This is a genomic window from Streptomyces sp. NPDC048462, from assembly GCF_043200175.1.
In the GTDB taxonomy this organism is placed as follows: domain Bacteria; phylum Actinomycetota; class Actinomycetes; order Streptomycetales; family Streptomycetaceae; genus Streptomyces.
This window is the reverse complement of record NZ_JBICXG010000011.1, coordinates 1-54,643: the sequence shown is the minus strand read 5'-3', so window position 1 is coordinate 54,643 and position 54,643 is coordinate 1. Positions and strand designations below refer to the sequence as shown.

At 72.2% G+C, this 54,643-nt stretch carries 55 protein-coding genes and 2 pseudogenes; 23 read left to right on the top strand and 34 right to left on the bottom strand.

Annotation, left to right across the window (positions count from 1 at the left end; genetic code table 11):
- Positions 1-105 precede the first annotated feature (105 nt).
- Positions 106-1,662, bottom strand: a complete 1,557-nt coding sequence (locus ACGFU6_RS19710) for a FadD3 family acyl-CoA ligase (RefSeq protein WP_393612369.1) — start codon at positions 1,660-1,662, stop codon at positions 106-108.
- Between the two features lie 115 nt (positions 1,663-1,777).
- Between ACGFU6_RS19710 and ACGFU6_RS19705 the strand changes: the two genes are divergently transcribed.
- The 3 genes from ACGFU6_RS19705 to ACGFU6_RS19695 are packed head-to-tail and all read left to right on the top strand — an operon-like array spanning position 1,778 to position 4,172.
- Positions 1,778-2,926, top strand: a complete 1,149-nt coding sequence (locus ACGFU6_RS19705) for a lipid-transfer protein (RefSeq protein WP_393612368.1) — start codon at positions 1,778-1,780, stop codon at positions 2,924-2,926.
- 13 nt (positions 2,927-2,939) lie between these two features.
- Positions 2,940-3,380 (top strand): Zn-ribbon domain-containing OB-fold protein, encoded by a 441-nt coding sequence (locus ACGFU6_RS19700; RefSeq protein WP_393612366.1) that lies wholly within the window; start codon positions 2,940-2,942, stop codon positions 3,378-3,380.
- A 6-nt stretch (positions 3,381-3,386) separates the two neighbouring features.
- Complete coding sequence (locus tag ACGFU6_RS19695; RefSeq protein WP_393612365.1) at positions 3,387-4,172, top strand: enoyl-CoA hydratase/isomerase family protein; 786 nt, start codon at positions 3,387-3,389, stop codon at positions 4,170-4,172.
- Between the two features lie 18 nt (positions 4,173-4,190).
- Here the strand turns inward: ACGFU6_RS19695 and ACGFU6_RS19690 are convergent, their stop codons facing one another.
- The gene (locus tag ACGFU6_RS19690) at positions 4,191-4,751 is read right to left on the bottom strand and encodes a hypothetical protein (protein ID WP_393612363.1); all 561 of its coding nucleotides are present in this window, start codon (positions 4,749-4,751) and stop codon (positions 4,191-4,193) included.
- A 267-nt stretch (positions 4,752-5,018) separates the two neighbouring features.
- On the opposite strand from ACGFU6_RS19690, the gene ACGFU6_RS19685 reads away from it, so the two are divergent.
- A complete protein-coding gene (locus tag ACGFU6_RS19685; protein ID WP_393612362.1) occupies positions 5,019-5,639 on the top strand; it encodes a hypothetical protein in 621 nt (206 codons plus the stop codon).
- A gap of 136 nt (positions 5,640-5,775) precedes the next feature.
- Here ACGFU6_RS19685 and ACGFU6_RS19680 read toward each other — a convergent pair whose 3' ends face one another.
- Both ACGFU6_RS19680 and ACGFU6_RS19675 read right to left on the bottom strand, forming a co-directional pair.
- Complete coding sequence (locus ACGFU6_RS19680) at positions 5,776-8,193, bottom strand: serine/threonine-protein kinase (RefSeq protein ID WP_393612361.1); 2,418 nt, start codon at positions 8,191-8,193, stop codon at positions 5,776-5,778.
- Positions 8,194-8,372: 179 nt separating this feature from the next.
- On the bottom strand, positions 8,373-9,182 hold the full coding sequence (locus ACGFU6_RS19675) for a VOC family protein (RefSeq protein WP_393612359.1): 810 nt from the start codon (positions 9,180-9,182) through the stop codon (positions 8,373-8,375).
- A 324-nt stretch (positions 9,183-9,506) separates the two neighbouring features.
- Here ACGFU6_RS19675 and ACGFU6_RS19670 point away from each other — a divergent pair, with 324 nt between their 5' ends.
- Positions 9,507-10,154, top strand: coding sequence for a TetR family transcriptional regulator (locus tag ACGFU6_RS19670; protein ID WP_363024278.1), 648 nt, complete (start codon positions 9,507-9,509; stop codon positions 10,152-10,154).
- Between the two features lie 157 nt (positions 10,155-10,311).
- Here ACGFU6_RS19670 and ACGFU6_RS19665 read toward each other — a convergent pair whose 3' ends face one another.
- Positions 10,312-10,809 (bottom strand): nitroreductase family deazaflavin-dependent oxidoreductase, encoded by a 498-nt coding sequence (locus ACGFU6_RS19665; RefSeq protein ID WP_393612357.1) that lies wholly within the window; start codon positions 10,807-10,809, stop codon positions 10,312-10,314.
- Positions 10,809-12,047, bottom strand: a complete 1,239-nt coding sequence (locus ACGFU6_RS19660; protein WP_393612356.1) for an acyl-CoA dehydrogenase family protein — start codon at positions 12,045-12,047, stop codon at positions 10,809-10,811. Before ACGFU6_RS19660 ends, ACGFU6_RS19665 begins: the two co-directional genes overlap by 1 nt.
- A gap of 164 nt (positions 12,048-12,211) precedes the next feature.
- Between ACGFU6_RS19660 and ACGFU6_RS19655 the strand changes: the two genes are divergently transcribed.
- Entirely contained in the window at positions 12,212-13,381 is a 1,170-nt protein-coding gene (locus ACGFU6_RS19655; protein ID WP_393612354.1) for an acetyl-CoA acetyltransferase, read from the top strand.
- Positions 13,382-13,388: 7 nt separating this feature from the next.
- On the opposite strand, the gene ACGFU6_RS19650 is transcribed toward ACGFU6_RS19655, so the two are convergent.
- Positions 13,389-13,793 carry a type II toxin-antitoxin system VapC family toxin gene (locus ACGFU6_RS19650; protein WP_393612352.1) on the bottom strand — a complete coding sequence of 135 codons (405 nt, stop codon included), beginning with the start codon at positions 13,791-13,793 and terminating at the stop codon, positions 13,389-13,391.
- Positions 13,786-14,064 carry a type II toxin-antitoxin system Phd/YefM family antitoxin gene (locus ACGFU6_RS19645; RefSeq protein WP_123524299.1) on the bottom strand — a complete coding sequence of 93 codons (279 nt, stop codon included), beginning with the start codon at positions 14,062-14,064 and terminating at the stop codon, positions 13,786-13,788. Before ACGFU6_RS19645 ends, ACGFU6_RS19650 begins: the two co-directional genes overlap by 8 nt.
- Positions 14,065-14,166: 102 nt before the next feature.
- Between ACGFU6_RS19645 and ACGFU6_RS19640 the strand changes: the two genes are divergently transcribed.
- Complete coding sequence (locus ACGFU6_RS19640) at positions 14,167-14,880, top strand: pyridoxal 5'-phosphate synthase (protein WP_393612350.1); 714 nt, start codon at positions 14,167-14,169, stop codon at positions 14,878-14,880.
- A 26-nt stretch (positions 14,881-14,906) separates the two neighbouring features.
- Here the strand turns inward: ACGFU6_RS19640 and ACGFU6_RS19635 are convergent, their stop codons facing one another.
- On the bottom strand, positions 14,907-15,095 hold the full coding sequence (locus ACGFU6_RS19635) for a ferredoxin (protein WP_393612644.1): 189 nt from the start codon (positions 15,093-15,095) through the stop codon (positions 14,907-14,909).
- A 56-nt stretch (positions 15,096-15,151) separates the two neighbouring features.
- The gene (locus ACGFU6_RS19630) at positions 15,152-16,414 is read right to left on the bottom strand and encodes a cytochrome P450 (protein WP_393612348.1); all 1,263 of its coding nucleotides are present in this window, start codon (positions 16,412-16,414) and stop codon (positions 15,152-15,154) included.
- A gap of 197 nt (positions 16,415-16,611) precedes the next feature.
- Here ACGFU6_RS19630 and htpX point away from each other — a divergent pair, with 197 nt between their 5' ends.
- Complete coding sequence (gene htpX / locus ACGFU6_RS19625; protein WP_393612347.1) at positions 16,612-17,523, top strand: zinc metalloprotease HtpX; 912 nt, start codon at positions 16,612-16,614, stop codon at positions 17,521-17,523.
- Between the two features lie 41 nt (positions 17,524-17,564).
- Positions 17,565-18,149: a hypothetical protein gene (locus ACGFU6_RS19620; protein WP_393612345.1), complete on the top strand. Its 585-nt coding sequence runs from the start codon at positions 17,565-17,567 to the stop codon at positions 18,147-18,149.
- 49 nt (positions 18,150-18,198) lie between these two features.
- Here the strand turns inward: ACGFU6_RS19620 and ACGFU6_RS19615 are convergent, their stop codons facing one another.
- Positions 18,199-18,450, bottom strand: coding sequence for a DUF397 domain-containing protein (locus ACGFU6_RS19615; protein ID WP_393612344.1), 252 nt, complete (start codon positions 18,448-18,450; stop codon positions 18,199-18,201).
- Positions 18,447-19,223, bottom strand: coding sequence for a Scr1 family TA system antitoxin-like transcriptional regulator (locus tag ACGFU6_RS19610; protein WP_393612342.1), 777 nt, complete (start codon positions 19,221-19,223; stop codon positions 18,447-18,449). The genes ACGFU6_RS19615 and ACGFU6_RS19610 overlap by 4 nt, the downstream gene beginning before the upstream one ends.
- A 122-nt stretch (positions 19,224-19,345) precedes the next feature.
- On the opposite strand from ACGFU6_RS19610, the gene ACGFU6_RS19605 reads away from it, so the two are divergent.
- Both ACGFU6_RS19605 and ACGFU6_RS19600 read left to right on the top strand, forming a co-directional pair.
- Positions 19,346-19,750 carry a hypothetical protein gene (locus tag ACGFU6_RS19605; protein ID WP_393612340.1) on the top strand — a complete coding sequence of 135 codons (405 nt, stop codon included), beginning with the start codon at positions 19,346-19,348 and terminating at the stop codon, positions 19,748-19,750.
- A gap of 37 nt (positions 19,751-19,787) precedes the next feature.
- A complete protein-coding gene (locus tag ACGFU6_RS19600; RefSeq protein ID WP_393612339.1) occupies positions 19,788-20,378 on the top strand; it encodes a DUF1707 domain-containing protein in 591 nt (196 codons plus the stop codon).
- A 15-nt stretch (positions 20,379-20,393) separates the two neighbouring features.
- On the opposite strand, the gene ACGFU6_RS19595 is transcribed toward ACGFU6_RS19600, so the two are convergent.
- Positions 20,394-21,176: a thioesterase family protein gene (locus ACGFU6_RS19595; RefSeq protein ID WP_393612338.1), complete on the bottom strand. Its 783-nt coding sequence runs from the start codon at positions 21,174-21,176 to the stop codon at positions 20,394-20,396.
- A gap of 79 nt (positions 21,177-21,255) precedes the next feature.
- Positions 21,256-22,308 (bottom strand): annotated as a pseudogene (locus tag ACGFU6_RS19590) (zinc-binding dehydrogenase).
- Positions 22,309-22,445: 137 nt separating this feature from the next.
- Between ACGFU6_RS19590 and ACGFU6_RS19585 the strand changes: the two are divergent.
- Positions 22,446-23,003, top strand: a complete 558-nt coding sequence (locus ACGFU6_RS19585; protein ID WP_393612642.1) for a TetR/AcrR family transcriptional regulator — start codon at positions 22,446-22,448, stop codon at positions 23,001-23,003.
- A 76-nt stretch (positions 23,004-23,079) separates the two neighbouring features.
- Here ACGFU6_RS19585 and ACGFU6_RS19580 read toward each other — a convergent pair whose 3' ends face one another.
- Both ACGFU6_RS19580 and ACGFU6_RS19575 read right to left on the bottom strand, forming a co-directional pair.
- Entirely contained in the window at positions 23,080-23,463 is a 384-nt protein-coding gene (locus ACGFU6_RS19580; protein WP_393612640.1) for a Zn-ribbon domain-containing OB-fold protein, read from the bottom strand.
- Between the two features lie 80 nt (positions 23,464-23,543).
- The gene (locus tag ACGFU6_RS19575) at positions 23,544-23,996 is read right to left on the bottom strand and encodes a DoxX family protein (protein ID WP_393612337.1); all 453 of its coding nucleotides are present in this window, start codon (positions 23,994-23,996) and stop codon (positions 23,544-23,546) included.
- A 206-nt stretch (positions 23,997-24,202) separates the two neighbouring features.
- Between ACGFU6_RS19575 and ACGFU6_RS19570 the strand changes: the two genes are divergently transcribed.
- The 4 genes from ACGFU6_RS19570 to ACGFU6_RS19555 all read left to right on the top strand — a co-directional run bounded on the left by ACGFU6_RS19570 (position 24,203) and on the right by ACGFU6_RS19555 (position 29,534).
- On the top strand, positions 24,203-25,390 hold the full coding sequence (locus ACGFU6_RS19570) for a flavin-containing monooxygenase (RefSeq protein ID WP_393612336.1): 1,188 nt from the start codon (positions 24,203-24,205) through the stop codon (positions 25,388-25,390).
- 263 nt (positions 25,391-25,653) lie between these two features.
- On the top strand, positions 25,654-27,882 hold the full coding sequence (locus tag ACGFU6_RS19565) for an acetate--CoA ligase family protein (protein ID WP_393612334.1): 2,229 nt from the start codon (positions 25,654-25,656) through the stop codon (positions 27,880-27,882).
- Positions 27,883-27,988: 106 nt separating this feature from the next.
- Positions 27,989-28,828, top strand: a complete 840-nt coding sequence (locus ACGFU6_RS19560; protein WP_393612332.1) for an enoyl-CoA hydratase/isomerase family protein — start codon at positions 27,989-27,991, stop codon at positions 28,826-28,828.
- A gap of 85 nt (positions 28,829-28,913) precedes the next feature.
- A complete protein-coding gene (locus ACGFU6_RS19555) occupies positions 28,914-29,534 on the top strand; it encodes a flavin reductase family protein (RefSeq protein WP_393612331.1) in 621 nt (206 codons plus the stop codon).
- A 60-nt stretch (positions 29,535-29,594) separates the two neighbouring features.
- On the opposite strand, the gene ACGFU6_RS19550 is transcribed toward ACGFU6_RS19555, so the two are convergent.
- Entirely contained in the window at positions 29,595-30,800 is a 1,206-nt protein-coding gene (locus tag ACGFU6_RS19550; RefSeq protein ID WP_393612330.1) for an MFS transporter, read from the bottom strand.
- A gap of 448 nt (positions 30,801-31,248) precedes the next feature.
- Between ACGFU6_RS19550 and ACGFU6_RS19545 the strand changes: the two genes are divergently transcribed.
- Positions 31,249-31,524, top strand: a complete 276-nt coding sequence (locus ACGFU6_RS19545) for a hypothetical protein (RefSeq protein WP_393612328.1) — start codon at positions 31,249-31,251, stop codon at positions 31,522-31,524.
- Here the strand turns inward: ACGFU6_RS19545 and ACGFU6_RS19540 are convergent.
- Both ACGFU6_RS19540 and ACGFU6_RS19535 read right to left on the bottom strand, forming a co-directional pair.
- Positions 31,481-31,933, bottom strand: coding sequence for a DUF2809 domain-containing protein (locus ACGFU6_RS19540; protein ID WP_393612326.1), 453 nt, complete (start codon positions 31,931-31,933; stop codon positions 31,481-31,483). The genes ACGFU6_RS19545 and ACGFU6_RS19540 overlap by 44 nt on opposite strands.
- The gene (locus ACGFU6_RS19535; RefSeq protein ID WP_393612639.1) at positions 31,930-33,153 is read right to left on the bottom strand and encodes an MFS transporter; all 1,224 of its coding nucleotides are present in this window, start codon (positions 33,151-33,153) and stop codon (positions 31,930-31,932) included. The genes ACGFU6_RS19540 and ACGFU6_RS19535 overlap by 4 nt, the downstream gene beginning before the upstream one ends.
- Positions 33,154-33,349: 196 nt before the next feature.
- Between ACGFU6_RS19535 and ACGFU6_RS19530 the strand changes: the two genes are divergently transcribed.
- On the top strand, positions 33,350-34,342 hold the full coding sequence (locus ACGFU6_RS19530; RefSeq protein ID WP_393612324.1) for a GlxA family transcriptional regulator: 993 nt from the start codon (positions 33,350-33,352) through the stop codon (positions 34,340-34,342).
- Positions 34,343-34,368: 26 nt separating this feature from the next.
- Here the strand turns inward: ACGFU6_RS19530 and ACGFU6_RS19525 are convergent, their stop codons facing one another.
- The 3 genes from ACGFU6_RS19525 to ACGFU6_RS19515 form a co-directional block, all read right to left on the bottom strand.
- Positions 34,369-35,418, bottom strand: coding sequence for a Zn-dependent alcohol dehydrogenase (locus ACGFU6_RS19525; protein ID WP_393612322.1), 1,050 nt, complete (start codon positions 35,416-35,418; stop codon positions 34,369-34,371).
- Entirely contained in the window at positions 35,415-36,614 is a 1,200-nt protein-coding gene (locus ACGFU6_RS19520; RefSeq protein WP_393612320.1) for an acyl-CoA dehydrogenase family protein, read from the bottom strand. The genes ACGFU6_RS19525 and ACGFU6_RS19520 overlap by 4 nt, the downstream gene beginning before the upstream one ends.
- Positions 36,615-36,783: 169 nt before the next feature.
- Positions 36,784-37,716, bottom strand: a complete 933-nt coding sequence (locus ACGFU6_RS19515; protein WP_393612319.1) for an SDR family oxidoreductase — start codon at positions 37,714-37,716, stop codon at positions 36,784-36,786.
- Between the two features lie 82 nt (positions 37,717-37,798).
- Between ACGFU6_RS19515 and ACGFU6_RS19510 the strand changes: the two genes are divergently transcribed.
- Entirely contained in the window at positions 37,799-38,725 is a 927-nt protein-coding gene (locus ACGFU6_RS19510) for a cyclase family protein (RefSeq protein WP_393612318.1), read from the top strand.
- Between the two features lie 76 nt (positions 38,726-38,801).
- Here ACGFU6_RS19510 and ACGFU6_RS19505 read toward each other — a convergent pair whose 3' ends face one another.
- From ACGFU6_RS19505 to ACGFU6_RS19490, 4 genes are all read right to left on the bottom strand, one after another.
- Positions 38,802-39,359: an ATP-binding protein gene (locus ACGFU6_RS19505; protein ID WP_393612316.1), complete on the bottom strand. Its 558-nt coding sequence runs from the start codon at positions 39,357-39,359 to the stop codon at positions 38,802-38,804.
- 495 nt (positions 39,360-39,854) lie between these two features.
- Complete coding sequence (locus ACGFU6_RS19500; RefSeq protein ID WP_393612314.1) at positions 39,855-40,808, bottom strand: acyl-CoA dehydrogenase family protein; 954 nt, start codon at positions 40,806-40,808, stop codon at positions 39,855-39,857.
- A gap of 7 nt (positions 40,809-40,815) precedes the next feature.
- Positions 40,816-41,973, bottom strand: coding sequence for an acyl-CoA dehydrogenase (locus ACGFU6_RS19495; RefSeq protein ID WP_393612312.1), 1,158 nt, complete (start codon positions 41,971-41,973; stop codon positions 40,816-40,818).
- An 11-nt stretch (positions 41,974-41,984) separates the two neighbouring features.
- The gene (locus ACGFU6_RS19490) at positions 41,985-43,178 is read right to left on the bottom strand and encodes an amidohydrolase family protein (RefSeq protein ID WP_393612310.1); all 1,194 of its coding nucleotides are present in this window, start codon (positions 43,176-43,178) and stop codon (positions 41,985-41,987) included.
- Positions 43,179-43,322: 144 nt separating this feature from the next.
- On the opposite strand from ACGFU6_RS19490, the gene ACGFU6_RS19485 reads away from it, so the two are divergent.
- Positions 43,323-44,858, top strand: a complete 1,536-nt coding sequence (locus ACGFU6_RS19485; RefSeq protein WP_393612309.1) for a class I adenylate-forming enzyme family protein — start codon at positions 43,323-43,325, stop codon at positions 44,856-44,858.
- Positions 44,859-45,155: 297 nt separating this feature from the next.
- The gene (locus ACGFU6_RS19480) at positions 45,156-45,479 is read left to right on the top strand and encodes a hypothetical protein (protein WP_393612307.1); all 324 of its coding nucleotides are present in this window, start codon (positions 45,156-45,158) and stop codon (positions 45,477-45,479) included.
- A gap of 146 nt (positions 45,480-45,625) precedes the next feature.
- On the opposite strand, the gene ACGFU6_RS19475 is transcribed toward ACGFU6_RS19480, so the two are convergent.
- The 8 genes and pseudogenes from ACGFU6_RS19475 to ACGFU6_RS19440 all read right to left on the bottom strand — a co-directional run bounded on the left by ACGFU6_RS19475 (position 45,626) and on the right by ACGFU6_RS19440 (position 52,159).
- Positions 45,626-46,318: a Sua5/YciO/YrdC/YwlC family protein gene (locus ACGFU6_RS19475; protein WP_393612305.1), complete on the bottom strand. Its 693-nt coding sequence runs from the start codon at positions 46,316-46,318 to the stop codon at positions 45,626-45,628.
- Entirely contained in the window at positions 46,315-47,544 is a 1,230-nt protein-coding gene (locus tag ACGFU6_RS19470) for a 2-isopropylmalate synthase (RefSeq protein WP_393612304.1), read from the bottom strand. Before ACGFU6_RS19470 ends, ACGFU6_RS19475 begins: the two co-directional genes overlap by 4 nt.
- 182 nt (positions 47,545-47,726) lie before the next feature.
- Positions 47,727-48,278: a resolvase gene (locus tag ACGFU6_RS19465; RefSeq protein WP_393612302.1), complete on the bottom strand. Its 552-nt coding sequence runs from the start codon at positions 48,276-48,278 to the stop codon at positions 47,727-47,729.
- 181 nt (positions 48,279-48,459) lie between these two features.
- Positions 48,460-48,633, bottom strand: coding sequence for a hypothetical protein (locus tag ACGFU6_RS19460; RefSeq protein ID WP_393612300.1), 174 nt, complete (start codon positions 48,631-48,633; stop codon positions 48,460-48,462).
- A gap of 352 nt (positions 48,634-48,985) precedes the next feature.
- Complete coding sequence (locus ACGFU6_RS19455) at positions 48,986-50,344, bottom strand: PP2C family protein-serine/threonine phosphatase (protein WP_393612298.1); 1,359 nt, start codon at positions 50,342-50,344, stop codon at positions 48,986-48,988.
- Positions 50,345-50,516: 172 nt separating this feature from the next.
- Positions 50,517-51,125: pseudogene (locus ACGFU6_RS19450) on the bottom strand (Tn3 family transposase); the annotation flags it as partial.
- A 50-nt stretch (positions 51,126-51,175) separates the two neighbouring features.
- Positions 51,176-51,697 carry an EF-hand domain-containing protein gene (locus ACGFU6_RS19445; protein ID WP_393612296.1) on the bottom strand — a complete coding sequence of 174 codons (522 nt, stop codon included), beginning with the start codon at positions 51,695-51,697 and terminating at the stop codon, positions 51,176-51,178.
- A 93-nt stretch (positions 51,698-51,790) separates the two neighbouring features.
- Positions 51,791-52,159 (bottom strand): STAS domain-containing protein, encoded by a 369-nt coding sequence (locus ACGFU6_RS19440; protein WP_393612637.1) that lies wholly within the window; start codon positions 52,157-52,159, stop codon positions 51,791-51,793.
- 387 nt (positions 52,160-52,546) lie between these two features.
- Between ACGFU6_RS19440 and ACGFU6_RS19435 the strand changes: the two genes are divergently transcribed.
- Entirely contained in the window at positions 52,547-53,146 is a 600-nt protein-coding gene (locus ACGFU6_RS19435) for an RNA polymerase sigma factor (protein WP_393612294.1), read from the top strand.
- A gap of 113 nt (positions 53,147-53,259) precedes the next feature.
- The gene (locus ACGFU6_RS19430; RefSeq protein WP_393612635.1) at positions 53,260-54,528 is read left to right on the top strand and encodes a zf-HC2 domain-containing protein; all 1,269 of its coding nucleotides are present in this window, start codon (positions 53,260-53,262) and stop codon (positions 54,526-54,528) included.
- The last annotated feature ends 115 nt before the right edge of the window (positions 54,529-54,643 follow it).

Genomic DNA, 54,643 nt, shown 5'->3' with positions numbered 1-54,643 from the left:
CCGCTCGGGCCCCCTCCCGTTACCCCCGGACCTGAATCCCCACCCCGCGCAGAGCTTCCCCATGTCGCCCTCGTCCACGAGGTGAACACCACCACCGAACCGCCCCTACTCCCGCCCCCGCAGCTCCCCCTTCACCACCTTGCCGCTCGCGTTGCGCGGGAGGCCGCTGACGAACTCCACCGCCCTGGGCACCTTGTAGTTCGCCATCTCGCGCCGCGACCAGGCGATCAGGTCGTCGGCGGTCACCGTCGCGCCGGGGCGGCGGACCGCGTACGCCTTGCCGACCTCGCCGAGGCGGGGGTCGGGGATGCCGATGACCGCGACGTCGGCGACGTCCGGGTGCAGGCCCAGGAGCTGTTCGATCTCCGCGGGGTAGGCGTTGAAGCCGCCGACGATGAACATGTCCTTGATCCGGTCCGTGATGCGCAGGCTGCCGTCCGCGTCCAGGACGCCCACGTCACCGGTGTGCAGCCAGCCGTCCGAGGTGATCGTGGCGGCCGTGGTCTCCGGGTCCTCGAAGTAGCCGCTCATCACGTTGAAGCCGCGGACCAGTACCTCGCCCGGTTCGCCGGGGGCGGCCAGGACGCGGATCTCGGTGCCGGGGATCGCGCGGCCGGAGGTGGCGGCGATGGTGCGGGCCGGATCGCCGCGGCGGCACATCGAGACGATGCCGCTCGCCTCGGAGAGGCCGTAGGCGGTCAGGACCGTGGCGATGCCGAGTTCGGTGCGCAGGCGCTCCACCAGCTGGAGCGGGACCACCGCCGCGCCGGTCACGACCAGGCGGAGCGCGGAGAGGTCGTGGGTGGAGCGGGCCGGGTGATCCAGGAGTGACTGGTGGAGTGTGGGCGGGCCGGGGAGGACGGAGATGCGCTCGGCGGCGATGTTGGCGAGGACCGTGTCCACGTTGAAGACGGGCTGCGGGATCATCGTCGCGCCCCGCATCAGGCAGGCGATGACGCCCGCCTTGTAGCCGAAGGTGTGGAAGAACGGGTTCACGATCAGATAGCGGTCGCCCTCGCGCAGACCGGCCAGGTCGCTCCAGATCTCGTAGCAGCGCAGCGTCTGGGAGTGGCTGATGACGGCGCCCTTGGGGCGTCCCGTGGTGCCGGAGGTGTAGATGATGTCGGAGGGGGAGGACGGGTCGATGGCGTCGGCCCGTGCCCGTACCCGTTCGGGAGAGATCCGCTCACCCGAGGCCAGGAAGTCCTTCCAGGTGACGTAGTCGGCGGGGGCGGTGTCGGCGAGGACCACCACCGTCTCCAGGTGCGGGAGTTCGATGTCGGCGCGGCGCAGGGAGGCCACGTACGAGGTGCCGAGGAAGGTGCCGGTGACGAACAGCAGCTTGGCCCGGCTCCGCTCCAGGATGTACGCCGCCTCCGTGCCCTTGAAGCGGGTGTTGAGCGGCACCAGGACCGCGCCGGCCGTCACCGCGCCCAGCGCGGAGACGATCCAGTCCAGGGTGTTGGGCGCCCAGACCGCCACCCGGTCCCCCGGCTCCACCCCGGAGGCCATGCACGCGGCGGCGGCCCGTTCCACGCGTTCGCCGAGTTCCGTGTACGTGATCCTGGTGCGGCCCTCGGCCACCGCCTCGCGGTCGCCGTAGCGTCGCGCCGCCTCCCGTACCAGGTTCGGGACGGTGGACCATTCCTCGTCGCCGCGCATCTCGTGCCCTCCGCCTCAGTCCGAACGGCCCTGCGGACCGCAGTAGCTGACTAACCGTCAGATTAGCTGTAGCCTCCTCCGCTGTCAGCAGTCATGACGGCTTCGGAGGTGGCGGGTGGCGACGCTCAAGGACCAGACAGCGATAGCCGGGATAGGGCAGACGCGATTCGCGAAACACCTGCCCGAGTCGGAGAAGACCCTGGCCTGCCGGGCCATCGTCGCGGCGCTCGACGACGCGGGCATCGCCGCGTCGGAGGTGGACGCGTTCGCCTCGTACACGATGGAGGAGACCGACGAGGTCGAGGTCGCCAAGTCCATCGGGGCCGGTGACGTGACCTTCTTCAGCAAGGTGGGGTACGGCGGCGGCGGCTCCTGCGCGACGCTCGCGCATCTCGCCGCGGCCGTCGCGACCGGACAGGCGAGCGTCGGGGTCGCCTGGCGGTCGCGGAAGCGCGGATCGGGGCCCCGGCCCTGGAAGAACACCGCCGTGCAACTGCCCACCCCCGCCCAGTGGACCCGGCCGTACGGGCTGCTGCGGCCGGCCGACGAGATCGGCATGCTGGCCCGGCGCTACATGCACGAGTACGGGGCCACCCGCGACCACCTCTTCAACGTCGCGCTGGCCTGCCGCAACCGGGCCAACCAGAACCCCGACGCCGTGATGTACGAACGCCCGCTGACCCGCGACATGTATATGACCTCGCGCTGGATCAGCGAGCCGCTCTGCCTCTTCGACAACTGCCTGGAGACGGACGGCGCGCTGGCCTGCGTCATCGTCTCCGCCGAACGCGCCCGCGACTGCCGGCAGAAGCCCGTCTACCTCCACTCCGTCGCCCAGGGACTGCCCGCCCAGCACCACGGGATGGTCAACTACTGGAACGAGGACCCGCTCACCGGACCGGCCTGGGCCGCCGCCCGACAGCTCTGGAAGCAGGCCGACTTCGGGCCGGACGACGTCGATGTCGCCCAGATATACGACGCGTTCACCCCGCTCATCCCGCTCTCCCTGGAGGGGTACGGGTTCTGCGGGCGCGGCGAGGGCGCCGCGTTCACCGAGGGCGGGGCGCTGGAGAGCGGCGGCCGGCTGCCGGTCAACACCGGTGGCGGCGGGCTCAGCGAGGGATACGTGCACGGCTTCAATCTCATCAACGAGGGCGTGAAGCAGTTGCGCGGCGTCTCCACCGCCCAGGTCCCGGACGCCTCGACCTGCCTGGTCACCGCCGGGGAGGGCGTCCCCACGTCCGCCGTACTGCTGAGGAACTGAGGAGCGATTCGAGATGGATGGACTGCTGCTGCCCGTCGTCGACGAGGACGGCGCGCCCTTCTGGGAGTACGCGGCCCGCGGCGAACTGCGCGTCCAGGCGTGCGCCGCCCCGGACTGCGGAAAGCTCCGCTTCCCGCCCCGGCCGTGCTGCCCGCACTGCCAGTCGTTCGAGAGCCAGTGGCGGGCGATGAGCGGGCGCGGCCGCATCTGGTCGTACGTGCTGCCGCACCCGCCACTGCTCCCCGCCTACGCCGACCAGGCCCCGTACAACGCGGTGGTGGTCGAACTGGCCGAGGCCCCGGAGATCCGGCTGGTCGGCAACGTGGTCAGCGGGCCCGGCGCACCGCTGAACTCCGTCGCCCCGGAGCGGCTGCGGATCGGCGCAGCGGTGAAGGCGGTCTTCTGCCCCGTCTCGCCCGAGGTGACCATGGTCCGCTGGCTGCTGGAGCGGTGAGGGGCGATGGCGCTGCGCACGGAGACGGACAGGGCGACCGGGGTCGCGCTGCTCACCCTGGACCGGCCGGAGAAGCACAACGCGATCGACCTCGCGACGGCCGCCGAACTGACCGCCGCCTGGCGGGCGTTCCGCTACGACGACGGGGTGCGGGCGGTCGTGGTGACCGGCGCGGGCGGCCGGGCGTTCTGTACCGGGATCGACCGGGGTGCGAAGGTCCCGCAGCCCTCGTCCCCGTACACGATCGACGATCCGCTGATCGCGATCGGGCCGAAGGCCAACGACCTGTGGAAGCCGGTGATCGCGGCCGTGGAGGGGATGGCCTGCGGCGGGGCGTTCTACCTGCTGGGCGAGGCGGAGTTCGTCATCGCGTCCGAGGGTGCGACGTTCTTCGACCCGCACACCACGTACGGCATGGTCAGCGCGTACGAGGCGATCTCGATGGCGCAGCGGATGCCGTTCGGTGAGGTCGCCCGGATGTCACTGATGGGGACGGCCGAGCGGGTGTCGGCCCGGCGCGCGTACGAGACCGGGCTGGTCAGCGAGGTCACCCCGGCCGGCGGCGCGGTGGCGGCCGCGCTGCGGGCGGCGGCGGTCATCGCCTCGTACCCGGCCGAGGCGGTGCAGGGCACGGTGCGGGCCGTCTGGTCGGCCAAGGAGGCGGCCAGGACGCAGGCACTGGCCCATGCCCCGCACCTGATCGCGCTCGGGAACCTGACACCGGAGCGGCAGGCGGAGCTGTTCGAGGAGCGGGGCAGGGGGGCCGGTGGTGGTGAACCCCGTCTGCGGTGAGGACCGCGGCGGTGTCCGTCAGTAGCTGAGCTCGGCGGTGACCGAGCACTTCTTCACCCGGGAGACCTTGCTCGGGGTGTCCATCCGGACGGTGACGGTCTTCGTGTCGCCGGCCTCGGCGTCAACGGTGGCCTCACCCGTGTCCACGGTGAGGCCGCGCGAGTCGAGGAACGTCACGTCGACCTCGTAGGTGTGGCTGCCGGCCGCGCTCGCGGTGAGCCGCACGGTGGAGGAGGTGACGGCCTTGCGCTTGCCCTTGCCGGGTGCCGCACAGCGGAAGACGTACGCGCGGGGCGCGTCCCCCGCGGTGGCGGTGGGGGTCGCCGTGCCGTAGGTGGAGCCGGTGGACGAGCTGTTGGACGAGCTGTAGTCGTCATCGTCGTAGTCGGAGTCGGTGTCGTGGTAGGTGCCGTTGCTCTTCTTGGAGTTGGAGCACCCACCGCCACTGCTGCTGCCGCCGCTGCTGGACTTCCGGCTCTTGCTGCCGCTCTTGCTGCCGTGCCCGTGGCTGGAGAAGCCCGTGAGCGCGAGGACCACCGCGACCAGGACCACTGTCAGTTTCATGTGCTGCCGCATCATCGATGCAGCCCCCCTTGTGTTGTGACTCGTCTCTGCGCCGTCGCACGGCGCGCGACACCGTAGCGCACAGCATGGCCGGTTCCGGTCGGCGGCCCGGTCATGGCCCTGTCACGGTCTTGTCATCATCTCCCCGTGATCGGCACGCGGCCCGGCGTTTCTCCGTCTGGTGGCGGCGGTCATCCGCCCGGCGTAGCGTCGGGAAACGAGAGCGGTGCTGATCCGCGCCACCGGCCGGTGGCGCCTCGCGCGTCCCGCTGGAGGCCGGAGATGATCCGTAACGTCCTCGGCTCGATCGTCGCTCTCGTCGGAGCGGCGGCCGCCGTGCTGAGCCCCTTCCGTGACTGGTACGACGGCCGCCTCGGGCGGCACTACCGGATCGGCGACCTCTTCACCGGCACCGGCATCACCGGGGCGCACCCCGGCCTGTTCGGCTCGCTGATGCTGCCCTTCGTGTTCGCCGCGGTCGTGACGGTCGTCGGCGTGGTCCTGCGCTCCCGGCTGCTGGTGGCCCTCGCCGGCGTGGTGGTACTCGGGTTCACCGTGCTGTGGATGGTCCGGCAGGGCCAGGCGGCCGGCGAACTGACGGTCGCGGGCGACGGTTCCGGGCTTCAGCGGGGCGTGGCGGGCGCCGCGGGCGGCGGAGTGCTGCTCCTGCTGGGGGCGGCGCTGATGTCGGGGCGCCGCCGGAGCGCGGGGCGGCTGGAGCCGTACGACGCGCCGGGGTCGGCGAATCCCGATACCTGGCCGCCCACCCGCGAGCCGGGCCCTTCGGTGCAGACGAGCCCGTGGCCGGAACCGGAGGCGGACCCGTACGTGGGACCGGATTCGGGGCCGGGCCCGGTTCCGGAACCAGGGCCCCCGCCGAAATCAAGCCCGTCCGGCGATTGAGGACGAAGGGGCCACCGGACGCCCCCGGACCTCTGTGCACCCCTGGCCACCGCACCGGTTCCGTCCTCAATCGCCGGACAGGCCCGACCGCGCACCGTGACGGCCTTGCAAGGCGCGCCGCTCGCCGGAAGGGCGGCTACGCGCGGGCCCTGTTCCCCGTCCCCGTGCCCTTCACCGCGTCCAGCGCGTACACGCAGCGGTCCTTGCTGCACGCGTACACCACCCCGCCCTGCGCCACCGGCGACCCCGTGATCTCGCCGCCCGTCGCGAGCTTCCAGCGGAGCTGGCCGCCCGCCGCGTCCAGGGTGTAGAGCACGTGGTCGGCCGAGCCGAAGTGGACGCGTCCGTCCGCGACGACCGGGGCGCCCACCACGTCGCCGCCCGCGGCGAAGCGCCACTTCGGGGTGCCGGTGACCGCGTCCAGCGTGTACAGCGCGCTGCCGCTGCCGACGTGCACGTTCCCCGTCGCCACCAGCACCGGTTCGGTCGACTGCCGGGACTCCGTCGCGATGCGCCAGCGGTCCTTGCCGGTCGAGGCGTCCAGCGCGTACACCGTGCCGAGGTAGTCCGCGAGGTACACACCGCCGCCGGTGACGGCCGGGCCCGCAGCGAACGCGGGCGGCGAGAGGAAGACCGCCGGGGACTCGAAGTGCCAGCGCACCCGGCCGGAGCCGATGTCCAGGGCGAGCACCCGGGTGCCCGCGCTGACGTACACGTAACCGTCCGAGGCCGGGGTCACCCGGATCGGCACCCCGCCGCAGGAGGCCGCGTCGCCCACCGGGTACGACCAGCGCTCGGCGCCCGTGCGGGCGTCGACGGCCCGCAGCCGGGCGTCCTGCCAGAGGTAGACCGTGCCATCGTGCACGGCCGGTCCGGCCTCCGCCGTCTCGAAGTCCGTCTGAGCGCCGGTGGTCTCCCAGAGCTTCTCGCCGGTGGACGCCTCCCACGCCTGGACGCCGCCGCCCCGGGTGCCGGTGACGACCGTGCCCCGGTCCGCCTTGAGCGAGTACACCCACGCGTCGGTCTGGAGCCGCCAGCGCTCGGCGCCGCTGACCGCGTCCAGGGCGTAGAGCGAGGGCCCGTCGGAGGCGTGGATGCGACCGCCTTCCACAGCCATCGCCCAGGCCACGTCACGGGTCTTGAACTGGCGCCGCCCGTTGCCGGTGTCCAGCGCGTGCACCTCGAAGGAGGTGACGTACAGCAGATCACCGACCACGACCGGCGTGCCCCACACGTCGTTCGACATCCGGAACCGCCAGGGCCGCCAGCGGTCCGGGCCGGAGGAGGCGCTGTCCGGCGCGTGCGCCGGGGCGGGCACCGGAGCCGCCGGGGCCGTGAGCGCGCCGTTCACCCCGGCGGGCGGGCGCACCCAGCCGGTCGCCGGAGCCGCCTCGGCCGAGGCGGCCGAGGCGCGCACGTCCTGGGCGCGCGGACCGGGCCCGATCGGCACCTGCGCACCGGAGAGCCGCACCGGACCGCCCGCGTCGGGCGCCTCGGCGGGCGGGGCGGGGGGCGGGACGACGGGCGACAGGGCCTGGGGGCGCGGGTCCACGCCGCTGTGCCGGGCGGTGTCCCAGTCGGCGCCCGGATGCGTGCCGGGCAGCGGCGGCACGGGGGCGGGCGCGGGTGCGGGTACGGGAGGAGGCGCGGTGATCACGCGTCCGCCGCCCCGGCGCAGCTCGATCATCTCGGTGGCGGACGCCGGCAGCCAGGCCGACGCCGTACCGCTGTCGTCGCCGCCGGAGGCGAAGAGGTGCGGGGAGAGCTGGGACTGGAGCTCGGCGGGGGTGGGCCGGCGCGAGGCGTCCATCTGCATGCAGGACTCGATCAGCGAGCGCAGATCGTCGGGCAGCCCGGCCAGGTCGGGGCCCTCGCGCAGCAGCATGAAGACCGTCTCGACCGGGTTCGCCCCGTGGAACGGCGCATGGCCGGTCGCGGCGAAGACGAGCGTCGAGCCGAGCGAGAAGATGTCGCTGGCGCCCGTGACGCTGCGCGAGTCCCGCGCCTGCTCGGGCGACATGTACGCGGGCGTGCCGACGGCGACGTTCGTCATGGTCAGCCGGGTGTTGGAGACGCCGGACGCGATCCCGAAGTCGATGACGCGGGGACCGTCCTCCACGACGAGCACGTTCGACGGCTTCATGTCGCGGTGGACGAGCTTCGCACCGTGGATGGACTGGAGGGCCTCCGCGATGCCCGCCGCCAGCCAGCGCACGGCCTGGGTCGGCATCGGCCCGCACTCATTCACTATTTCTTCCAGCGAGGGCGCCGGCACGTAGGCGGTGGCGAGCCAGGGCACCGCGGCGCGCGGGTCGGCGTCCACCACGGCGGCCGTGTAGAAGCCGCTGACGGCCCGCGCGGCCTCGACCTCACGCGTGAAGCGCACCCGGAACAGCTGGTCCTCGGCCAGTTCCGTACGCACCGTCTTGATCGCCACCCGCCGGCCCGACGCCGAGCGGGCGAGATAGACCAGCCCCATGCCGCCGGCCCCGAGCCGCCCCAGCACCTCGAACGGGCCGATCCGCCTCGGGTCGTGCTGCGTCAGCTGCTCCATCACTTACCTGCCACCCTCCCCGTACGGTCCCCGGTCGCCCGGGGCCCGCGAATTCCCGCCCTGTGCAGCGTCTCACCACTGGGCACCACCCGACGGTGCGCACCCCGATTGTTCCTGGCCGAGGCGCCGGTTGCGAACCCGGGGGCAGAACCGGGTGTCGTGGATCACTCCGGGCGGTATCAGGACACCGGTGGCTGAAGTACGGCGAAGACGGCGGCCTGGTCGTCCTGGAGCACCGCCATCCGCCCGTACGGGATGTCGAAGGGCGGTGCGGAGACCCGGCCGCCGAGCCGGAGGACGGTCTCGGCCGACTCGTCGCAGTCCGCCACGGCGAAGTAGTTGAGGAAGTAGCTGGGCATCATCGCGGGGAACGCGTCGGTGATGACGCTGCGCCCGCCGACCGCGGTGTCCGGCCCGGGTTCGGTGCCGGCCGGCGACCACATGCGGAAGTCGACGCGGGACTCGTCCGTGCCGGGGGCGCCCGGGGTGCCGGGGCCCGCCTCGTCCGGGTCGGTGGAGCGGAAGCCGAAGACCTGCTCGTAGAAGGGGTCGACGCGCTCCTTCTGCCGGGTGTAGACCTCGGTCCAGCAGAAGGAACCGGGCTCGTTCTGCTTCTGGAAGCCCTTGCGGTCACCCGCCTGCCAGAGCCCGAAGACCGCACCTCCGGGGTCGGCGGCCTGGGCGAGCGCCCCCAGCCGGCCGGCCCGGACCGGTTCGGTGATCACCTGCCCGCCCGCCTCCCGGACGCGGGCGACGGAGGCGGTGATGTCGTCGGTCGCGAAGTAGACGCCCCAGGCGGTCGGCATCCGGCCGTCCTGCTTGGCGGCGAGCGCGGCGACCAGGGCGCCGCCGCTGAGCGCGTCGGTGTACGGGCCCTCGCCCGCGCGGAAGGTCCAGCCGAAGAGCTCACCGTAGAAGCGCTTGCCGGCTTCGAGGTCGGGGAGCTGCACATCCACCCAGCACGGCGCGGACTGCGCGAATGCGGCCATGGGCCCGAATCCTTCCGTCGCGGTGACGCTCGTCACAGCCAACGTAGCCTCGGGCCGCCCCGTGCGCGCCCCAGCCCCTCCGATGCGAACATATTTTCGAGCTAAATTTCCCGGATTGTCGCCGTTCCGGTGCCGTCACGGAAAGTTATCCACGGAAGTTATCCACAGGCTGTTGATAATACTAATCGGCCTGTGGGGAACGGCGGCAGCGGCACTGCGGGGCACATCGCCGGAAATCCCCGCACTCCCCCCACCATTCCTGCGGCCCGCCCCATTTGCAGTCGGCCGAATCGCGCTCCGATCACCCGTCGGTAAGCTGACGGCATGACAGGACAAGTACGCACCGTCGACGGCCGCGTGGCCGGCCGACGCGGACAGGCGACGCGGCAGAAGCTGCTCGACTGCCTCAGCGAGATGCTCAGTTCCTCGCCGTACCGGGACGTCAAAGTCATCGACGTCGCCCGGAAGGCGGGGACTTCACCCGCGACCTTCTATCAGTACTTCCCCGACGTCGAGGGCGCCGTCCTCGAGATCGCGGAGGAAATGGCCAAGGAGGGCGCCGGACTGACCGAACTGGTCGCCGGGCGCTCCTGGGTCGGCAAATCGGGCTGGCAGACCGCCGAAGAACTCGTCGAGGGCTTCCTCGACTTCTGGCGGCGCAACGACGCGATCCTTCGCGTGGTCGACCTCGGCGCGGCCGAGGGCGACAAGCGGTTCTACAAGATCCGCATGAAGATCCTGAACTCCGTCACCAACTCCCTTACGGATTCGGTGAAGGAACTCCAGGCCAAGGGCAAGGTGGACAAGGACATCAGCCCCGCGGCGATGGCCGGTTCGCTGGTCGCGATGCTGGCCGCGGTCGCCTCGCACCAGAAGGGCTTCACCACCTGGGGCGTGAAGCAGGCCGAACTCCGGCCGAACCTGGCGCTGTTGGTGCATCTGGGCATCACCGGCAAGAAGCCGACCAAGTAGCGCCCGCGCCGGAATCCCGTACTGGGTGACGCGCGGTGATCCCGGGCGCCCCAGGTCCTGTCTCACCGACGGCGGACCACCCATGTGGTCCGCCGTCGGTGTATCCGGACACCGCCGCGAGCCGTACCCCCCTCAGCGCCGTGCGCCCCCGCGCCGCTCACCCCGAATCGTCGCGCCGCTCCAGCCGGAACAGCCGGATCTCCCGGTCGATCCGGGCCTGGTACGCCGCGTAGGGCGGCCAGAACCTCAGCGCCGCCTCCCACACCTCGGCGCGCTCCTCCCCCGCCAGCAGCCGGGCCCGTACCGGAATGCCGACGCCCTTCCAGCTGATCACCGGCGCCTCCGGGTGCGCCAGCAGGTTCGCCGTCCAGGCCGGATGCCCCGGACGGCCGAAGTTGCTGCCGACCAGCACCCAGCCGCCCGGACCGCCGTCCCGCCCCACCGGCATACAGGCCAGCGGCGTCGTCCTGAGCTGCCCGCTGCGCGCCCCCGGCACCGTCAGCACCACTCCCGGCAGCATCTGCGCGCTGAGCAGCACCTTTCCCCGGGTGAGCCGGTGGACCGCGCGGTCCATGGCGGGCACGACATGGGGGGCGATCCGCGCGAAGGCCCGCGTGGAGGAGACCTTCTGGACGAGGCGCACACCGGGCGCCATCAGACGGCCACCCGTTCGGCCGGTGCGTCGCCGGCCGGTCCGCGTTCCGCCTCCGCGCCCCCGAAGAGTCCCGCCCGCTGGGCCGCGTGGTCGCGGAGCCGGTGGACGGGGCCCAGGAGCAGTTCGGCGGCGGCGGCCCGCTTGAAGTAGAGCTGCGCCTCGTGCTCCCAGGTGAAGCCGATGCCGCCGTGCAGTTGCACGGCCTCGGCGGTGGTGACGCGCAGGGCCTCCAGCGCCTGGGCGAGGGCGAGCCCGCCGGCCTCCGGGTCCCAGGCCGCGTAGTACGCCGCCGAGCGGGCCGACTGCACCCGGACGTACAGATCGGCCAGCCGGTGCTTCACCGCCTGGAAGGAGCCGATCGCGCGGCCGAACTGCTCGCGCTCCCCGACGTAGGCGACCGTGCGCTCCAGCGCGCTCGCCGCCGCCCCCACCGCCTCGGCGGCGAGCGCGGCAGCGGCGGCGCGGCCTGCCACGGCGAGGGCCTCCGCCGCGTCCACCGTGTCGTCGGCGCCGAGGAGTTCGGCCTCGGTGTCGCGCAGCTGGACCCGGGCGAGCGGCCGGGTCTCGTCCAGCGCGGTCTGCCGGGTGCGGACGAGCCCGGCAGGTGGCTGCGGCCCGTCCGTCCGGACCAGGAACAGCAGGGTGCGGCTGCGCGGGAAGCCGCCCGTGTGCGCGGCGACCAGGAGCAGTCCGGCGCTGTGCCCGTCCAGCACCTGATCGGCCTCCCCGTACAGCCGCCATCCCCCCTCGTCGCCGCCGGCCGGCCTGGCCTGGACGCCGCCCGCCCGGCCGCCGCCCGCCCAGCTGCCGCCGGTCAGGTCGCCGGTGAGGCCGAGGGCGGTGGCGAGCGAGCCGCCCGGGACCGCCAGGGTCGCGGTGAGCCCGCCCGCCGCGATCTCCGGCAGCAGGGCGGCGCGCTGCTCCTCGGTGCCGAGGGCGGCGAGCAGGGGCGCGGCGAGCACGGCGGTGGCGAGCAGCGGCGACGGCAGCAGCGCGCGGCCCGCCTCCTCGCAGACGACGGCCAGCTCGGCGGGGCCGCAGCCGGCGCCGCCGTACTCCTGCGGGAGGGCGAGTCCGGGCAGCCCGAGGTCCTGGGCGAGCCGGCGCCACAGCTCGGCGTCGTAGCCGTCCCGCGTGCCCACCGCGTTCCTGACGTCGTCGGGGCCGCTGTGTCTGGCCAGCAGTTCGCGCAAGGTGCGGCGGATCTCGTCCTGTTCCGCGGTGAAGGCGGCATCCATCGTCGGACTCCTTCCCCTCAGAGGCCGACGGCCTCTGATCTGACGGGGCGTCATGCTAGGGCGGATCCGGCGAGATTCCCAGAGCCGCGCACCTCGATGCCACCCCAGGGGTCAGGCCCCACGAGCCGGTTCACGTCGCCAGAATCTGATGTACCGTCAGATTCATGCCTTCTTCCTCCCGCAAGGTCGCTGTCGTCGGCATATCACTGGCCGACTGCGGACGCGTCGACACGGCGACGCCGTACGCCCTGCACGCCCAGGCCGCCCGCCGGGCGCTGGCCGACTCGGGTCTGGACCGGTCGGTCGTCGACGGTTTCGCCTCCGCCGGGCTCGGCACGCTCGCCCCGGTCGAGGTCGCGGAGTACCTGGGGCTGAAACCCACCTGGGTGGACTCCACCTCGGTCGGCGGATCGACCTGGGAGGTGATGGCGGCCCACGCCGCGGACGCCATCGCGGCGGGCCGCGCCAACGCCGTACTGCTGGTCTACGGGTCGACGGCACGGGCGGACATCAAGGCGGGCCGCCGCACGTCGAACCTCTCCTTCGGGGCCCGGGGCCCGCTCCAGTTCGAGGTGCCGTACGGGCACTCGCTGATCGCCAAGTACGCGATGGCCGCCCGCCGCCACATGCACGAGTACGGCACCACGCTGGAGCAGCTGGCCGAGGTGGCGGTGCGGGCCCGCGCGAACGCGGCGGCCAACCCCGACGCGATGTTCCGCACCCCGGTCACGGTCGACGAGGTGCTGTCGGGCCCGATGATCGCGGACCCGTTCACCAAGCTGCACTGCTGCATCCGCAGCGACGGCGGCTGCGCGGTGCTGCTGGCCGCCGAGGAGTACGTACCGGACACGGCGAAGGACCCGGTCTGGATCCTCGGCACCGGCGAGCACGTCTCGCACTCCGCCATGTCCGAGTGGGACGACTTCACGGTCTCCCCCGCCGCCGTCTCGGGCCGCCTCGCGTTCGAGCGGGCGGGGGTGCGGCCCGCCGAGATCGACCTGGCCGAGATCTACGACGCGTTCACCTACATGACCCTGGTGACGCTGGAGGACCTGGGTTTCTGCGCGAAGGGCGAGGGCGGCGCGTACGTCGAGAAGGGCCGCACCGGCCTGACCGGCGAGCTCCCGGTGAACACGGACGGCGGCGGCCTGTCCGCCTGCCACCCCGGCATGCGCGGGCTGTTCCTGCTGGTGGAGGCGGTACGCCAGCTGCGCGGCGAGGCGGGGGCCCGCCAGGTCCGCAAGGCGGGCGGCCGGCTGCCGGAGCTGGCGGTCGCGTCCGGGACGGGCGGCTGGTTCTGCTCGTCGGGGACGGTGGTGCTCGGGCGGGGGTGAGGCGCGCTCACACGGCGACGACCGTGAGCATCCCTTCGAGCCCCTTGAAGTCGTCCGCGTTACGGGTGAACAGCGGCAGCTCCCTGACGGACGCGATGGAAGCGATCATCAGGTCCATCCGCCGGGGCCGGGGGTTACGGCCTGCGGCGACGACGAGAGACACCAGACTCCCGTAACGGGCGGCAGCTTCTCCATCGAAGGGCAGCGGTTCGAAGTCGGCCACCGCGGCGCCCAGCTTCTCCATCCGTGCCGCCCGCCCGGCCGGGTCCCCAGCCATCGCCACACCTTGCTGAAGCTCGGCCATCGTCACGGCGGTGAGCAACGGAAAGGCCGGCAGATCCTCGGCGCTCAACAGATCGAGATCGATATAGGCGCAGGTGTCGAGCACCCCCGAGCCGAAGCGCTCAGCCACGTGCGCGCTCCCAGGGATCGTCGCCCCCGACGCGGTCCTCATCACCGAAGAGGTCGTCCGCTTCGCGGCGCATCAGCACGGCGTCCACTCGGGGCAGCCGTCGATGCCGGGCCACGAGCTCCTCGGCACTCAGCTTCCGCTTGCGCGTGAGCGGCCTGAGCTCCGCGACCTCTATCCCGTTACGGGTGATGTGGAAGACCTCCCCCTCTTCCACGGCGTTCATGACATCGGCGGAGCTGTTACGGAACTCTCGCTGCGTAATGGTCCTCATACACTCACTGTAGCGCCACGTGTCCCGCCGTGCTACAGCGTGAGGCGGCAAGAGCGCGGTCGTGGCTTCGGTTCCGGCCCGCTCGTGAGGTCCAATGGCCGCATGACCGAAACCGACGCCTCCGCACAGCGCGCCTTCCGCGAGCTGCTCCACGCCCAGCGCGTGTGGGACATCGAGCTGCCCGCCTTCGACCCCGCCGCCGCGCCGGACACCCCTCTCCCCCTCTTCCACGCCTGGTTCGCGGAGGCGGTGGCCGCCGGGCAGGCGGAGCCGCACACCATGACCCTGGCCACGGCCGACGCGGCGGGGCTGCCCGATGTGCGGACCCTGATGCTGCACGACGCGGACGAGCGAGGCTGGCACTTCGCCACCCACGCCACCAGCGCGAAGGGCCGCCAGCTGGCCGCCCGCCCGCACGCCGCGCTCGGCTTCTACTGGCCCGCGCAGGGGCGGCAGGTACGGGTACGGGGTCCGGTCACCGCGTGCCCGGCCGCCGAGAGCCGGGCCGATGTGCACGCCCGGTCCACCGGGGCACTGGCCTCCGCGCTGGTCGGCCGGCAGAGCGAGGTGCTCGGCTCGCCCGAGGAGCTGGCCCGCGCCTCCGACGCCGCCTGGGACCGGGCCCGGGAGGAGCCGGAGGCGGAGGTCGCCGGCTGGACGCGGTACGTGGTCGAACCGTACGAGGTCGAGTTCTTCCAGGGCGACGCGCGGCGCCGGCACATCAGGCTGCGCTACCACCGGGAGGCCGGGACCGGGACCGGGGCGGCGGGGGCGGGGGCCGCCGGGGCCTGGCAGCGGGAGCTGCTCTGGCCCTGACGGCCGCTGGTCGGTCGCCGGAGCGCTCAGTTCACCGTGATCGCCTGCACGGGACAGGCACGGGCCGCCTCCCCGACCATGGGACCGGCGAGGGCGTCTCCCGGTTCGGGCAGCAGCTCGCTGAACCCGTCGTCGTCCTGGGTGAACACCCTGGGCGCGGCGAGCGCGCACTGCCCCGCGCCGATGCACACGTCCTTGTCAATATCGATCTTCAGCGTCATCTGCACCTCGCCGGATTCTTCGTTCGGATGTCGGTCGCCCCGGATGCCGGTCACCAGGTGACGGGCAGTTCCAGCAGCCCCTGGATCGTGTCCCCCGGCTTGAACGGGACGTCCTCGGCGGGCACCGCCAGCCGCAGGCCGGGAAGGCGCTCGAAGAGGGCGGGCAGCGCGATCTCCAGCTCGGCCCGTGCCAGGTTCTGGCCCAGACACTGGTGGATGCCGAAGCCGAACGCGACGTGGTTGCGCGCGTTGCGGCCGAGGTCCAGCTCGTCGGGCGACGGGTACACGGACTCGTCCCGGTTGATCACCGACGTGGACAGCAGGACGCCGTCCCCCGCCCGCACGGTCACCCCGCCCACCTCGATGTCCTCGACGGCCACCCGCGACAGGCCGTCCGCGATGGACAGGAACCGCAGCAGCTCCTCCACCGCGGCGGGCATCCCGCTGCCGGGGGCATCATCGGTGGAGGCACCGGCGGCGCGCAGTAGGGCCAGCTGTTCCGGGTGCTGGAGAAGGGTGAAGGTGCCCAGCGAGATCATGTTCGCGGTCGTCTCGTGACCGGCCACGAGCAGGATCTCGGCCAGCCGCACCAGCTCCTCGGTGTCCACGGCGCCGGTCTCCAGCTGCTTGACGATCAGCTCGTCGAGCAGCCCCTCGCCGGGATCGCGCCGCTTGTACTCGATCAGTCCCCGGAAGTACTCGTCGAGGGCGTCCCGCGCGGCCTCGACGTCGGAGGCCTCGGGGCCGCGGAGCAGCTTGCGCGACTGCGCCTCGAAGAAGTCGTGGTCCGCGTAGGGCACGCCGAGCAGCGCGCAGATGACCATCGAGGGCACCGGCAGCGCGAAGGCGTTGACCAGGTCGGCCGTCGGCCCCTGTTCGACCATCGCGTCGAGCAGGCCGTCCACGGTCGCCCGGATCTGCGGCCGCAGCGCCGCCGTCCGCCTGACCGTGAAACTCGGGATGAGCATCCGGCGCTGGGCGTTGTGCTCGGGATCGTCGACGCCGATCAGCTCGACGCGCCGCTGGGTGGTCTCGGCCTGCCGCTTGACGAACAGCGGGAACTCGGGGTGTTCCCGGTCGGACGACAGCCTGGGGTCCACCAGGAGCGACCGTGCCTCGGCGTGACCGGTCACCAGCCACACCGTCCGGCCGGTGTAGAGACGGACGGGGGTCACCGACTGCTGGCCCCGGCTCTCGCTCGGATATCCCGTCGGCGGGTGGTAGGGGCAGCTGCGGTTCTGCGGAAAGGCGACGGTTTCGGTGTCGGTGCCGGTCTTGGTGACGACCTGCTTCTCGGTGTCGGTCTCTGCCATGGAGGACCTCGCAAAGAGATGGGGGAGTCCTGCCGATCACCCACCACTAGATGCCCCAGGCACCTAATTGGGCTAGGCGTAGTTCGGCCAAATCCCCCGTACCGGACTCGCCCGTCATGGCTCGTACAGCGCTGCCCTTATCCCATTTCAACCGCCGAGGAGCACTATGGGAAGCAGATGAGGACTGGAGGTCACCCATGACCCGAACCCGTAGCCGGTACGCCTCGGACCGCGGTCTCACCACACGCATGGTCACCACCATGTTCCTGATCGGCCTGCTGTACGTGGTCCTGGTCGGCGTACTGCTCGCCGTGCTGCGCGGTGCCTGGCCGATCATCCTGATCATCACCGGGGGCATGTTCATCGCCCAGTTCTGGTTCAGCGACCGCATCGCGGCCTTCAGCATGGGCGCCCGCGAGGTGACGCCCGAGCAGGCGCCGGAGCTGCACGGCGCGATCGACCGCATCTGCGCCCTGGCCGACATGCCGAAACCACGGGTGGCCATCGCCGAGAGCGATGTCCCGAACGCGTTCGCCACCGGCCGCAGCGAGAAGTCGGCCCTCGTCTGCGCGACCACGGGACTGCTGCGCAGACTGGAGCCCGAGGAGCTGGAAGGCGTACTCGCCCACGAGATGTCGCACGTCGCGCACCGTGACGTCGCCGTCATGACGATCGCCTCGTTCCTCGGCGTACTCGCGGGCATCATCACCCGGGTCGCCCTGTGGGGCGGGTTCTCCCGCAACAGCCGGAGCAACGACCCCGTCGGCATCGCGATCATGCTGATTCCACTGATCAGCGCCGTGGTCTACGCGCTGAGCTTCCTGCTGACCCGGCTGCTGTCTCGCTACCGCGAGCTGTCCGCCGACCGCACCGCCGCACTGCTCACCGGCCGCCCCTCGGCCCTGGCCTCCGCCCTCACCAAGGTGAGCGGCCAGATGGCCCGGATCCCGACGGAGGACCTGCGGAAGGCGGAGCCGTACAACGCCTTCTACTTCGTCCCGGCCTTCTCCTCCAAGGAGAGCCTGAGCCGGCTGCTCTCCTCGCACCCGACCCTCGAACAGCGCCTCGACCAGCTGTCCCGCATCTCCGCCGACCTGTCCCGTCCCTGAACGCCGGCCTGTCCGGTCCCCGAACCCCAAGGAGTACGCCCGTGGGCCTGCTCGACACCATCCTGGGCCGCAGCAAACCGGTCCGCCCGGACCTCGACCAGCTCTTCGCCGTCCCGTCGGCCGCGCTCACCCTCCAGGCGGCGACGGGCTTCGTCCCGACCGGCCTCGGCTCGGTGTGCTTCGCGGGGGTGGAGGGCGCCACGTTCGCCCGCATCCAGCAGGACGTACGGGAGCTGCTGGACGCGGACACCGCGAGCGGCGGCATCCCGGTGGAGTTCAGCCGGGACTCCTACGGCTACACCTGGCTGCTCGCCAGCCAGCCCGCCGAGGACACCGCCGCACTGGTCAACGACCTGCACGCGGTCAACACCCTGCTCCAGGACGGCGGCTTCGGCCCGCAGCTGCTCTGCTCCCTCATCGCCTTCCGCGACGACCAGGACCGCCCGCTGGCCCTGGTCTACCTCTACAAACGGGGCACGTTCTACCCGTTCGCCCCGGTGCCGGGCAGCGGCGAGAAGCGCGACAACCAACTGGAGCTGCAGACCCGGGCCGCCCTCGGCGACGACCTGCGCGTGGAGAAGGACCTGGCCCGGTGGTTCCCGGTGTGGGGGGCGCCGGGACTGTGAGGGCCGACGCGCGTGGAACTCCGCTGTGCGCCAGGCCTGGACGTGCGGGTCAGCCGTTGAGCGTCGCGTGCCCCAGGAACGCGGTCCAGGCGGCGGGGGCGACCGCGAAGGCCGGGCCGTCGGTGACCTTGGAGTCGCGGACGTGGACGGTGTGGGGGCAGGTGGCGACCTCGACGCAGGCCTCGCCCTCATTGTTGCTGTAGCTGGACTTGTGCCAGTCGTAGGCGACTTCGATGCAGGCTTCGCCTTCGTTGCCGCTGTAGCTGGACTTGAACCAGGTCAGTCCGGGTCCGTGGTTCACAGTTGTCTCACCTTCGTCTCGATGATCTCCACGGACTTCCAGGGGTTGAGCGCCTGCGCCCGCAGGATTCCGAAGAGGTCGAGCTGGTCGCTCACTTGCTCCGGCTTCGAGATCAACCTACCGCCGCCCTGAGCCTCCGCGAACAGCAGATTGCGCCCTTCCGAGGTGGACATCAGCTGCATCGGCCCGTTCAGCCCCGCGTGCGTGTGCTGGTTCGAGGGCATCACCTGGACCGTCAGGTGGTTGAACCGCTCAATGCAGTCCAGCACGTGGAGCAGTTGCTCCTTCAGCACCTCCGGCCCACCGAGCGTCCGGTCGAGCACCGACTCCTCGATCACGTACCCGACGCGTGGCGGCGGGGTGCGGCGCAGCACTGCCTGGCGTTCCAGCCGCGCTTCGACGTACCGGACCACCTGAGCCTCGGTGTACGCCGGTACGCGCGCCCGATACAGCGCGTACGCGTATGCCTCCGTCTGAAGCAGGCCCGGGATCAGCATCGTCTCGTACGCGCTGATGACGCGCGCGAGCCGCTCCAGCTTCGCCCAGTCCAGGAACTTCGGCGGGTACTTCTCCCCGTCCACCAGATCGCAACACGCCTTCAGCGCGCCGCCCGCGTCCAGGGCCTTGTCCCCGTCGTGCAGGAATTCGAGGGACGGGATGCGCTCCGCCCGTTCGTACGCCCCCAGCAGGGATTCCGACATCAGCAGCTTCTCCGCCGCTTCCTTCTGGGTCAGCCCCGCGCGCACCCGATGGATGCGAATGAGGTCCCCCACAAGCTTTCGCACCTGCGACGTCTCGTTGCTCGTCACCACTGTCACCACCGTTCCCACCACATCACCGGATGTGGCACGTGCCTGACTGGTCACGCTACGCAGTCACCGCGATGCTCGTAGGTATGACGAGCAAGAATCTCCCCGAATGGGTACCCGCCTCGGGGCTCCAACTGCACCTGTCCGGCATCCACTTCGACGCGATCCGGTTGCGCGGGGTGCGGGGCGAGGCGGTGCTGCACCATCTGGCCACCCTCACCGACGGCGATCCGGGGCCCGTCGTCCGGGAGATCGCGGGGGCGCGGTGGACGTATTTCCTGCTGGCCCCCGGCACGAGCCGGGACTTCGACTGGCCGCCCGGCGCGAAGTGCTTCGGCCCCGCCGCCCGCGACCAGTACGTGGGGATTCCCGCGCCGGACGGCAACACGTACCCGCTGAGCTGGCGGTGCGGGGCCCCGGACGCCGGGGACTTCGTGGACGCGGAGCTGCTGCACGGAGTGGTGACGGCCCAACTCGTGCCGGAGGAGTGACCGGCCCGGGCCGCAGGGTCTCCGTATCATCAGGTGCATGACTGCAGAGCCCTCGCGATCCGCCGGCCGTATGCGTGCCTCCGACGCCGACCGCGAGGCGGTCGTGGAGCAGTTGAGGGAGGCGGCGGCCGACGGCCGGATCGACCTCGACGAGCTGGGCATCCGGCTGGAGCAGGCACTTTCGGCCAAGACGCGCGGCGAGCTCGTGCCGCTCACCGACGACCTCGGGCCCGCCGTGTTCGACTCGGGCGAACCACTGACCCTCCAGGGCGGCGTCCACGGCGCGGAGCGCACGGGCGTGTGGAAGGTGCCGCCGCTCATCCGGGCGATCGGCGGCATGGGCGGCGTACGCCTCGACTTCACGCGGGCGGAGTGCCGGCTGCGCGAGATCGAGGTGGACGTGGACGCGCAGATGGCGGGCGTGCGGATAGTCGTCCCGGTGGGCTGGAAGGCGGAGACTGACGGGCTCGATCCAGCCATGGGCGGCTTCAAGGACAAGACCGAGGGCGACCGGCTGCCCGGCACGCCGGTCATCCGGGTCACCGGGACCTGCGGGATGGGCGGCGTCGTCATCCGTAACCCCAACGTCCGCGAGCGCCGCAGGCAGCGCAAGGAACTCGGGAGCTGAACCGCCCGCACCGGCCTACACTGGCCGGACGGTGAGGATCTGCTGCGCGTGACCGACCGGCCCGTTGACGTCGTGCAGGACGGTGCTGGTGATGCCCTGCCCTGTGGGGCCGAACACCACCGTGGTGTCCAGTCCGGTCCAGCGGCCCTCGGGGGCGCGGTGGAGGTGGATCGTCAGGTCCACGTTGGGGAATATCCACTCGGTGGGCGCCTGGCGCACCGCGATGCCGTTGGCCGTGTCGACGAGCGCGACGTAGGACGCGAGCGGGCTCGCCTGCTCACCCGCGACGAGGTCGAGGGGCGTCGAGATCCACGCGGTGGTACGGCCCGGCCGCGACGGCGCGAGCGGGCGGACGTCGATGGACGCGATGTAGCCGCCGGGCCAGAGCTCGGCCATCGGCCAGGGCGCGAGTTCCCCGGGAGCCGTGAGCCTGTCGGCGGCGCCGCCCGCGACGGCGGCCGTGTCGACGGCGGCGAGGCACCAGGCCCTGGCGCGCACGACGGGGCGGTCCCCGATGAGGGCGACGGCCTCGACCAGTTCGATGGTGCGGCCGGGCCGGATGGTCTCGACCCGGATCTCGCACTCGTCCAGGGCGAGCCGGCCCAGGATGTCGAAGCTGATCCGGGACAGCAGCAGGCTCTCCCCCGGCCGGTCGGCCAGGTGGCGGTCAATGGCGTGCACGATGAGGCCGCCGAGCGGGCTGAAGTGCACTTCGTCCGTGCTCCACGCGCCGCTCGCGTGGGCGGTGGGCTTGAAGCGGTGGTCGTCGGTGCGCTCGTAGTAACTGCCGGTGCTCATCGGTGCTTCCCTCGCGGCCGTACGGATCAAGGAACCCTCAGCCTGACACCGCACGGCCGCCGCCCTGCGCCCGGGTCCCTCAGGCAGGTCCTGCGGCACCGGGACGCATGACGATCTTTCCCACGTGCCCCCTGCGGGAGAGCTCCTCCTGCGCCTCGGCGGCCCGGTCCAGCGGGAAGGCGGCGGCGATGACGGGCTGGACCTCCGCCCGGCGGGCCAGGTCCATGAGGAGGGCGAAGTGCCGGGGCGTGTGCATGGCGGAACCGATGACCTGGGCGTTGTGCAGGTAGAGACGGCGCACGTCAAAGCTCACGCCGTACCCGCCGAGTGCGCCCGCGATGACCCACCGGCCGCCCTCACGCAGCAGCGGCAGCCCCTCGTTCACGAGTTCGCCGGCCACGACGTCGAGCGCGACGTCGATGCCTTCCGGGGCGGCGGCGCGGATCTATCCGGCGATGTCTCCCGCACGGTCGACGACCGCGTGCGCGCCGGCCGCCCGCACCGCTTCGATCTTGGGTCCGCTGCTGATGGCGAGGACCCTCGCGCCGCGCGCACGGGCGATCTGCACCAGCGCGAGGCCGACCCCGCCGGACGCTCCCGAGACCAGGGCGGTCTCCCCCTTCCGCAGCCGGCCCCGCTCGATCATGCCCAGCGCGGTGCCGTAGGCGGTCGGCAGTGCCGCGAGCTGGTCGTCCGTGAGCGGGGATTCCGTCACGTCGTGCACGCGCTCCACGGGCGCGGTCACGTACTCGGCGTACCCGCCGTCGCGCTCACTCCCCATCAGGCCCACCGGGTTGGCGTCGGGCCCCTCGGTGTCGTAGATCGCGGGGTCGACGACCACGCGGCGTCCGACGAGGCTCCCCGCCGCTCCGGTCCCGACGGCCACGACGCGGCCCGCCACATCGGCGCCCTGGATACGGGGGAAGTCGATCGGGCCGCGCCAGCCCGACTTCGCCTCCGGGTCCCCCGGACGCCCGTAGGCGCCCTCCCGCGTCCACAGGTCGGTGTTGCCGACCCGGACCAGCACCCCTCCTGTCCCCGGGGCAGGGATGGCGACCTCCGCCGGCTCAAGGACCTCCGGGCCCCCGTGCCCCGTGATCCGCACCGCTCGCATGAACTGGGACTCACCCATCGCTTGAACATCCTCGCAGGTATACTGATCTGTGAACACGTTCCACCGTACACCGATCAGTGAAGGAGTTCGCAGTGACGGATCTCGCAGGGCAGGAGTCCGCGGGACTGGAGCCCTCGAAGGCGGAAGCGCGGCCCGTGACGGCGGCCGGTCTCCGTATCGTGGCGGCCGCTGAGGAGCTGTTCTACGAGCGCGGGATCACGGCGGTCGGCGTGGACCTGATCGCCGAGCACTCCGGGGTGACCAAGCGGACCCTGTACAACCAGTTCGGTTCGAAGGACAACCTCGTGGCGGCCTATCTCACGGGCCGCGACCAGCGCTGGCGGGCGCTCGTCCGCGCCGCCGTCGACGCCTGCGGCACTCCCGCCGAGGCCGTCACCGCACCCTTCGACGCGCTGCGGACCTGGAGCGGGGCCAACACCCGCGGCTGCGCCTTCATCAACGCGCTGGCCGAGCTGCCGGACCCGTCACATCCCGCACACCGCATCGCAGCGAACCAGAAACTCTGGCTGCTGGACCTGTTCAGGGAACTCTCCGCCGCCGCCGGCTGCTCACACCCGGCCACCCTCGCCATCCAGCTCCTCGTCCTGCACGAGGGCGCCGTCGCCACCCAGCCCCTCCCGTTCGACAGCTTCCCGGAGAGCATCGCCCTGGCGCGGGCCCTGGTACGGGCCGACGCGTCGCCCGGCCGGTAGAGCGCTTTCGGCGAGGCGCGCCGATGCCCCGCTCAGCCGGACCTCGCGGCCCGGGCCGCGATCGGCCGTACGCGGCCTACGGCCGGAACACCGCCACCGCCTCGCGCCCCTCCTCCTGCCGGAACGTCACCCGCAGCTCCATCCCGACGGCGAGCGCGGACTCCTCGCACTCCACGACCTCCGTCATCATCCGCGGCCCCTCGGCCAGGTCGACGACGGCCGCGACGTACGGCACGCGGCCGCCGAACGGCGGCAGGTCGTTGCGGTGGACGACGGACCAGGTGTAGAGCGTGGCCCGGCCGCTGGCCCGTTCCCAGTCGACGTCCTCGCTCCAGCAGTGCGGGCAGAACTCGCGCGGGTAGTGGTGCGCCCGGCCGCAGGCCCGGCAGCGGCGCAGCAGCAGCCGGCCCTCGGCGGCGGCGTCCCAGTAGGGGCGCGTGGAGGCGTCCGGCTCGGGCAGGTCGTAGCGGGGCGCCGGTGTGAGGGCCGGCGCGGAGGCCGGCGAGGGCCGGGGGGCCGGTGTGGCCGGGCTGTCGGCGGTCACAGGAACAGTCCGATCGCGTGGTCGACGGACCAGGTCTGCCAGGACATCGCGAACAGTGCGACGAGGGAGCTCAGCGCCATCATCGCGTTCTGCCCCTGCTCGGCCCAGTCGTGGATCATCAGCACCAGGTACAGCAGGTTGAGCAGCAGCCCCGCGATCAGCGCGACCGGGGTCAGCAGCCCGGTGACCAGGCCGAGCCCCAGGGCGAGTTCCGCGTAGACGACGACGTACGCCATCGCCTTCGGGCGCGGCGCGACGACCTTCTCGAAGCCGTTGCGGACCACCGGCCAACGGTGCTTCCCCGCGACGTCCGCGGCCCAGGCGATGCCGGTGCCGCGCTCGAACCAGCCCTTCTTGTCCTTGTGCCGCCAGCTCTCCAGCCACCACAGGCCGAGGCCTATCCGGAGCACGGCGAGCCACTGGGCTCCGTCGAGCCAGATCGTCCGCATGGGGCCCTCCCGTTCACCTAATCTGACGGTACGTCAGTTCACCTGATGGCGGCGGCCCGCGCAAGGGGTGCGCAAGGGGCGGGCAAGGGGCGGGCAAGGCCCAGGAGCCCGCAGCCGGCTCATGGGTGCGTACCCGTGATCAATTCGCAATCGATTCCGGTCTTGACCGAGACCCATCAACAGAGCGCGCGATTACGCTCCAAACCATGCCCGACAGCACATCTGCCCCCGGTAGCCCCATTCCGGCCTCCGTCACGCTCACCGAGGACCGGCCCGTCTACGTCATCGGCGGCGGTCCGGGCGGTCTCGCCGCCGCGGCGGCCCTGCGCGCGCAGGGCCAACGGGCCGTCGTGCTGGAGAAGTCCGGGGACGTCGGCGCGTCCTGGCGACGTCACTACGACCGGCTGCACCTGCACACCACCCGGCGCTGGTCCGCCCTGCCGGGGCTGCCCATGCCCCGCCGGTTCGGCCGCTGGGTGTCCCGCGACAACGTGGTGCGCTACCTGGAGAAGTACGCCGAGCACCACGAGCTGGAGGTGGTGACCGGCGTCGAGGTCTCCCGCGTCGACCCGGCACCGGACGGCACCGGATGGCGGCTGACCGCGACCGGCGGCCGCGAGCTGACCGGGCGGGCCGTGGTCGTGGCCACCGGCTTCAACCACACCCCGCGCATCCCCGACTGGTCCGGGCGCGACACCTTCACCGGCGAACTCCTGCACGCCGCCGACTACCGCGACCCGGCCCCCTACGCGGGCAAGGACGTCCTCGTCGTGGGCGTCGGCAACACCGGGGCCGAGATCGCCGTCGACCTGGTGGAGGGCGGGGCGGCACGGGTGCGGCTCGCGGTGCGCACCGCTCCGCACATCCTGCGCCGCTCCACGGCGGGCTGGCCCGCGCAGGGCACCGGCATCCTGGTGCGCCGGCTGCCGGTCGCGCTCGTCGACCGGGCCGGGCGCCTGCTGACCCGGGTCTCGATGCCCGACCTGGCCGAACAGGGCCTGCCCCGGCCGGAGACCGGCCTCTACTCGCGGGTCAAGGACGGTGCGATCCCGGTCCAGGACGTGGGGCTGATCAAGGCCGTGAAGGCCGGTCACGTGGTGCCGGTGGCGGCCGTCGAGTCCTTCGACAAGGGCGAGGTGGTCCTGGCCGACGGGTCCCGGATCACCCCGGACGCCGTCGTCGCCGCGACCGGCTATCTGCGCTCCCTGGAGGGGCTGGTCGGCCACCTCGGGGTGCTGGACGCGCGGGGCCGGCCCGTGGTGCACGGCGGCCGCACGCCGAAGCAGGCCCCCGGCCTCTACTTCACCGGGTTCACCAACCCGATCAGCGGCATGCTCCGCGAACTGGCCCGGGACGCGGAGAAGATCGCCAGGAAGCTCGCCCGCACGGGCTGAGCCGGGGGCGGCCGGGAGGAGTCAGCCCGTGGTCCCGCCCCTGGGCGCGGGGTTACGGGGGCGCCGCCGCGCCCCCGATCGCCGGGCGGGCCCGAAGGGGCGCCCGGCCCCGCCCGCCTGCTCCCGGAGGCGCCACTCTCAGCCTTTGCCTGCACACCCATTCCTGACGGGCCGTCAGTTCAGTAACCTGACAGAGCGTCAGTTCATGACGTCGGCCGGGCGGCACGAGCGCCGGGGACCTTCGAGCAGGAGTGGGCGGAACGATGCTTGGATCGACTCACGGCACCCTCACCACCGACTTCCGCGCCAGGGTGGTGGCCTGCGGCGAGGAGCCGCACGCCGCCGTCCACAGCATGACGGCCGCCGCGGCGGAAGGCGACCTCGATGTCAGCGGCCGTCCGCTGCACGCGGCCGTGCCGGATCTGGACCGGTTCTTCCGGCCGGAGTCCGTGGCTGTCATCGGCGCGTCCGACACCGACGGCCGGCCCAACACCGGCATCACCCGGCAGCTCATCGCCTGGGCCGAACGGGTCGGGGCACGGCTGTATCCCGTGCACCCCACGCGCGAGTCCGTCTTCGGACGGGTGTGCTCTCCTTCCGTGTCCGATCTGCCGGAACAGGTGGATCTGGCGGTGCTGCTGGTCGGTGACCCGCTCCCGGTGATCGAGGAACTCGCCCACGCCAAGGTGAAGTTCGCCGTCGCCTTCGCGTCCGGGTTCGCGGAGACCGGGGCGGAGGGCGCCGCCGCGCAGGCCCGGCTGGCCGCCGCGGTGGAGCGATCGGGGCTGCGGCTGCTCGGGCCGAACACCAACCTCAACGCGTTCGAGGAGTTCCGGGACGACCTGGAGGGGCCGGCGATCGCACTGATCACCCAGTCCGGCCACCAGGGGCGCCCCGTCTACACCCTTCAGGAGCTGGGCGTGCGGCTCTCGCACTGGGCGCCCACGGGCAACGAGGCGGACCTGGAGACCTCGGACTTCATCTCGTACTTCTCCCAGCGTCCCGAGGTCGGAGCCATCGCCTGCTACGTGGAGGGGCTCAAGGACGGGCGCTCCTTTCTGCTCGCCGCCGACCGGGCCGCACGGGCCGGCGTCCCGGTGGTGGCGGTCAAGGTCGGGCGTACGGAGACGGGGGCCAGGATGGCCGCGTCACACACCGGCAAGCTGACCGGCGCCGACCAGGTCGTCGACGCGGCGATGCGGCAGTTCGGCGTGATCCGGGTGGACGGTCTGGACGAGCTCCAGGACACCGCCGCCCTACTGGCGCGGGCACGCAAACCGCTGGCCGACGGGGTCGTGGTGTATTCGATCTCGGGCGGCACGGGCGCGCACTTCTCGGACCTGGCGACCGCGGCGGGCCTGGACATCCCGGTCCTGTCCGAGGAGAAGCAGGTCGAGCTGCACACCTGGATACCCGGCTACCTGAACGTGGCGAACCCCGTCGACAACGGCGGGCACCCGGTAGGCGACTGGCGTGGCCGGAAGATCATCGACGCGATACTCGCGGACCCCTCGGTCGGGGTGCTGATCTGTCCGATCACCGGCCCCTTCCCCCCGATGAGCGACAAACTCGCGCAGGACCTGGTGGACGCGGCGGAGGCCACGGACAAGCTGGTGTGCGTGGTGTGGGGTTCGCCGGTCGGCACCGAGGACGCGTACCGCACGACGCTGCTCGGCTCCTCGCGCGTGGCCACCTTCCGTACCTTCGGCAACTGCATCACCGCCGTGAAGGCCTATCAGGACCACCACCGGTTCGCCGCGTCCTACCGCTCCCCCTTCGACGAGGCGCCGCGCACCCCGTCGCCCTCGTTCCGCAAGGCGCAGGCGCTGATGCGTCCGGGCCGCCAGTTGAGCGAGCACGCGGCGAAGCAGCTGCTGCGGGCGTACGGGATCCGGGTGCCCCGCGAGCAGTTGGTGACCAGCGCCGCCGCGGCCGTCCGGGCGGCCGCGCTGGTCGGCTACCCCGTCGTCATGAAGGCGTCCGGCGCGCAGCTGGCCCACAAGACCGAACTGGGCCTGGTCAAGGTCGGGCTCACCTCCGCCAGCCAGGTGCGGGACGCCTATCGCGAGCTGACCGACATCGCGCGCTACGAGGACGTCGAGCTGGACGGGATCCTGGTCTGCCAGATGATCGAGCGGGGCGTCGAGATGATGGTCGGCGTCACGCAGGACGCCCTGTTCGGTCCGACCGTGACCGTCGGGCTCGGCGGCGTGCTGGTCGAGGTGCTGCACGACGCGGCGGTGCGGGTGCCGCCCTTCGGTGAGGACCAGGCGCGGGCGATGCTCGGCGAGCTGCGCGGCCGGGCCCTGCTGGAAGGGGTGCGCGGCGGTGCGCCGGTGGACGTGGACGCGCTCGTGGAAGTGGTGCTGCGGGTGCAGCGGATGGCGCTGGAACTGGGCGACGACCTGTGCGAACTGGACATCAATCCACTGATGGTGCTGGGGCGGGGGCAGGGCGCGGTGGCGCTGGACGCACTCGCGGTCTGCCGCTGACCGGCCCCACCGCCGCCCCCCTCGCCACCGCTCCCCCCGCCGAGCCCGCCACCTGCCCCGGCGCCTGCCCCGCAAGCCGTCCCGCCACCTGCCCAGGAGCTGCCTCATGCCGTCCTCCCCCGAAGACACCACCGACCGGAGCGACCCGTCCGGACCGCCTGATTCATTGATACTCCACGCCACTGACAACGGCGTCTCGACGATCACCCTCAACCGCCCGGAGGCGATGAACGCCGTCACCTGGGACCAGCGCGAACGCGTCATCGCGCTGCTCGCGGAGGCCTCGGCCGACCCCGGGGTGCGGGCCGTCGTACTGACCGCCACCGGCCGGGGCTTCTGTGCCGGCGCCGATCTGCGGGGCGCCCCGGTGTCCGGCGACCGGGTGCCCGGCGATGTCGCCCGGACGATACGGCTCGGCGCCCAGCGGCTGATCGCCGCCGTCCTGGACTGCGAGAAGCCCGTCATCGCCGCCGTCAACGGCACGGCGGCCGGTATCGGGGCCCATCTCGCCCTCGCCTGCGACTTGGTGCTGGCCGCCGAGTCCGCGAAGTTCATCGAGGTGTTCGTGCGCCGCGGCCTCGTACCGGACGGTGGCGGCGCGTACCTGCTGCCCCGGCTGGTCGGGCCGCAGCGTGCCAAGGAGCTGATGTTCTTCGGGGACTCGCTCCCGGCCCGGGACGCGGAGCGCCTGGGGCTCGTCAACCGGACCGTCCCGGACGAGGAACTGGCGGCGACCGCGCGTGCCTGGGCCCAGCGGCTGGCCGAGGGCCCCACCCGTTCGATCGCCCTCACCAAGCAGCTGGTCAACGCCTCGCTGGACACCGACCGGGCCACGGCGTTCGCCGCCGAGGCCATGGCCCAGGAGGTCAACATGACCACGCAGGACGCCAACGAGGGCGTGGCGAGCTTCGTGGAGCGACGGGCACCGAAGTACCGGGGCGTATAGGGACTTTCGTCTTCAGGCCGTGTCCGCACCCTTCCAATCTGACGCTTCGTCAGTTCTAATCGGGAGAGTGATGGGACACGCAGGCATGGCCGCAACCGCCGTCCGCTACCTCAGGTCCGTCGGCGCCGCGACGGCCGTCTCCCCGGTACCGGTCGATCCACTGCCGCGCCCGGCCCTGCGGGCCGTCTCCGACGACGAGCGGCTGCCCGTCGATCCGGGCGAGTTCCGCCGGGTGCTCGGGCACTTCGCGAGCGGGGTCACCATCGTCACGGCGCTCGATCTGAACGGCAACGACGGCACGGCCGGTCCGGCCGGGTTCGCCTGCCAGTCGTTCGCGTCGCTCTCGCTGGACCCGCCGCTGGTCACGTTCATGGTCGCCCGTACGTCGACGACCTGGCCGCGCATCGCCCGCGCCGGGGTCTTCTGCGTCAACATCCTGGGCGCGGAACAGGGCGCGCTGTGCCGGTCCTTCGCGGTCAGCGGGGCCGACAAGTTCGCCGGGGTGGCCCACCGCCCCGCCCCCGCGACCGGGTCACCGCTGCTGGACTCCGTGGCCGCCTGGGTCGACTGCCGCATCCAGGCCGTCCACACCGGCGGCGACCACCTGATCGTGGTCGGCCGGGTGGAGGCGCTGGGCGCGGCGGACGGGGACGGGAACGGCCCGCTGCTGTTCCACCAGGGGACGTTCGGGCGCTTCAGCCGCTGATCGGGCCCGGGACGTTCGGGCGCTCCGGCCGCTGAAGCGGGCCCGGGGGCCGGCCCCCGTTCACACGGCTTCGGCGGTCGCCGGTTCGCGGACGCGGCGGATCAGCAGCGCCATCAGCGCCGCCATCGCGCACATCGCGCCGGCCGCGTACCAGACCACGTCGTACGAGCCGAAGTGGTCGCGCGCCACCCCGCCGAGGAACGCCACCAGGGCGGCGCCCACCTGGTGGGAGGCCAGGACCCAGCCGAAGACGATCGCGCTGTCCTCGCCGAACCGCTCCCGGCACAGGGCCAGGGTCGGCGGGACCGTGGCGACCCAGTCCAGTCCGTAGAACACGATGAAGAAGACCATCGGAGGCTCCACCGTGGGGTGCAGGAGCAACGGCAGGAACAGCAGCGAGATCCCGCGCAGCGCGTAGTAGACGGCCAGCAGCCGGCGGGCGTCGAAGCGGTCGGTGAGCCAGCCCGAGAAGACCGTGCCGACGATGTCGAAGATCCCGACGACGGCCAGCAGGGAGGCCGCGGCGGTGATGGGCATGCCGTGGTCGTGCGCCGAGGGGACGAAGTGGGTGCGGATCAGGCCGTTGGTCGAGGCGCCGCAGATCGCGAAGGTCCCGGCCAGCAGCCAGAACGGTCCGGTGCGGGCGGCGTCGAACAGAACGCGTACGGTCCGGCTCGCCGCACCCTGCGCGGGCGCGGGCTTCTCCACGTACTCCCCGCCGTACGGGGCCAGCCCCACATCGGCCGGGTGGTCGCGCATCAGGAGCCAGACGAACGGGACGACGACCAGGGCCGCGAGCGCGACGGTCACCGAGGCCGGGCGCCAGCCGTGCCGGTCGACGATCCAGGCGCAGAGCGGCAGGAAGACCAGCTGGCCGGAGGCGCCGGCCGCCGTGAGGATGCCGGTGACCAGGCCGCGCCGGGCGACGAACCAGCGGTTGGTGACCGTCGCGGAGAAGGCCATCGCCATCGAGCCGGTACCGAGGCCGACGAGCAGCCCCCAGTAGATCATCAGCTGCCAGGCGGCGGTCATCCAGACGCTGGCCAGCGCCCCGGCGGCGACCGCGCTGAGCGCGACGACCACGACCCGGCGGATGCCGAACCGGTCCATCAGCGCCGCGGCGAACGGCGCCGTGAGCCCGTACAGCGCCATGTCGAGGGAGACCGCGAGACCGATCTCCCCGCGCGACCAGCCGAAATCCGAGTTCAGGGGGTCGATGAGCAGCCCGGGAAGGGAGTTGAAGGCCGCGCCGCCGATGATCGTCACGAAGGTGACGGCGGCGACGATCCACGCGCGGTGGATACGCGGCCGGCGCCGCGCCTCGGGGGTGGTCCGCCGGCGGGCGTCCCGGCGGGAGATTCCGTTGTCTGGGTCACGTCACTCAGCATCCGGCCACCGCACCCCTCCCCACGAGTGGCCCGATGGACACTGTTCGCAGGAATCGGGCCACGCCGAATCGAGCCCCGGGTCCGGCGCCCCCGCCGCGGTCGCCCGGGAAGCGGGCCGGCGGGGACGCGGACACCGGTCCGGCGCCGTGGACCGGTCAGCGCAGCCGCACCAACCGACCCGCATCCGGAGCCGTTTCACGCTGCGCGTACGCTCACCTGCTCCGGCGGCCCGTGTACGCAGACGGGCCCGCGCCGCCCCATCCACGTCCTCGGAGGACCTCATGCACTGGGTCGCGACTCAGAGATTCCACCATCGGTCCGCACTGATGCAGAGGTGGGGCGTCGTACTGCTGCTCGGCGCCTGCGCCCTGTGGATATGGCTGGCCTTCCTGCTGGCCGACCGGTCCGACGCGTACTGCTATCGCGTCTGCGAGCAGATCACGGACCTGTCCGAGCTGCTCACCATCCTGATCGTGTCCGTGCCGCTGTCGGTCCTGGGTGCGGCACTGCTCATCGGCGGCAGTGTGCGCCGGCAGACCAGCGCACACATTCACCAGGTCATCGAGATGCAGCAGTCCGAGGACCGGGCACGCGAGAAGTGAGCGCCACGGCGTGCACGCCCCAGGCCGCCGCCGCGCCCACCGCGTACCAGAGCAGGTCCGGCGCGTTGAACGTCGAGCCCAGCACCAGCCGGGCCACCGCGCTGTGCCGGGACAGCGCGGCGGGGACCCCGGTCAGCTGGAGCAGTTCGACCGCCCAGCTGACCGCCAGCCCCGTGCCGGCCACCGCGACCGGCCGGGCGCGCGGCGCGCACAGCGCGACGAGGGCGCAGATCAGGACGGTGTAGAGCGCGTCCCCGGCGTACTTGGCGACATCCCCGGCCGCGACGGCACGCACGCCGAGCCCGGCCGCGACGGTCGCCGCGGCCGCCGCCGCCGCGACGATGCGGCGCCGGTACGCACGCGGGCCACGCCCACGCTCCGGCCCCGCTCCGGGCCGCCGCCCTCTCACCTGATCCGCTCCAGCCGCCTGATCGGCCGGGCCGCGAGCAGTACGCCCACCGCCAGTACGTTGATCACCGCCCCGGCCAGCAGCACCTCCGGGGCGCCCACCCGGTCCGCGACCGGGCCCGCCAGCGCCCGGCCCGCCGCCAGCATCAGCAGCGATCCGGCCACGTCGTACGCGTGCAGCCGGTTCAGCGCCTCCGGCGGCACCTGCGTCTGGACGGTCGTCGACCACATCACCAGCCAGAACGCGAACGCCGAGCCCGCGATGAACTGCCCGGCCCCCAGCGCGAACACGGGCAGCCCGAGCCCCAGCGCCAGCAGGTTCACGCACACCCCGGTCAGCGCCACGGCCCCCGCCGCCAGCGGGCGGCGTGGCCGCAGCCGCAGGGCGAGCAGCCCGCCGACGACGCTGCCCGCGCCGTTCACCGCCATCATCGCGCCGTACGTCCCCGAGCCGTGCGCCTCGGTCACCTCGATCGCGGTCAGCGGGAGCATCGGGCCGAGCACGGTGAAGCCGTACACCGTCCAGATCGCGATCACTCCCCACAGCCAGCTGCGCGCCCGGAACTCGCGCCACCCGTCGACCAGTTCGGCGACGAACGTGCCGCGCCGGGCCTCATCGGAGGGGGCCGGGGCCAGTCGCAGCAGGAAGAGGCAGATGCCGGAGACCAGGAACGTCGAGGCGTTCGCCGCGTAGACCGCTCCGGCGCTGGCCAGACCGACCAGGACACCCGCGAACGCCGGGCCCGCCATGGTCATCAGCGCCTCGGAGACCCTGAGCACGGCGTTGGCACGCTGCACGTCCGAGGACACCCGGGGCACGGTCGAGGCGACCCCCGGCTGGAACAGCGCCGCCCCCACACCGGCCACCGAGCTCAGCGAGTAGACCGCCCACAGCGGCGGGTTGCCGACCGCGAAGGAGACCGCGAGCGCCGAGGCGCCGAGCAGCCGCAACGTGTCGGCGATGATCATCATCCGGCGCGGGGTGAACCGGTCCGCCAGCACGCCGCCGAAGAGCACGAACAGCGCCAGCGGCCCCATCCAGGCCGCCAGCGCGTACCCCACGGACGAGTGCGGGCGCCCCGCCCCCAGCAGGCCCGCCGTGAGCGCCACCGGAATCATTCCGTCGCCGAAGAGCGCCGCGGTACGGGCGACGAAGAAGAGCCGGAAGTTGCGGTTCCAGAGGGGTTCGGTCCCGGCGGGCGGATACGGCAGCGGGGGCAGCTGGGACAACGGGGATGCGGGGGACGCGGGAGACGCCGGAGATATGGGGGACACAAGTGGCACCGGCGGCGCATCACGCACAGCGTTCTCGCGGTCCACGGCGGGAATGCGCGCGCGGTCTGCTGACTTTTCCTTCACACCGATGACATGTATCAGCTTATGGTCTATACCAGCTAGTGGGTGAAGGGAGTCCGCGGTGCCGCACCGAGTCGTCGTTCTCGCCCTCGATGGGTTGCTCCCCTTCGAACTGGGCATCCCCCAAAGGATATTCGGCCGTTCGCTCGGTACCGAGCCGCTCAACCGGGGCGAGAAGCTCTACGAAGTCGTGACCTGCTCGGTCCGCGCGCCCGGCCCGATCCACACCGACGCGGACTTCACGATCACCGTCGAGCACGGCCCGGAGGCCCTCGCCACCGCCGACACGGTGGTGATCCCCGCCAGCTACGAACTCGGCCCCGTCTACACCGAGGGCCGGCTCACCGACGAACTCGCCGCCGCATTCGCGCACATCAGGCCCGGCACCCGGATGGTCTCCATCTGCACCGGCGGCTACGTGCTCGCCGCCGCCGGCTACCTCGACGGGCGCCCCGCCACCACCCACTGGTCGGCCGCCGACCACTTCCAGGAGCTGTTCCCGGCGGTCCGGGTCGACCCCGACGTGCTGTTCATCGACGACGGCGACGTCCTGACGTCCGCCGGGGTCGCCGCCGGTATCGACCTCTGCCTGCACATCGTGCGCCGCGACCACGGCACCGCCATCGCCAACGACGTCGCCCGGCGCACCGTCGTACCGCCGCACCGCGACGGCGGCCAGGCGCAGTACATCCAGCGCCCGGTGCCCGACGCCCAGATCGCCGGGACGACGACCGCGCGGGCCTGGGCGCTGGGGCGGCTGGAACGGCCGATCCTGCTGCGCGACATGGCGCAGCAGGAGTCGATGAGCATCCGGACGTTCACCCGCCGGTTCCGCGAGGAGGTCGGGATCAGCCCGGTCCAGTGGCTGACCCAGCAGCGGGTGGAGCGGGCCCGCCAGCTGCTGGAGTCCACCGACCTGTCGATCGACCAGATCGCCCGCAACGCCGGCTTCGGGACGCCCACCTCACTGCGGCAGCACCTCCAGGCGGCGCTGGGGGTGTCGCCGACGACGTACCGCCGGACCTTCCGGGCGACGGCGGGGGACCGCTGCTGAGCGGGCTCCCCGCCGGCTCCCCGTCCTCAGAACACCAGCACCCCCCGTGCCACCCGCCCGTGGTGCGCGTCGTCCGCCGCCTTGGCGAAGTCCTCCACCGGGTAGGTCTCGGTGACGAGTTCGTCCAGCAGCAGCCGGCCCTCCCGGTACAGGTCCGCGTAAAGGGCGATGTCGCGCTGCGGGCGTGAGGAGCCGTAGCGGCAGCCGAGGATCGACTTGTCCAGGTACATCGACGAGACGAGGAACGACGCCTCGGCCGTCGCCGCCGGTACGCCCAGCAGGATCGCCTGGCCGTGCCGGTCGAGCAGGTCGATCGCGGTACGGATCAGCTCGGTGCGGCCCACGCACTCGAAGGCGTGGTCGGCGCCGCTGGGCAGGATCTCCTTGACGCCGTCCGCCGAGGTCAGGAAGTGTGTGGCGCCGAACTGCCGGGCCACCGCCTCCTTCGCCGGGTTGGAGTCGACCGCGACGATGGTCAGCGCGCCCGCGATCCGGGCGCCCTGGATCACGTTGAGCCCGATGCCGCCGGTGCCGATCACGACGACGCTCTCGCCCCGGTCGACCTTGGCCCGGTTCAGTACGGCTCCGACTCCCGTCAGCACCCCGCAGCCGATCAGGGCCGCCGAGGTGAGGGGCAGGTCCGCCGGGATCTTCACCGCCTGCACGGCCTTGACCAGGGTCCGTTCGGCGAACGCCGAGTTGGACGCGAACTGGTACAGCGGCTGCCCGCCCCGCGAGAACGGCTGCCCCGGCATCCCGATCGCCTTGCGGCACATCGTCGGCCGGCCCCGGTCGCACTGGGCGCAGGCGCCGCAGCTGGCGAGCGTGGACAGCGACACGTGGTCGCCGGGCGCCACGTGGCTCACTCCGGCCCCGACCGCCTCGACCACCCCGGCGCCCTCGTGGCCGAGCACCACCGGCAGCGGGAACGGGATCGTCCCGTCGATGACCGACAGATCGCTGTGGCAGAGGCCTGCCGCGGCCACCGCGACCAGCACCTCGCCGGGACCCGGATCACGTATCTCCAGGTCGTCGACGACCTCGGTCCGCTTGCCGTCGAAGACGACGCCTCTCATCTCGGCTCCCTCGGTAGGCCGAGCACGCGCTCGGCGATGATGTTCCGCTGGATCTCGTCCGAGCCGCCGTAGATGGTGTCGGACCGGGTGAACAGGAACAGGCGCTGTGCCTCGTCGATCTCGTACGGTGCGCCGGGCGACCAGTCGTGCGGGCCGACAGCTCCGGCCGCTCCCCTGATCTCCACGGCGAGTTCGCCCAGGCGTTTGTGCCAGCCGCCCCAGAGCAGTTTGGCGACGCTGGGTGCGCCGGGGTCGGTGGTGGTGCCGAGGGTGCGCAGGGCGTTCCAGCGCATCGTCCGCAGCTCGGCCCACTGGCGGACGAGCCGTTCGCGCAGGACCGGATCGCCGGTGGCGCCGCTGTCGACGGCCGCCCGGACCACACGGTCCAGCTCCGCGGCGAACCCGATCTGCTGGACGAGGGTGGAGACGCCGCGCTCCAGGGCGAGCAGGCCCATGGCGACGGTCCAGCCGTTGCCCTCGCCGCCGACCACCTCCTCGGCGCGCGCCCCGTCGAGGAAGACCTCGTTGAACTCGCTGGTCCCCGACATCTGCCGGATCGGCCGCACCTCGATCCGGCCCGGCTGGTCCATCGGCACCAGCAGGAAAGACAGCCCGTGGTGGCGCCGCGAACCGGCTTCGGTACGGGCCAGCACGAAGCACCAGTCGGCGTCCTGGGCGAGCGACGTCCAGACCTTCTGGCCCGTCACGCGGTATCCGCCGCGCTCCGGATCGCGTACGGCGGCCGTCCGCACCCCCGCCAGGTCCGACCCGGCGCCCGGTTCGCTGTACCCCTGGCACCACAGGGCCTCACCGTGTGCGATGGGCGGCAGGAACCGGTGGCGCTGCTCCTTGCTGCCGTAGGCGATGAGGGTCGGGGCGAGCAGGTTCTCCCCGATGTGGCCGACGCGGGCGGGGGCCCGGAGCCGGGCGTACTCCTCGGCCCAGACGACCTGCTGGGTGAGCGTGGCCCGCCGCCGGCCGCCGGCCGCCTCGCCGCCGTCCTCCCAGCCGAGGCCGATCCAGCCGCCTCGGCCGAGTTCGCGCTCCCAGGCCCGCCGGACCGCGATGCCCTCGTGCTCGCTGCCCGGACCGCCGGCGCCGATGGCCGCCGCGTACTCGTCGACGAGATGGGCCTCCAGCCAGGCGCGGGCCTCCTCGCGGAACGTGGCGTCGTCGGGGCCGAAGGTGAAGTCCACGCTGCGTCCTTTCGATAGGGGGCGTGTATGGGGCCGCCCATCCCGGGCCCGCCCGACTGTCCGGGGCACCGCCCATCTCAAGCCCGTCCGGCGATTGAGGACCGGGGCCCGGGGCAGCGCCCCGGCGACGAGCCCACACCCGGGAGCTCCGCCCCCGGACCCCCGCTCCTCAATCGCCGGAGGGGCTGGAACCACGCCGCTTCGCATTCCGCGCCGCCTCCGCCATCGCCTCCAGCTGCGCCAGCATCGGCATCGGGTCCGTGCCCACCGTCCCCGGCAGGAAGTCGGCGATGCGTTCCGGCGTCCAGGCGGCCCCCTCCGCGTACCCCGCGCGCAGCTCCCTCGGCTGGGCCCAGACCGCGATCTTCGGGCCCGCGATCGTGTACACCTGGCCGGTGATGCTCTCCGCTCGGGCCCGGTCGCTGAGGAGGTAGACGACGAGCGCGGCCACGTCCTCCGGCTCACCGATCTCCTTGAGCTCCATGGGCACGTTGGCGGACATCCGGGTACGCGCCACCGGCGCGACCGCGTTGGCCGTGACTCCGTATTTGTGCAGGCCCAGCGCCGCGCTGCGGACCAGCGAGATGATCCCGCCCTTCGCGGCGCTGTAGTTCGCCTGGGCGACGCTGCCCTGGTGGTTGCCGCTGGTGAAGCCGATCAGCGTGCCCGCGCCCTCCTGCTTGCGCATCACCGCGGACGCGGCCCGGAAGACGGTGAAGGTGCCCTTGAGGTGGGTGGCGACCACGGGGTCCCACTCCGCCTCGGACATGTTGAACAGCATCCGTTCACGCAGGATGCCGGCCACACACACCACCCCGTCGATACGCCCGAACCGCTCGAGGGCGGTGTCCACGACCCGCTGGCCGCCTGCCATGGTGGAGATGTCGTCGGCCACCGCGACCGCCTCACCGCCCGCCGCCACGATCTCCTTGACGACGGACTCGGCTATCTCGCTGGCGGGTTCGCCGCCCTCGATGGAGACGCCGTAGTCGTTGACCACGACTCTCGCCCCCTCGGCCGCCGCGGCGAGCGCGACCGCCCGTCCGATGCCCCTTCCGGCACCCGTGACGGCCACCACCTTGCCTGCCAAGAAGTTCCCCATGCCGGCCCCTTCCCGCGGTTTCTGACGGACCGTTAGATTCTATGGGTCATCAGGTCCACCGGCACAAGCCCCAGGAGGCTCCATGTCACTGCCGGACGAGTTCCACGACATCGCCAAGCGCGTGAACAACTGGGGCCGCTGGGGCGCGGACGACGAGATCGGGACGCTCAACCTCATCACCGACGAGGTGGTCCGTCAGGCGGCGGCCACCGTCCGTACCGGGCGGCGGGTGCCGCTGGCACTGGCGCTCAAGCAGGACGGCGTGCAGAGCGGGCTGATCCAGGGGCGGATCAACCCGCTGCACACCATGGTGCAGATCAATCAGGAGCTGTTCGGTCCCGGTACCGTCGCCACCAGCGACGACACCGCGGTCCTGAGCCTCCAGACCGCCACCCACTGGGACGCCCTCACTCACGTCTCGCACTCCGGGAAGATCTACAACGGCCGCCCGGCCGACAGCATCACCGCACACGAGGGGGCCAGGTTCAGCGGCATCGAGAAGGTCCCGCACCTCGTCTCGCGCGGGGTGCTGCTCGACGTGGCCCGCGCCCACGGACTGGACCGGCTGCCCGGCGGTCACGCCGTCACCCCCGACGACCTGGACGCGGCCGAGGAGCTGGCCGGGGTGCGGGTGCGTGCCGGGGACATCGTTCTCGTACGGACCGGACAGACGCAGGTCTATCTGGCCGGGGACAAACACGCGTACGGGTACCCGTCACCGGGGCTCTCGATCCGGACGCCCGAGTGGTTCAGGGCCCGGGATGTGGCCGCGGTCGCCAATGACACGCTGACCTTCGAGATCTTCCCGCCGGAGATCGACGGTCTGTGGCTGGGCGTGCACGCGCTGGATCTGGTCGAGATGGGCATGCTCCAGGGCCAGAACTGGAATCTGGAAGGCCTGTCCACCGCGTGTGCGGAGTCGAACCGCTACGGCTTCCTGCTCTCCGCCATGCCGGAGCCCTTCGTCGGCGCCACCGGCACACCGGTGGCCCCGGTCGCGGTCTTCTGAGGAGCGACCACCGCGGAGCCGGGCCGGGCGCGGGACGGCATCCCGCGCCCACAGACCCGGAGACCGGCTGCCGAACCTACGCGCGATGGGTGACCGCGTGCGACGGCTCGTACACGGCGCCCGCCTCGCGCCCCACAGCATCGCAGCCACCGGGGCCGCCGCACTGCCCGGCGCCGTGCGCACCGGCCCCGTGGGCGCAGGGCTGCATCTGGACCTGGATCACCGGGATACCCCGGTCCACCTCGCACCAGATGCGCTTGCCGGCGCCCTCCGGCTGCCAGCCCCAGCGGTCGGCCAGGCCGTCGACCAGCTCAAGGCCCCGGCCGCCGGTGTCCTCGCCCTCCGCGTGCCGCTGCTGCGGCGGGCGGCAGCTGGTGTCGGCCACCTCGACCCGCACGGTCCCGGCGTTGCCCGGTGCCCCCGTCGAGCCGAACAGCATGCGCAGCACGGCCGGACAGCCGGTGTGCACCACCGCGTTGGTGACGAGTTCCGAGATCAGCAGGATGAGCGTCTCGGCCAGCGGCTCGTCGTCTCTTATCCCGGACCCGACCAGCCGCGAGCGCGCCCATCTGCGGGCCCGCCCGACCTCTGCGGGGTCGGCCCCGACCTCCAACTGAACCTGAAGCACCTGCACCGCTCACACCATCCGAACCGGCGGACACATCGCCTCGCGCCTCCTCAGGGTCACGGAACGTGATTCCCTTACGAGACAGCATGGTTGACGTACAGTCACCGCAACAAGCGCTTCGGGCATATTCCAGCGCGAAGGAGTACGCGTGGTGCATACTGTGCGACGCACGCTGCGGAGAGTCGAACAGAGGCGCCCGGCGGCCACGAAAACCCCGGGAAACGTTTCCCCGGCAGGCCCGGCCCCTCTGCGTGGATCACGAGCAGGGCACCTCTCGCGGACCGGAGCAGCCGCACAGGCCACATCCGGATCGCCAGGTTCCAGAACCACTCGCATCCAACGGAGCGTACCCGAGCCCGGCGCCGACTCCACCCCGTGACGAATCACGCAAAGGACACAAGCCGGTATCGGTGCATACCGACTGCGCTGCGTCACTCCGCAGCGTGAACCTCAGGGGTCCGTAGCGTCACACGCACGCAGCGGACCCCCGGGAGCCCCGGGTCAGCCCAGATCGGCGGCCAGCACCTCCTCCGCGCCCGCCGCCGTGAGCCACTGCCCGGCCCGCAGCCAGGCCCGCTTGAGGTGCAGGTGGACATCCGCCTCCCAGGTGAAGCCCATGCCGCCGTGCACCTGGAGGCAGTCACGGGCGTTGCCGACGGCCGCCTCGTCGGCCAGCAGCTTGGCCCCGGCGATCTCCACGGGGTCCCCGGTCACGGCGGCCGCGTAGACCGCGCTGCGGGCCGTCTCGGCGCGCACCAGCATTCCGGCGCACAGATGCTTGACCGCCTGGAAGGACCCGATGGGCGCCGCGAACTGTTCACGTTCACCGGCGTGTTGAACCGCCGCCTCCAGGCTGCGGCCGGCACTGCCGAGCTGCTCTGCGGCGGTCAGCAGGGCGCCCTCGTGACGCGGCCGCGCCCCGTCCGGCAGCGGCTCGCCCTCGTACCCGGCCAGATCGGGCACCCGCCACAGGGGGGTGCCCGGGTCCAGCGACCGGACGGGGCCGGCCTCCCGTACGACCCGCCGCAGCGCCCCGCCGCTCAGCACCCGGCCGCCGCCCGCCTCCCCGTCCAGGACCAGCAGCGCATCGGCCCCGCCCAGGTGCCCCACCGGCCGCCCGGCCTCCGCCAGGGCCACCACCGCATCGCCCTCCGCCGCCCCCTTCACCGCGCCTGCGGCGAGCTGGGTGGCGGCCAGCGGTCCGGGCAGCAGCGCCCGACCCATCTCCTCGAACAGGAGTACGGATTCGGGCAGGCCGAGTCCGACGCCGCCCGCCGTCTCCGGCAGCCGCAGCGCGAACAACCCGGCCGCGCCGAGCTCCCGCCACAGCGCGCGGTCCACTCCCCCGCCGCCGTCGTGCGCCGCCCGCATCCGGTCCCTGTCGAACCGGCCCGCGAGCAGCTCCCGTATCCCCGCCCGGAGAGCCCGCTGGTCGTCCGAGAGCTGGAAGTCCACGCTCCGCTCACCGCCCCTTCGGCAGGCCGAGAATGCGCTCGGCGACGATGTTCGCCTGGATCTGCGAGGTACCGGCCGCGATCGTGTACGAGAGCGAGGAGAGCCGGTCCAGCACCCACTCCCGGTCCAGGTCGAGGGCGTCCCCCGCCCCGAGCACCTCGGCCGCCGCCTCGTACAGCTCCTGGCGGGCGTGCGAGTAGCGCAGCTTGAAGACCGAGCCGCCGGCCCCGGGGACTCCCCCACTGGCCTGCGCCTCACTGACGTTCCACTGGGTGAGCCGCCACAGCGCCCGGAACTCGGCGTTCAGCCTGCCCAGCCGCCGGCGCAGCACCGCGTCGTCCCACCGCCCGCTGCGCCGCGCCTCGGCCGCCAGGGCGTCCAGGGTGCGGCGGCAGGCGACGACCTCGCCGACGAAGGCCGTACCGCGCTCGAAGGACAGCGTGACCATGGTGACCCGCCAGCCGTCGTTCTCCTCGCCGACCCGGTGCGGGACGGGCACCCGGACCTCGTCGAGGAACATCTCCGCGAACTCCGTCGAACCGGCGAGCGTGCGCAGCGGCCGGACGGTGACGCCGGGGGCGTCCATCCGCATCGCCAGCCAGCTGATCCCGCGGTGCTTGGGCGCGGCCGGGTCCGTGCGCACCAGCAGTTCGCACCAGTCGGCGACCTCGGCGTGCGAGGTCCAGATCTTGCTGCCGCTCACCACGTAGTCGTCGCCGTCGCGCACCGCACGGGTCCGCAGCGAGGCCAGGTCGGAGCCCGCCTCCGGCTCGCTGAAGCCCTGGCACCAGATCTCGTCGCCGCGCAGCACCGGCGGCAGCCAGCGGACCCGCTGCTCGGCGGTGCCCTCGGCGGCGATGGTGGGCCCGGCGTGCAGCAGCCCGACGAAGTTGGCCCCGACGTAGGGCGCCCCGGCCCGCTCCGTCTCCTCCAGGAAGATCAGGTGCTGGGTGGGGGTGGCGCCCCGGCCGCCCGCGTCGGCGGGCCAGTGCAGGCCCGCGTAGCCGGCGTCGTACAGCAGCCGCTGCCAGTGGGTGTCGTACGACCGGCGCCCCGGCCAGTCGCCGGGATCCGGCTTCGGGGGCAGCCCGGGGAGCACCGAGCCCAGCCACTCCCGCAGCCGCGCCCGGAAGGCTTCCTCTTCCTCCGTGTACGAGAGGTCCATGACGCGCGCGCCTACTTGTCGAGATCCAGGCCGAGCATCCGGATCGCGTTCCCGCGCATCAGTTTGTAGACGGTCTCGTCGTCCAGTCCCTTGACGTGGTCGAGTGCGACCTCCTTGGTGTGCGGGAAGGTCGAGTCGACGTGCGGGTAGTCGGTCTCGAACGTCGCGTTGTCACGCCCGACCACATCGAGCGAGGCGACCCCGTGCTTGTCGCGGAAGAAGCAGCAGAACATCTGCCGGTAGTAGTACGTGGACGGCGGCTCGGGGATCAGATCGCGCACCCCGCCCCAGGCCCGGTGCTCCTCCCAGACGTCGTCGGCGCGCTCCAGCGCGTACGGGATCCAGCCCATCTGGCCCTCGCTGTAGGCGAGCTTGAGCTGCGGGAACTTCACCAGGACGCCGCTGAAGAGGAAGTCCATCATCGAGGCCATGGCGTTGTTGAAGGAGAGCGAGGCCTGGACGGCGGGCGGGGCGTCCGGCGAGGCGGCGGGCATCTGCGAGCTGGACCCGATGTGCATGTTCACGACCGTGCCGGTCTCCTGGCAGACGGCGAAGAACGGGTCCCAGTAGCCGGAGTGGATGGACGGCAGCCCGAGATGGGTCGGGATCTCCGAGAAGGTGACCGCCCGCACCCCGCGCGCCGCGTTGCGCCGGATCTCCGCGACCGCCAGGCCGATGTCCCAGAGCGGGATGATGCAGAGCGGGATCAGCCGGCCGCCGCTGTCGCCGCACCACTCCTCGACCATCCAGTCGTTGTAGGCGCGCACGCACGCGAGCGCGACCTCCTTGTCGTGCGCCTCCGCGAAGGTCTGCCCGCAAAAGCGCGGGAAGGTGGGGAAGCAGAGGCTCGCCTCGACGTGGTTGAGGTCCATGTCCTTCAGCCGCTCGACCGGGTCCCAGCAGCCGCGCCGCATCTCCGCGCGGGTGATCCCCTCCAGCGTCATGTCGTCGCGGTCGAACCCGACGGCGGCGATGTTGCGCTTGTACGGGAACTTGAGGTCCTCGTAGATCCACCAGTCGGTGGGCGGGCCGTCCGGGTCCATCGTGATGACGTACTTGCCACCGGTGTACGCCAGCTCACCGATGCCCGCGGTCAGCGCCTGCGGACCGCGCTCCCGGTACTTGGCCGGCAGCCAGGTCGAGAACAGGTGCGGCGGCTCGATCACATGGTCGTCGACGCTGACGATCCGAGGCAGTTCCGTCATGGTGTCCCCTTCGGCGCACACGTTTCTGATGACCCGTCAGATTGACGTCGCCCTCAGGCTAGCCCCGCACCCCTGGACCGACAAGGCGCAGCGCTCTACGCTCTCCGCACGATCTGACTACCCGTCAGCTGTGAGGGGTTCGCCGTGAACGAGACCGCACATGCCCTGGGAACATCGGGGACCTTCTGGGAGCTCATCGAACGCCGGGCCGCCCTGACCCCGGATCTGCCCTTCCTGATCCAGGACGACCGCACGCTCACCTTCGGCGAACTGCGGACCCGTGCCGAGCGGGTGGCGGCGGGCCTGTACGACCTGGGCGTACGCCCCGGGACCGTGGTCGCCTGGCAGCTGCCGACCCGGCTGGAGACGGCGCTGCTCTCCTTCGCGCTGGCCCGGCTCGGGGCGGTGCAGACCCCGCTCATCCCGTTCTACCGCGACCGCGAGATCGGCTTCGCGCTGCGCGAGTCGAAGGCCGGGTTCTTCTTCGTGCCCGGCACCTGGCGCGGCTTCGACCATGTCGCGATGGCGGCCCGCCTGGCCATCGGCCCCGACCGCCCGCCGAGGGTGTTCGAGGCGTACGAGACCCTCCCGGACGGCGATCCGGCGGTCCTGCCCGCACCGCCCGCCGAGGGCACCTCGGTGCGCTGGATCTACTGGACCTCGGGCACCACCTCCGACCCGAAGGGCGTCCTGCACACCGACCTCAGCCTGATCGCGGCCGGCTCCTGCCTGGCCCACGCGCTGCGGCTGTCGGCGGCGGACGTCGGCTCGATGGCCTTCCCGTTCGCCCACGTCGCGGGCCCGGACTACTCGGTGATGCTGCTGCTGTACGGCTTCCCCGCGGTGCTGTTCGAGCACTTCGCGATGCCGGACGCGCTCGCCGGGTACCGGCGGCACGGGGTGACGGTCGCGGGCGGCTCCACCGCGTTCTACTCGATGTTCCTGACCGAGCAGCGCAAGGACCCGGCCGCCCCCCTCATCCCCACCCTCCGCCTGCTGGCGGGCGGCGGCGCCCCGAAACCGCCGCAGGTCTACCACGCGGTGGTCCGCGAGATGGGCGTCCAGCTCACCCACGGCTACGGCATGACCGAGGTCCCCATGATCACGATGGGCGCCCCGGACGACACGGTGGAGAACCTGGCCGGGACGGAGGGGCGGCCGCCCGAGGGCATGGAGATCCGGATCACCGACGAGGACGGCAAGCCGCTGCCGTACGGCACGGACGGCGAGGTACGGCTACGGGGCGAGGCCGTCTGCAAGGGCTACCTGGCCGCCGCGGACCCGTTCGACGCCGAGGGTTTCCTGATCACGGGCGACGTCGGCCACCTCCGGCCGAGCGGCCACCTCGTCCTCACCGGCCGGCTGAAGGACATCATCATCCGCAAGGGCGAGAACATCTCGGCGAAGGAGATAGAGGACCTCCTGGCCCGCCACCCCGGCGTCGGCGACGCGGCGGTGATCGGCCTCCCGGACGAGGAGCGCGGCGAACGCGTCTGCGCGGTCCTCGAACAACCGCCGGGCGCCGTCCCCCTCACCCTCCCCGAGCTGACCGCCTACCTGCGCGGCGAGGGCCTGTCCGTCCACAAGCTCCCCGAACAACTGGAACTGGTGGACGCCCTCCCCCGCAACGAGACCCTCCACAAGGTCCTGAAGTACCAGCTGCGAGAGCGGTTCGCGTGACCGCCCTGACCCCCGGGCCAGCCGGTTCCGTCCTCGGTCGCCGGACGGGCCGAGAGCGGCCTCGGGGAACATCGGTACAGCCGTTGGCGCTGAGAAGGATCATGGCCGTCTAGCGGACAGGCTGGGGCGCCGCTGGGGTTCTCGGAAAGATCGTCGGGCGGAAGTCGGGTCTGGTTATGGTCCGGTCGTGTCGGCGGAGCTTCTGGCCGCGGGCAGCAACAGGACAGCCTCTTGTCGGCTACGTGCCACAACGGGCGTCCATCAACCAACCATGACGGCATGAGCCAGGAGAAAACCATGTCCGATGCAGCAACAGAGCCCGCTCAGGGCCCGGCCGACGCTGACGTACCGCAGATCCCGAACGTGATCTCCGTCCGGGAGGTTCCGGCCGCCGCGGACGCGCGCGAGGCCCTGCTGAAGGCCATCGCCAACGAGGCTCGGGCTCTCACCGCCCAGCGCACGGGGCAGGCGGCCCCGGCCCTGGAGACGCTTGCCCGCGCCTACGCCGCGGTGACCGGCTCCGCCACCGCAGTCGCCCCCGTCGGCGAGGCCGCGACGGTTCCCCTCATGAACCGGGCGGGCGGGCATCAGGTGGGGCTCTGCCTCGAACTGGAGCCGTAGAACGGCCTCACGGCCCGGCCATAGCCCGGCACGGGGGCAGCCAGCGCAATGGCCGGCCCCCGGCGGCCGGCCATTGCGCGGGGCAAGGAGCCGGGGCCGGTGGTCTGCCATTGCGCGGGGCAAGGAGCCGGGGCCGGTGGTCTGCTTCAGGTGAACGAAGGCGTGTACCGCTTGCGCAGGTGAGCGAGGTAGTTGTCCGGGTGCGGGTAGGGCTGGTCCTGGGCGCCGTGGCGGTGCAGTGTCAGGTTGCCGTCGGGGTGCAGGGTCACGGTGGTCGTTGCCCGCCTGGTCGCACCGTCCGCCGGATCGTCGCCCGGGTGTGGCAGGTGCAGGACGGGGACGGTGGCGGGGAACATGGCCAGTGCTTCGGCGGGGGTGGTGGCGGGCTGGTGGCCGGTGCGGTTGGCGCTGCTCACGTACAGCACCGGGTGTTCGTCCAGGAGCGGTTCGAGCGGGTGCCATCGGGCGCCGAAGAGCAGTACCCAGCCGTCCTTGCAGGCGGGCGCGAGCCACGCCGGCAAGCGGGTGTCCGTGCGGAGTGGCAGCAGCAGGGTGAGGTGTTCCTCGGCGAGCAGCCGGCCGGCCAGGGCCGTGCCCGCAGGGTCGAGCCCGGCGTGGGCGGTGACGGTGCGGAGGGTGTCTGGGTGGTGGGCCCACAGGGCGACCGGTTGAGCGGCGGGTCTTGCCTTGGCCTGGTTCACGGTGTGTGGCCGGGTGGCGGTGACGACGTGGGTCAGCGGCGGGGGGTTCGGCAGCACCACGGCCGCGCCCTCGCGCAGGGCGCGGCGGATGTCGTCCATGTCTGCTGCGTCCCGCGGCGTGTTGGCGTCGGAGTTCATGACGTGGTCCCGGCGGGGCGGTGGGTGAGTCCGTCGAGGTAGTCGGCGAAGACCGTGTCCTCGACCACGGCCTGGCCGGTGCGGTAGGCGCGCTCTTTGACCCAGGCCATCGCCGCGCGGGTCTGCTCACGGTCCAGCGTGTGGCCCAGGCCCGTGGCGACCGAGGTGACGACCCGGGCACTGGCCAGATGGGTCAGGACCACACGGGGGGCGACACCCAGCACCTCCTGGGGGTCGTAGGGCTGGAAGAGTTGTGGGTGGACGAACGGTGTGCCGGTGGAGATGGAACCCACCCCGGTCCCGACAATCGGCGTGGTGACGCTCAGCGCGACACCCGTCTCCTCGCCCACCATCCGCGCGATGACCGGCAGCCGCGTCAGATCCGGCGGCGTCCACCACGGCACCGCATCTGCCCCCAGCAGATCGTCCGCGTGCCGGGCGAGCAGGAACAGCAGCTGCTCGGTGGCGACCATGCCGGCCCGCTCGGCGATGCCCAGCCACGAGGAGGACAGCACCCGCACCCCCGCGCTCAGTGCTTGCAGGGTGTTGGCCAGCCCCAGCCCGAGATCGTTGTGCAGATGGGAGGCCAGCACCACCTCACTGCCGGCCTGTGCCCGCACGCCGTGGAACATCTCCCCGCAGGCGGCCGGGAGCTGGGCGCCGACCGTGTCCGCCAGGACGACCAGCCCCGCGCCCGCCCCGGTCATGGTCTGCGCGTAGTGGGCCATCAGGGCGTGATCGGCACGGGAAGCGTCCGCCAGACACACATCCACCGCCACCTCCTCGTCCAGGTCACGGGCTTCCTTCACCAGATCGACCCCGGCCTGAAGAGCTTCTGGGGCGGTGCGGTGGACCATCACCTGCGCCATCGCCTCCGAGGCGGGCACCACCACCATCACCCGGGCATGACGGCTGCCCCGCACGGACGCCACCGCCTGCGCCAGATCCCGCCGTGCCCCGCGGCAGACCGCGGCGACACTCACCGCGCCCTCCGCCTCCACCGCGACTTGGCGTACTGCCTCGAACTCCTCGGCGCACGCTGCGGGAAACCCGGCGGCGAACACCACGTGCCGGGGACCGTCCGCACCGAAGACCCGACCCGTCTCACGAGCCAGCGCCACCCGGAAATCGGGTGTCATCAGCGTCTTCGCCTGCGCGCCGTCCCGGGCCGACTCCTCCCACAGCACCACCCGCCCCGCACCAGCGGACTCCCGCACCACATCCACAACGATCCACTCCCCTTACGCCCGGACACCGGGCTGACCTCACGATGGCCACACGCCACCACCAAGTGAACGATTCGGCGCCACCGTTCACTCGCTCGAACTCATATTGCCCGTACGGTGACGCCCATCTCTCGCAAACCGGCCTCGGGAACCATCGGTACAGCGGATACCGGTGAGAACGATCATGGTCCGGGCAGCGCGAGAGCGTTGACGCGGTTCTCGTACTCGCGGCGGGCCTTGCGCTGGGCCGGGACCGCCGCAGTGCCGTCGAGAGGCTGGCAGCGGTCCAGGAGTTGGCGGTGGACCGCTGGTACGGCAGTGACGCGCAGGGTGTAGCCCCGGCCGCGCCGTACGGTTACGCCCTGGTCGAGGGTGACGCGCTCAGCGGGCTCCAGCTCGGCGGCGCGGAGGAAGTCGGCGACCTTGCCCGGCATGTCGAGGACGACCGGCGCTTCCGGGGCCGGGGCGCCCGGGTCGGCGGCGGTGTACTCGGGCAGGAGGTCGACGACGGCAGTGCGGACGGCGCCGCGGCTGACCTGGTGGTCGCGGGCGAGCGCGGCGATGGAGCGGCCTTCCAGGTAGGCAGTACGTACGGCGTCGACCAGCTCAGCCTTGACGGCCGGGCGGCGCCCGCCCTTGTTGCCCTTGGCCTCGGCGGCCCGCAGCCCGTCGTACGTCAGCTCGCGCTGGAGGTCCCGCTGGAGTTCGCCGGCGGCGGCGAGGGTCTGCACCATGAACTTCACGGTGGACAGCAGCTCGCCGGTGCGGGGTTGGCGGTCTGAGGTCCAACGCGGAGAACGCGCCGTCGTGGATGCGCAGCGCCACCTGGTCGCGGTGGAGGACGTCGAGGATGTGGCCGGTGCCGCGGACGAGGCGGAACATCTCGGAGATGTGCACGGTGTCGCCCGGCCGCGCTTAGGTGAGCAGCTCGCCGAACTTCGGGCGCTGGAGCGGGTGGAGGCCGCTGGAGGTGCCCGGGTCCTCCTCGAAGACGACCGGGTCCTCGATCTCGGCCTCGTAAAGGGCGAGATCCTGCCGGGCGGTGGACTGCTGGTCGGTCGAGACCCGCTTGTAGACCAGGTTCGCCACCGAGGGGCCCCTTCCGTACGGAGGATCGGCCCCATCGGATCCGATTGGATTTGCGCCGCCGTGAACCTCCGGATTGCACGGGTTCATTGGACGCGTCGGCCGCCTGTCGTCAAACAATCGTTTGCCGACAGGTAGGCCCAAGAGGGTTTCGTCGTCGAAGTTGAGGGCGGCCAGGTCGATGATGACGGGATCGCCGGAGGCGGTGGCACGGGAAAACGCTTCCGTGAGTTCTTCTTCGTCCTGGGTGCCGATGAAGCCGCGCAGGGTTAGGACGTAGGCCCGGCGGTCAGGGAAGGGAGCCCCCAGGACCAGCAGATCGTGTTGCTCTGGTACCCCGGCGACGTCCAGGAGCTCAGGATGGCACTTGCGCGGGAGATGCGCGGGTGAGCGGAGGCAGGCGCAGGGCGAGCAGGGCGATGTCGTCGCTGGCCCATCCGTCGTGCCGGGCGGCCAGGGCCGCACCGAGGGCGGTGATGGTGTCGGCGGCGCTCAGGCCGTGGGTGGCGCGCAGGGCGTCGGCGAGTTCGTCCTCGCCGAAGACGGGGGCCGCGCTCTCGGGTGGTGTGCCGGGTCTCGGGCGGGCCTCGCAGGCGCCGTCGGTGTAGAGCAGGAGCAGGTCGCCGGGGGCCAGTCGGTAGCGCGCATCCGTGTGGCGGACGGTGGGCAGCACCCCCAGGAGGGTGCCGGGGGTTCCGAGTTCCTGGAGGCGTCCGTCAGCGCGGCGGATGAGGGCGGGCGGGTGTCCGGCGAGGGAGAGGCGGCCGGCCAGTCCGGTGGGGGTGAGGCGGAAGTCGGTGTAGACGGCGGTGAGGAACCGCGGGGCGCGCTGGGTGAGCATCGCGGTGTTCAGGCGTTGCAGCAGGGCGGCCGGGGCGGAGGCCGAGTTGGCGTCGGCGCGCACGGTGTAGCGGGCCAGCGCGGTGACCTTGGCCGCTTCGACGCCCTTGCCGCACACGTCGCCCAGGACGGCGGCGAAGGAAGAGCCGCGAGTGGTGAACAGGTCGTAGAAGTCGCCGCCGACCTCCACGTCGAGGTGGCTGCTGGTGGAGGCCGGCAGGTAGGAGGCTGCGGTCTCCAGGCCGGGGATCTGGTGCAGAACCGGGGGGAGCAGGCCCTGCTGGAGGGAGTGGGCGAGGTCGGCGGAGAGGCGGTGGGCTTTCTGCGACGCCTGAAGGCTCTGGCGCAGGTGGATTTCCGCGGACACCGAGCGGGCCAGGGTCGACACGGTCGTCAGGTCGGAGGCCGACCATGTGCGGGCCTGGTCGTCGATGACGCAGAAACTGCCCAGCACCTCGCCGCCGGGAGCGCGCAGCGGGAAGCCCGCCCAGGCGCCGATGTTCATCGGCTTCACCGACGGGTGGTCGCGGGTGCGGGGGTCGGTGGCGGCGTCCTCGACGACGAACGACTCGCCATCCAGGCCGACCAGGAAGTAGCAGAAGCTCTCGCGCACCGGGTTCTGCCGGTCGGCGACGGCGGTGATGTCCACTCCGACGCAGGACTTCCAGAAGGAGCGCTGCCCGTCCACGAGGGTGACGAACGCCCGGCCCGAGCCGGTAACTCGCGCGGCCAGCGTCGCAAGGTCCTCGAATACCTCTTCCGGGCCGGTGTCCAGCAGCCCGGTCGCCGCCACGGCCGCAAGCCGTGCCGGGTCCGACAACGCTGCCGGAAGCCCGTCCGGTCGCAGTCCCGCCGCGAACTTCCCCCCTGCCACCTGGCCCGTCACTCCATCCGTTGAGATCGGGTCCAAGCGAACCACACCTTGCATTCCTGATACATCGCCGCACCCCAGTTGTGCCCAGCCGCGGGGACAGCAATCTCCGATGTCGCCGGAGTTCTGCAACCGGCCGGGGAGGCAGGCGCGCCAGGGGCGGTGCCCGACACGCTCAGTCCGCACCGTCCATGCAATCCTCATCGAGTCCAGGGGCGTCAGGGTCGCGCAGCGGGTGCAGGGCGCCGGCGGCCGGGACGCCGGCGGTGAAGCTGTAGCGGCCGAGCAGGTTCAGGTTCGCGTGCTTGAGCGGCGAGCGGCGGGCGATGTCCTCGTCGCGGAGTTCGTGGCCCTCGGCGCAGAGCTGGGCGACGGCGGCGTCGATGTACTGCATCGTCCAGAGCACGATGGCGTTGAGGACCATGCCGAGCGCGCCGAGCTGGTCCTCCATGCCGTCGCGGTACGCCTGGTGGATGGTGCCGCGCTTGCCGTGGCATACGTCCCTCGCCAGCTTGTGGCGGGACTCCTGCACGGTGAGCTGCCGGTTCATCTGCCTGCGGTAGGTGTCGTCCACCGGGTCGACCACGCGCAGCAGGTGCTCGGTCTTGGCGATCCGCCCGTACTCGGCGAACGCCGCGCCCAGTGGGGTGGGGCGGCCGTCACGGCCGAACATGCGCAGCAGGTCGTAGGCGCGGACCTGGTTGGCGGCCAGGGAACCGGCGACCTTCAGCATGTCCGGCCCGTGCGCGATCACCTTGTTCAGGTTCACGCGGACCGGGGCAAGCGCAAGGACCGGGCCCAGCCCAGGAAACCCCGAAGCCGCCCGCCCAAGGGCTACGCGTCGGGCTCGATCACCGTGAAGTACGCGGAGAACGCCGCCACCGCGTCCGCCTCCGCGATCCGCCCGTCCCGGTCCGCGTCCAGGCTCTGCGCGCCGAAGGCAGCCGCCTCCTGGCTCGCGCCCAGCACCCGTAGCGCCCGCTCCACGGCGGGCACCGCGGCGCCGCCCACGTCGTCCTGGGCGGCCACGGCGAGCGCCGCTCGCAGGAAGGGGCGGGCGATCTCCGCGAACCGCTCGGGGTTGTCCCGGAGCCGTTTCACCGCGCCGCCCACGAACTCCGCACGGCTGACGCGCTGGTCCCCGTCCACGTCCGCGATGCCCGCCATGCCCTGCCAGAACGCCTCGGCCCCGCTGTAGAGCGCCTGGCCCTTGTCGCAGCGGGCTGCCGTGCCGAACTCGGTGAGCAGACGGGCCGCGGCGGCATCGAAATCCGCGCGATCGATGTATCCGTTGCCGTCCTGGTCGAAGGCGGCGAAGCGGAATGCGATCTTGCGCTCATACTCTGCGCTGTCCATGCGGGGAGCGTACGACGCCTACGGCGTTCACGTGTCACTTACCGGCGTCAGCGGTGTGACAAGCCGGTACTCAGCGACGCCCGACAGACGGTTTCAGGCCGAGAGCGGCTGGGCCCCGTCGACGACGGCCGAGTCCGAGTCGGGGTAGACCTCGAACAGCCGACGCACGCCGAGCGCCGCGAGCACCCGGTTGACGTGGGAGCCCTCCTCCGCGCCCCGGGCGGGCAGGACCAGCCGCAGCCGGCCCCCGCAGGAACGCATCAGGCGGCGGGAGGCGATCAGGACGCCCACGCCGCTGGAGTCGCAGAAGAAGACCTCGGAGAGGTCGAGCACGACGTCGTGCCGGCCGACGGCCACCGCGTCGTGGACGGACTGCCGGACGGCGGGCGAGGTCACCAGGTCGAGCTCGCCGCGTATGTGCAGCACGGTCCACCCGCCCTGCTCGCTCCCGGCCACTCTCAGTGGCTTCCGGGAACGTTCCGGGGCGAGCCAGGCGGCGTGGTTCGTGGCAGCCGCAAGGTCGTTTCCAGGAGGGGATGGCTTTGTCACGCGACTGGGCCTCTCGTTCCGGGGATTCCGGGGAATTCGCGATCCGGAAGTTTGCGTTCCTCCTCGCGGCTGCCCCGGGGCACACTCCATGAAACACCGCTTCGGCCACGAAGGCCCAGAAGGGTTTCAGGCAGAAATGATCACTTCAGGTCTGATTCCGTCGCCCGGGGCGCCGCATTCCCTACCATCCAGGGCGTTCGCGCGGGCGTACTTGCCACAAAGAGCGTGCATGATCAGGACAGCCGACTACATTCGATGTGACGAGGGGGACAGGGCGACGGGCACAGGGCTGGGGGTCTCATGGCTAATAACGCACCACCCCGCTGGGACCGCAAGATGCAGCAGCGGCTGGCACGCGGTGAGGCGGCCGCCCTCGGGGAGCTCTACGACCGGTTCGCCTCGCTCGTGCACAGCCAGGCCCACCGGATGCTCGACGACGAGAGCGCCGCGGACCTGGTGACCCGCGAGGTCTTCGGGTACGTGTGGGAGAACCCCGACGCCTACGACCCCAAGCAGGGCTCGATGCGGTCCTGGGTGGCCAGGCTCACCCACCACCAGTCCGTGCGCCGGCTCCGCAGCACCGCCGCCGCCCCGGGCACCTGCGAGGACGCGGAGCACGGCGGGGCCCGCGCGGACCCGGCCGAGCTGGAGGAACGGGTGCGCCGGGCCACCGCCGCCGCCCGCGCCGACTACATCGTCGCGTCCATGCCCGCCCCACTGCGGGCCGCGCTGGAGCTCGCGTACATCCAGCGCCGGGACTACCGGCAGACCGCGGCCGACCTCGGAGTCACCGAGGACGAGGCCCGGCGCCGGCTGCGACTCGGACTCCAGCTGCTCTCCACCGCCCACACCCGTCCCCTCGAGGACTCCTCGCCGCCCGGATACGGGCGGCGGCTGTGACCGACGACGCGGAAGGGCTCGACGGCGCGGGCCGCGATCGGGGCGGACAGGACGACGAGGTGCGTGACGCCCGTCGTATACCGGGTCCGCGGGCAGCGGCGGACGACTTCGACATGGACCACGTGACGCCACCCGTACCCGAGCCGGAACCCGTACCGCCCGAAGCGGAACGAGAACCGGAACCAGAACCGGAAGCGAACCGGGCAGACAGCCCACCGCCGCCTCCGACGCCTCCGCAGCCCCCGCCGGCCCTGGTCCTCCCGCACCGCGTGCTGAAGGCCCTCCTCGGCGCGTGGGCGCTCTCCGCCTGCTCCACCGAGGAGACCGAGGCCGTCGAGGAGCACCTCACGGAGTGCGCGCCCTGTGCGGACGAGGCGCTGCGGCTGCGCGACGCGGTCGGGCTGCTGCACACCGACGGCAGCCTGGACCTCGATCCGCTGCTCAGGTCCCGGGTGCTGGACAACTGCCTGAAACGCCGCCCGGCCCGGATCCCGGTGCCTGCCTGGGCGGCCCCTTACGACGCGGAGACCGCCCGCCTCGACGCACTGCTGCGCGACATCGGCGCATCCGAGTGGCACGCACCGGTGCGGCTGAAGTGGTTCGAGGGCGAGCGCGGCGTCAACCGCAAGACGACGGTCGCCGGGGTGATCGGCCACCTCATGACCGTCGACGGGCTGGTCAGCACCGCCCTCGGCCTCGACGACCCGCTCGCCGACAGCGTCCCGGGCGTCCCGCGCCGGGGACCGGGACCGGTGCTCGCACCCACCGCGCGCACCGAGACGTACTGGTCCTCGGCGAGGCGGCCACCGACCCGCGCCGTCCGTGAGCCCTGGCGCGAGCAGAGCCACACCCTCATCCGCACCGTGTCCTTCGCCGGGCGCGATGTCTCGGACCTCTCCGTCTCCTACGGCGACTTCGCGCTGCCGTTGCAGGACGCCCTGGTGGACCGCGCCTTCGAGTGCTGGGTGCACGGCGGCGACATCGCCAGGGCGGTGGACTACCCGTACGAGACGCCCTCCGCACCCCATCTGAACCGGATGATCGACCTGGCGGCCCGGATGCTCCCGGCCGCCCTGGCCGGGCGGCGGCGCGCGGGGCTCGCCGGTCCGGCCCGCCATCTGGTGACGGCCGGTTCACCGGGCCGCTCACTCCATCTGGAGGTCGAGGGCCTGGGTGGCGGCGACTGGTACATCGCGCTGGACTCCCCGGCGGCGGTCGGCTCCCCGGACCACGCGGTGGCGCAGGTCGCGCTGGACGGCACCGAGTTCTGCGAGCTGCTGGCGGGCCATGTGCCACCTGTGGAGACGGCGGCCGGTCAGCGCGGGGACCGCGAGGCCATCCACGACGTGCTGTACGCGGCGGCCTCGCTCAGCAGGCTGTGACAGCCGCGCCCCCCTAGGGGCAATGCCGTTCGGTTAGTCGTCTGGCGGGCTTGGCGATGCGTTGATCTGGATGTGGACGGCGGTTCTGTGGGTTCGGTGGTCGGTGTTGCGGCCG

Excerpts from the sequence above, each read along its gene's own strand:
- ACGFU6_RS19490 (WP_393612310.1), bottom strand. The coding sequence starts at position 43,178 with ATGACGGAACTGCCTCGGATCGTCAGCGTCGACGACCATGTGATCGAG.
- htpX (WP_393612347.1), top strand. The coding sequence starts at position 16,612 with ATGACCCGAACCCGTAGCCGGTACGCCTCGGACCGCGGTCTCACCACA.
- ACGFU6_RS19710 (WP_393612369.1), bottom strand. The coding sequence starts at position 1,662 with ATGCGCGGCGACGAGGAATGGTCCACCGTCCCGAACCTGGTACGGGAG.
- ACGFU6_RS19445 (WP_393612296.1), bottom strand. The coding sequence starts at position 51,697 with ATGGACAGCGCAGAGTATGAGCGCAAGATCGCATTCCGCTTCGCCGCC.
- ACGFU6_RS19700 (WP_393612366.1), top strand. The coding sequence starts at position 2,940 with ATGGATGGACTGCTGCTGCCCGTCGTCGACGAGGACGGCGCGCCCTTC.
- ACGFU6_RS19675 (WP_393612359.1), bottom strand. The coding sequence starts at position 9,182 with ATGGCCGCATTCGCGCAGTCCGCGCCGTGCTGGGTGGATGTGCAGCTC.
- ACGFU6_RS19640 (WP_393612350.1), top strand. The coding sequence starts at position 14,167 with ATGACCGAAACCGACGCCTCCGCACAGCGCGCCTTCCGCGAGCTGCTC.
- ACGFU6_RS19645 (WP_123524299.1), bottom strand. The coding sequence starts at position 14,064 with ATGAGGACCATTACGCAGCGAGAGTTCCGTAACAGCTCCGCCGATGTC.
- ACGFU6_RS19525 (WP_393612322.1), bottom strand. The coding sequence starts at position 35,418 with ATGAGAGGCGTCGTCTTCGACGGCAAGCGGACCGAGGTCGTCGACGAC.
- ACGFU6_RS19600 (WP_393612339.1), top strand. The coding sequence starts at position 19,788 with ATGACTGCAGAGCCCTCGCGATCCGCCGGCCGTATGCGTGCCTCCGAC.
- ACGFU6_RS19480 (WP_393612307.1), top strand. The coding sequence starts at position 45,156 with ATGTCCGATGCAGCAACAGAGCCCGCTCAGGGCCCGGCCGACGCTGAC.
- ACGFU6_RS19560 (WP_393612332.1), top strand. The coding sequence starts at position 27,989 with ATGCCGTCCTCCCCCGAAGACACCACCGACCGGAGCGACCCGTCCGGA.
- ACGFU6_RS19665 (WP_393612357.1), bottom strand. The coding sequence starts at position 10,809 with ATGGCGCCCGGTGTGCGCCTCGTCCAGAAGGTCTCCTCCACGCGGGCC.
- ACGFU6_RS19595 (WP_393612338.1), bottom strand. The coding sequence starts at position 21,176 with ATGAGCACCGGCAGTTACTACGAGCGCACCGACGACCACCGCTTCAAG.
- ACGFU6_RS19575 (WP_393612337.1), bottom strand. The coding sequence starts at position 23,996 with ATGCGGACGATCTGGCTCGACGGAGCCCAGTGGCTCGCCGTGCTCCGG.
- ACGFU6_RS19430 (WP_393612635.1), top strand. The coding sequence starts at position 53,260 with ATGGACCACGTGACGCCACCCGTACCCGAGCCGGAACCCGTACCGCCC.
- ACGFU6_RS19465 (WP_393612302.1), bottom strand. The coding sequence starts at position 48,278 with ATGGTGCAGACCCTCGCCGCCGCCGGCGAACTCCAGCGGGACCTCCAG.
- ACGFU6_RS19630 (WP_393612348.1), bottom strand. The coding sequence starts at position 16,414 with ATGGCAGAGACCGACACCGAGAAGCAGGTCGTCACCAAGACCGGCACC.
- ACGFU6_RS19565 (WP_393612334.1), top strand. The coding sequence starts at position 25,654 with ATGCTTGGATCGACTCACGGCACCCTCACCACCGACTTCCGCGCCAGG.
- ACGFU6_RS19555 (WP_393612331.1), top strand. The coding sequence starts at position 28,914 with ATGGCCGCAACCGCCGTCCGCTACCTCAGGTCCGTCGGCGCCGCGACG.
- ACGFU6_RS19475 (WP_393612305.1), bottom strand. The coding sequence starts at position 46,318 with ATGAACTCCGACGCCAACACGCCGCGGGACGCAGCAGACATGGACGAC.
- ACGFU6_RS19605 (WP_393612340.1), top strand. The coding sequence starts at position 19,346 with ATGACGAGCAAGAATCTCCCCGAATGGGTACCCGCCTCGGGGCTCCAA.
- ACGFU6_RS19570 (WP_393612336.1), top strand. The coding sequence starts at position 24,203 with ATGCCCGACAGCACATCTGCCCCCGGTAGCCCCATTCCGGCCTCCGTC.
- ACGFU6_RS19660 (WP_393612356.1), bottom strand. The coding sequence starts at position 12,047 with ATGGATGCCGCCTTCACCGCGGAACAGGACGAGATCCGCCGCACCTTG.
- ACGFU6_RS19435 (WP_393612294.1), top strand. The coding sequence starts at position 52,547 with ATGGCTAATAACGCACCACCCCGCTGGGACCGCAAGATGCAGCAGCGG.
- ACGFU6_RS19655 (WP_393612354.1), top strand. The coding sequence starts at position 12,212 with ATGCCTTCTTCCTCCCGCAAGGTCGCTGTCGTCGGCATATCACTGGCC.
- ACGFU6_RS19670 (WP_363024278.1), top strand. The coding sequence starts at position 9,507 with ATGACAGGACAAGTACGCACCGTCGACGGCCGCGTGGCCGGCCGACGC.
- ACGFU6_RS19690 (WP_393612363.1), bottom strand. The coding sequence starts at position 4,751 with ATGATGCGGCAGCACATGAAACTGACAGTGGTCCTGGTCGCGGTGGTC.
- ACGFU6_RS19695 (WP_393612365.1), top strand. The coding sequence starts at position 3,387 with ATGGCGCTGCGCACGGAGACGGACAGGGCGACCGGGGTCGCGCTGCTC.
- ACGFU6_RS19545 (WP_393612328.1), top strand. The coding sequence starts at position 31,249 with ATGCAGAGGTGGGGCGTCGTACTGCTGCTCGGCGCCTGCGCCCTGTGG.
- ACGFU6_RS19685 (WP_393612362.1), top strand. The coding sequence starts at position 5,019 with ATGATCCGTAACGTCCTCGGCTCGATCGTCGCTCTCGTCGGAGCGGCG.
- ACGFU6_RS19510 (WP_393612318.1), top strand. The coding sequence starts at position 37,799 with ATGTCACTGCCGGACGAGTTCCACGACATCGCCAAGCGCGTGAACAAC.
- ACGFU6_RS19680 (WP_393612361.1), bottom strand. The coding sequence starts at position 8,193 with ATGGAGCAGCTGACGCAGCACGACCCGAGGCGGATCGGCCCGTTCGAG.
- ACGFU6_RS19515 (WP_393612319.1), bottom strand. The coding sequence starts at position 37,716 with ATGGGGAACTTCTTGGCAGGCAAGGTGGTGGCCGTCACGGGTGCCGGA.
- ACGFU6_RS19495 (WP_393612312.1), bottom strand. The coding sequence starts at position 41,973 with ATGGACCTCTCGTACACGGAGGAAGAGGAAGCCTTCCGGGCGCGGCTG.